The 54,159-nt window shown below is 65.9% G+C and carries 61 protein-coding genes (2 of these 61 only partly in view); 32 read left to right on the top strand and 29 right to left on the bottom strand.

The features are described from left to right. Both VA599_RS03400 and ugpQ read left to right on the top strand, forming a co-directional pair. Nucleotides 1-808, top strand: partial view of a sn-glycerol-3-phosphate import ATP-binding protein UgpC gene (locus VA599_RS03400; RefSeq protein WP_346787675.1) — the 3' portion only. Its footprint begins 305 nt before the window's first position; 808 of the gene's 1,113 nt are visible here — the last part of the coding sequence; its start codon lies beyond the left edge, outside the window; the stop codon is at nt 806-808. After that, entirely contained in the window at nt 771-1,523 is a 753-nt protein-coding gene (ugpQ, locus tag VA599_RS03395) for a glycerophosphodiester phosphodiesterase (RefSeq protein WP_346787674.1), read from the top strand. Before VA599_RS03400 ends, ugpQ begins: the two co-directional genes overlap by 38 nt. A gap of 3 nt (nt 1,524-1,526) precedes the next feature. On the opposite strand, the gene VA599_RS03390 is transcribed toward ugpQ, so the two are convergent. Continuing rightward, a complete protein-coding gene (locus VA599_RS03390; RefSeq protein WP_021476661.1) occupies nt 1,527-2,255 on the bottom strand; it encodes a substrate-binding periplasmic protein in 729 nt (242 codons plus the stop codon). Between the two features lie 425 nt (nt 2,256-2,680). Here VA599_RS03390 and VA599_RS03385 point away from each other — a divergent pair, with 425 nt between their 5' ends. Next, on the top strand, nt 2,681-4,096 hold the full coding sequence (locus VA599_RS03385) for an alanine/glycine:cation symporter family protein (RefSeq protein ID WP_021476660.1): 1,416 nt from the start codon (nt 2,681-2,683) through the stop codon (nt 4,094-4,096). Nucleotides 4,097-4,189: 93 nt separating this feature from the next. Here the strand turns inward: VA599_RS03385 and VA599_RS03380 are convergent, their stop codons facing one another. Next, a complete protein-coding gene (locus tag VA599_RS03380; protein ID WP_346787673.1) occupies nt 4,190-4,741 on the bottom strand; it encodes a hydrolase in 552 nt (183 codons plus the stop codon). A gap of 77 nt (nt 4,742-4,818) precedes the next feature. Continuing rightward, on the bottom strand, nt 4,819-5,148 hold the full coding sequence (locus VA599_RS03375; RefSeq protein ID WP_346787672.1) for a DUF7709 family protein: 330 nt from the start codon (nt 5,146-5,148) through the stop codon (nt 4,819-4,821). A 95-nt stretch (nt 5,149-5,243) separates the two neighbouring features. On the opposite strand from VA599_RS03375, the gene VA599_RS03370 reads away from it, so the two are divergent. From VA599_RS03370 to VA599_RS03355, 4 genes are all read left to right on the top strand, one after another. Beyond that, nucleotides 5,244-5,987: a helix-turn-helix transcriptional regulator gene (locus VA599_RS03370; RefSeq protein WP_346787671.1), complete on the top strand. Its 744-nt coding sequence runs from the start codon at nt 5,244-5,246 to the stop codon at nt 5,985-5,987. 116 nt (nt 5,988-6,103) lie between these two features. Then, nucleotides 6,104-6,619 (top strand): GNAT family N-acetyltransferase, encoded by a 516-nt coding sequence (locus VA599_RS03365; RefSeq protein ID WP_021476656.1) that lies wholly within the window; start codon nt 6,104-6,106, stop codon nt 6,617-6,619. Further along, nucleotides 6,616-7,125 (top strand): GNAT family N-acetyltransferase, encoded by a 510-nt coding sequence (locus VA599_RS03360; RefSeq protein WP_104947933.1) that lies wholly within the window; start codon nt 6,616-6,618, stop codon nt 7,123-7,125. The genes VA599_RS03365 and VA599_RS03360 overlap by 4 nt, the downstream gene beginning before the upstream one ends. Beyond that, a complete protein-coding gene (locus tag VA599_RS03355; protein WP_346787670.1) occupies nt 7,122-7,631 on the top strand; it encodes a GNAT family N-acetyltransferase in 510 nt (169 codons plus the stop codon). The genes VA599_RS03360 and VA599_RS03355 overlap by 4 nt, the downstream gene beginning before the upstream one ends. Nucleotides 7,632-7,709: 78 nt before the next feature. Here VA599_RS03355 and VA599_RS03350 read toward each other — a convergent pair whose 3' ends face one another. Further along, on the bottom strand, nt 7,710-7,877 hold the full coding sequence (locus VA599_RS03350; RefSeq protein WP_166440142.1) for a hypothetical protein: 168 nt from the start codon (nt 7,875-7,877) through the stop codon (nt 7,710-7,712). Nucleotides 7,878-8,054: 177 nt separating this feature from the next. Between VA599_RS03350 and VA599_RS03345 the strand changes: the two genes are divergently transcribed. Continuing rightward, nucleotides 8,055-8,954 (top strand): LysR family transcriptional regulator, encoded by a 900-nt coding sequence (locus tag VA599_RS03345; RefSeq protein ID WP_021476652.1) that lies wholly within the window; start codon nt 8,055-8,057, stop codon nt 8,952-8,954. Between the two features lie 34 nt (nt 8,955-8,988). Here VA599_RS03345 and VA599_RS03340 read toward each other — a convergent pair whose 3' ends face one another. From VA599_RS03340 to VA599_RS03290, 11 genes are all read right to left on the bottom strand, one after another. Beyond that, a complete protein-coding gene (locus VA599_RS03340; protein WP_231151190.1) occupies nt 8,989-9,162 on the bottom strand; it encodes a hypothetical protein in 174 nt (57 codons plus the stop codon). Nucleotides 9,163-9,378: 216 nt separating this feature from the next. Continuing rightward, entirely contained in the window at nt 9,379-10,620 is a 1,242-nt protein-coding gene (locus VA599_RS03335) for a uracil-xanthine permease family protein (RefSeq protein WP_152526890.1), read from the bottom strand. A gap of 40 nt (nt 10,621-10,660) precedes the next feature. Beyond that, entirely contained in the window at nt 10,661-11,311 is a 651-nt protein-coding gene (locus VA599_RS03330; protein WP_346787669.1) for a hypothetical protein, read from the bottom strand. A 73-nt stretch (nt 11,312-11,384) separates the two neighbouring features. After that, complete coding sequence (gene upp, locus VA599_RS03325; RefSeq protein ID WP_021476648.1) at nt 11,385-12,017, bottom strand: uracil phosphoribosyltransferase; 633 nt, start codon at nt 12,015-12,017, stop codon at nt 11,385-11,387. A gap of 168 nt (nt 12,018-12,185) precedes the next feature. Next, nucleotides 12,186-12,497, bottom strand: a complete 312-nt coding sequence (grxD, locus tag VA599_RS03320) for a Grx4 family monothiol glutaredoxin (RefSeq protein ID WP_346787668.1) — start codon at nt 12,495-12,497, stop codon at nt 12,186-12,188. 68 nt (nt 12,498-12,565) lie between these two features. After that, complete coding sequence (locus VA599_RS03315) at nt 12,566-13,933, bottom strand: chloride channel protein (RefSeq protein ID WP_346787667.1); 1,368 nt, start codon at nt 13,931-13,933, stop codon at nt 12,566-12,568. Nucleotides 13,934-14,069: 136 nt separating this feature from the next. Continuing rightward, entirely contained in the window at nt 14,070-15,323 is a 1,254-nt protein-coding gene (locus VA599_RS03310; RefSeq protein ID WP_346787803.1) for an RsmB/NOP family class I SAM-dependent RNA methyltransferase, read from the bottom strand. Further along, nucleotides 15,319-16,455: a DUF3108 domain-containing protein gene (locus tag VA599_RS03305; RefSeq protein WP_346787666.1), complete on the bottom strand. Its 1,137-nt coding sequence runs from the start codon at nt 16,453-16,455 to the stop codon at nt 15,319-15,321. Before VA599_RS03305 ends, VA599_RS03310 begins: the two co-directional genes overlap by 5 nt. Then, entirely contained in the window at nt 16,456-17,097 is a 642-nt protein-coding gene (purN, locus tag VA599_RS03300; RefSeq protein WP_346787665.1) for a phosphoribosylglycinamide formyltransferase, read from the bottom strand. It lies immediately after the preceding gene. Nucleotides 17,098-17,227: 130 nt separating this feature from the next. Then, on the bottom strand, nt 17,228-18,265 hold the full coding sequence (gene purM / locus VA599_RS03295; RefSeq protein WP_346787664.1) for a phosphoribosylformylglycinamidine cyclo-ligase: 1,038 nt from the start codon (nt 18,263-18,265) through the stop codon (nt 17,228-17,230). A 38-nt stretch (nt 18,266-18,303) separates the two neighbouring features. Then, entirely contained in the window at nt 18,304-18,489 is a 186-nt protein-coding gene (locus tag VA599_RS03290) for a hypothetical protein (protein WP_346787663.1), read from the bottom strand. 16 nt (nt 18,490-18,505) lie between these two features. Here VA599_RS03290 and hda point away from each other — a divergent pair, with 16 nt between their 5' ends. The 5 genes from hda (at nt 18,506) to VA599_RS03265 (ending at nt 22,248) form a co-directional block, all read left to right on the top strand. Continuing rightward, nucleotides 18,506-19,180, top strand: coding sequence for a DnaA regulatory inactivator Hda (hda, locus tag VA599_RS03285; protein WP_011137161.1), 675 nt, complete (start codon nt 18,506-18,508; stop codon nt 19,178-19,180). Next, nucleotides 19,177-19,869: a histidinol-phosphatase gene (locus tag VA599_RS03280; protein ID WP_099427500.1), complete on the top strand. Its 693-nt coding sequence runs from the start codon at nt 19,177-19,179 to the stop codon at nt 19,867-19,869. The genes hda and VA599_RS03280 overlap by 4 nt, the downstream gene beginning before the upstream one ends. Nucleotides 19,870-19,967: 98 nt before the next feature. Beyond that, nucleotides 19,968-20,843, top strand: coding sequence for an ATP-binding protein (locus VA599_RS03275; protein ID WP_346787802.1), 876 nt, complete (start codon nt 19,968-19,970; stop codon nt 20,841-20,843). Nucleotides 20,844-20,878: 35 nt separating this feature from the next. Continuing rightward, complete coding sequence (locus tag VA599_RS03270; protein ID WP_346787662.1) at nt 20,879-21,814, top strand: Nudix family hydrolase; 936 nt, start codon at nt 20,879-20,881, stop codon at nt 21,812-21,814. Next, complete coding sequence (locus VA599_RS03265) at nt 21,811-22,248, top strand: hypothetical protein (protein WP_346787661.1); 438 nt, start codon at nt 21,811-21,813, stop codon at nt 22,246-22,248. Before VA599_RS03270 ends, VA599_RS03265 begins: the two co-directional genes overlap by 4 nt. A 62-nt stretch (nt 22,249-22,310) precedes the next feature. On the opposite strand, the gene VA599_RS03260 is transcribed toward VA599_RS03265, so the two are convergent. The 3 genes from VA599_RS03260 to VA599_RS03250 form a co-directional block, all read right to left on the bottom strand. Further along, a complete protein-coding gene (locus tag VA599_RS03260; protein WP_021476637.1) occupies nt 22,311-22,511 on the bottom strand; it encodes a hypothetical protein in 201 nt (66 codons plus the stop codon). 159 nt (nt 22,512-22,670) lie between these two features. Beyond that, the gene (gene ubiA / locus VA599_RS03255) at nt 22,671-23,546 is read right to left on the bottom strand and encodes a 4-hydroxybenzoate octaprenyltransferase (protein ID WP_346787660.1); all 876 of its coding nucleotides are present in this window, start codon (nt 23,544-23,546) and stop codon (nt 22,671-22,673) included. Continuing rightward, nucleotides 23,543-24,076, bottom strand: coding sequence for a chorismate--pyruvate lyase family protein (locus VA599_RS03250; RefSeq protein ID WP_199776188.1), 534 nt, complete (start codon nt 24,074-24,076; stop codon nt 23,543-23,545). Before VA599_RS03250 ends, ubiA begins: the two co-directional genes overlap by 4 nt. Before the next feature lie 193 nt (nt 24,077-24,269). Here VA599_RS03250 and VA599_RS03245 point away from each other — a divergent pair, with 193 nt between their 5' ends. The 3 genes from VA599_RS03245 to VA599_RS03235 all read left to right on the top strand — a co-directional run bounded on the left by VA599_RS03245 (nt 24,270) and on the right by VA599_RS03235 (nt 25,837). Further along, on the top strand, nt 24,270-24,614 hold the full coding sequence (locus tag VA599_RS03245) for a CidA/LrgA family protein (protein WP_021476634.1): 345 nt from the start codon (nt 24,270-24,272) through the stop codon (nt 24,612-24,614). Next, entirely contained in the window at nt 24,611-25,315 is a 705-nt protein-coding gene (locus tag VA599_RS03240) for an LrgB family protein (protein ID WP_021476633.1), read from the top strand. The genes VA599_RS03245 and VA599_RS03240 overlap by 4 nt, the downstream gene beginning before the upstream one ends. Nucleotides 25,316-25,378: 63 nt before the next feature. After that, nucleotides 25,379-25,837 carry a SixA phosphatase family protein gene (locus VA599_RS03235; RefSeq protein WP_021476632.1) on the top strand — a complete coding sequence of 153 codons (459 nt, stop codon included), beginning with the start codon at nt 25,379-25,381 and terminating at the stop codon, nt 25,835-25,837. Between the two features lie 69 nt (nt 25,838-25,906). Here VA599_RS03235 and metE read toward each other — a convergent pair whose 3' ends face one another. After that, on the bottom strand, nt 25,907-28,189 hold the full coding sequence (gene metE / locus VA599_RS03230; RefSeq protein ID WP_346787659.1) for a 5-methyltetrahydropteroyltriglutamate--homocysteine S-methyltransferase: 2,283 nt from the start codon (nt 28,187-28,189) through the stop codon (nt 25,907-25,909). Between the two features lie 100 nt (nt 28,190-28,289). Between metE and VA599_RS03225 the strand changes: the two genes are divergently transcribed. Beyond that, entirely contained in the window at nt 28,290-29,216 is a 927-nt protein-coding gene (locus VA599_RS03225) for a LysR family transcriptional regulator (protein ID WP_031296237.1), read from the top strand. On the opposite strand, the gene VA599_RS03220 is transcribed toward VA599_RS03225, so the two are convergent. Next, on the bottom strand, nt 29,196-29,813 hold the full coding sequence (locus tag VA599_RS03220) for a hypothetical protein (RefSeq protein ID WP_021476629.1): 618 nt from the start codon (nt 29,811-29,813) through the stop codon (nt 29,196-29,198). The two genes, VA599_RS03225 and VA599_RS03220, sit on opposite strands and share 21 nt — an antisense overlap. A gap of 188 nt (nt 29,814-30,001) precedes the next feature. Between VA599_RS03220 and VA599_RS03215 the strand changes: the two genes are divergently transcribed. The 5 genes from VA599_RS03215 to VA599_RS03195 all read left to right on the top strand — a co-directional run bounded on the left by VA599_RS03215 (nt 30,002) and on the right by VA599_RS03195 (nt 34,758). Next, the gene (locus VA599_RS03215) at nt 30,002-31,330 is read left to right on the top strand and encodes an MFS transporter (RefSeq protein ID WP_346787658.1); all 1,329 of its coding nucleotides are present in this window, start codon (nt 30,002-30,004) and stop codon (nt 31,328-31,330) included. Further along, nucleotides 31,327-32,019: a transglutaminase-like domain-containing protein gene (locus VA599_RS03210; RefSeq protein ID WP_346787657.1), complete on the top strand. Its 693-nt coding sequence runs from the start codon at nt 31,327-31,329 to the stop codon at nt 32,017-32,019. The genes VA599_RS03215 and VA599_RS03210 overlap by 4 nt, the downstream gene beginning before the upstream one ends. A 69-nt stretch (nt 32,020-32,088) precedes the next feature. Beyond that, nucleotides 32,089-33,369 (top strand): phenylacetate--CoA ligase family protein, encoded by a 1,281-nt coding sequence (locus VA599_RS03205; protein WP_346787656.1) that lies wholly within the window; start codon nt 32,089-32,091, stop codon nt 33,367-33,369. Between the two features lie 10 nt (nt 33,370-33,379). Beyond that, nucleotides 33,380-34,201, top strand: a complete 822-nt coding sequence (locus VA599_RS03200; RefSeq protein ID WP_346787655.1) for a pyridoxal-phosphate dependent enzyme — start codon at nt 33,380-33,382, stop codon at nt 34,199-34,201. A gap of 23 nt (nt 34,202-34,224) precedes the next feature. After that, complete coding sequence (locus VA599_RS03195) at nt 34,225-34,758, top strand: hypothetical protein (protein ID WP_346787654.1); 534 nt, start codon at nt 34,225-34,227, stop codon at nt 34,756-34,758. 43 nt (nt 34,759-34,801) lie between these two features. On the opposite strand, the gene VA599_RS03190 is transcribed toward VA599_RS03195, so the two are convergent. Further along, a complete protein-coding gene (locus tag VA599_RS03190; protein ID WP_021479028.1) occupies nt 34,802-34,960 on the bottom strand; it encodes a hypothetical protein in 159 nt (52 codons plus the stop codon). A 159-nt stretch (nt 34,961-35,119) separates the two neighbouring features. On the opposite strand from VA599_RS03190, the gene VA599_RS03185 reads away from it, so the two are divergent. Beyond that, entirely contained in the window at nt 35,120-35,620 is a 501-nt protein-coding gene (locus tag VA599_RS03185; RefSeq protein WP_346787653.1) for a VOC family protein, read from the top strand. Here the strand turns inward: VA599_RS03185 and VA599_RS03180 are convergent. From VA599_RS03180 to glnA, 5 genes are all read right to left on the bottom strand, one after another. Continuing rightward, nucleotides 35,617-36,366, bottom strand: a complete 750-nt coding sequence (locus VA599_RS03180; protein WP_104947916.1) for a substrate-binding periplasmic protein — start codon at nt 36,364-36,366, stop codon at nt 35,617-35,619. The two genes, VA599_RS03185 and VA599_RS03180, sit on opposite strands and share 4 nt — an antisense overlap. A gap of 96 nt (nt 36,367-36,462) precedes the next feature. Continuing rightward, nucleotides 36,463-37,866 (bottom strand): nitrogen regulation protein NR(I), encoded by a 1,404-nt coding sequence (ntrC, locus tag VA599_RS03175; RefSeq protein ID WP_104947915.1) that lies wholly within the window; start codon nt 37,864-37,866, stop codon nt 36,463-36,465. A 27-nt stretch (nt 37,867-37,893) separates the two neighbouring features. Next, nucleotides 37,894-38,952 (bottom strand): nitrogen regulation protein NR(II), encoded by a 1,059-nt coding sequence (glnL, locus tag VA599_RS03170; RefSeq protein WP_021479024.1) that lies wholly within the window; start codon nt 38,950-38,952, stop codon nt 37,894-37,896. Between the two features lie 121 nt (nt 38,953-39,073). Next, the gene (locus VA599_RS03165) at nt 39,074-39,541 is read right to left on the bottom strand and encodes a DUF4124 domain-containing protein (RefSeq protein ID WP_021479023.1); all 468 of its coding nucleotides are present in this window, start codon (nt 39,539-39,541) and stop codon (nt 39,074-39,076) included. Between the two features lie 120 nt (nt 39,542-39,661). Continuing rightward, entirely contained in the window at nt 39,662-41,080 is a 1,419-nt protein-coding gene (gene glnA, locus VA599_RS03160) for a type I glutamate--ammonia ligase (protein WP_021479022.1), read from the bottom strand. 271 nt (nt 41,081-41,351) lie between these two features. On the opposite strand from glnA, the gene VA599_RS03155 reads away from it, so the two are divergent. From VA599_RS03155 to VA599_RS03130, 6 genes are all read left to right on the top strand, one after another. Continuing rightward, nucleotides 41,352-41,804 (top strand): rhodanese-like domain-containing protein, encoded by a 453-nt coding sequence (locus VA599_RS03155; RefSeq protein WP_031296983.1) that lies wholly within the window; start codon nt 41,352-41,354, stop codon nt 41,802-41,804. A 206-nt stretch (nt 41,805-42,010) separates the two neighbouring features. Beyond that, entirely contained in the window at nt 42,011-42,832 is an 822-nt protein-coding gene (gene aroE / locus VA599_RS03150) for a shikimate dehydrogenase (RefSeq protein ID WP_021479020.1), read from the top strand. 2 nt (nt 42,833-42,834) lie between these two features. Next, the gene (gene mtgA, locus VA599_RS03145; RefSeq protein ID WP_346787652.1) at nt 42,835-43,521 is read left to right on the top strand and encodes a monofunctional biosynthetic peptidoglycan transglycosylase; all 687 of its coding nucleotides are present in this window, start codon (nt 42,835-42,837) and stop codon (nt 43,519-43,521) included. 221 nt (nt 43,522-43,742) lie between these two features. Further along, the gene (gene mgtE, locus VA599_RS03140) at nt 43,743-45,182 is read left to right on the top strand and encodes a magnesium transporter (RefSeq protein ID WP_021479018.1); all 1,440 of its coding nucleotides are present in this window, start codon (nt 43,743-43,745) and stop codon (nt 45,180-45,182) included. A 7-nt stretch (nt 45,183-45,189) separates the two neighbouring features. Then, entirely contained in the window at nt 45,190-46,011 is an 822-nt protein-coding gene (gene prmC, locus VA599_RS03135) for a peptide chain release factor N(5)-glutamine methyltransferase (protein ID WP_021479017.1), read from the top strand. 3 nt (nt 46,012-46,014) lie between these two features. Continuing rightward, nucleotides 46,015-46,761, top strand: a complete 747-nt coding sequence (locus VA599_RS03130) for a phosphatase PAP2 family protein (protein ID WP_346787651.1) — start codon at nt 46,015-46,017, stop codon at nt 46,759-46,761. Nucleotides 46,762-46,825: 64 nt separating this feature from the next. Here VA599_RS03130 and VA599_RS03125 read toward each other — a convergent pair whose 3' ends face one another. Further along, on the bottom strand, nt 46,826-47,305 hold the full coding sequence (locus VA599_RS03125) for an FKBP-type peptidyl-prolyl cis-trans isomerase (protein ID WP_021479015.1): 480 nt from the start codon (nt 47,303-47,305) through the stop codon (nt 46,826-46,828). A 140-nt stretch (nt 47,306-47,445) separates the two neighbouring features. Here VA599_RS03125 and VA599_RS03120 point away from each other — a divergent pair, with 140 nt between their 5' ends. Further along, nucleotides 47,446-48,579 (top strand): ribosomal protein uL16 3-hydroxylase, encoded by a 1,134-nt coding sequence (locus VA599_RS03120; protein WP_346787650.1) that lies wholly within the window; start codon nt 47,446-47,448, stop codon nt 48,577-48,579. A gap of 724 nt (nt 48,580-49,303) precedes the next feature. On the opposite strand, the gene bamC is transcribed toward VA599_RS03120, so the two are convergent. After that, nucleotides 49,304-50,413 carry an NlpB/DapX family lipoprotein gene (gene bamC / locus VA599_RS03115; protein ID WP_021479013.1) on the bottom strand — a complete coding sequence of 370 codons (1,110 nt, stop codon included), beginning with the start codon at nt 50,411-50,413 and terminating at the stop codon, nt 49,304-49,306. 26 nt (nt 50,414-50,439) lie between these two features. After that, nucleotides 50,440-51,315 carry a 4-hydroxy-tetrahydrodipicolinate synthase gene (dapA, locus tag VA599_RS03110; RefSeq protein WP_346787649.1) on the bottom strand — a complete coding sequence of 292 codons (876 nt, stop codon included), beginning with the start codon at nt 51,313-51,315 and terminating at the stop codon, nt 50,440-50,442. Nucleotides 51,316-51,628: 313 nt separating this feature from the next. On the opposite strand from dapA, the gene VA599_RS03105 reads away from it, so the two are divergent. Both VA599_RS03105 and fabG read left to right on the top strand, forming a co-directional pair. Continuing rightward, nucleotides 51,629-53,260 carry an ABC-F family ATPase gene (locus tag VA599_RS03105; protein ID WP_221664637.1) on the top strand — a complete coding sequence of 544 codons (1,632 nt, stop codon included), beginning with the start codon at nt 51,629-51,631 and terminating at the stop codon, nt 53,258-53,260. A gap of 223 nt (nt 53,261-53,483) precedes the next feature. Then, on the top strand, nt 53,484-54,159 hold the 5' portion of the coding sequence (gene fabG, locus VA599_RS03100; RefSeq protein ID WP_011137123.1) for a 3-oxoacyl-ACP reductase FabG. It continues 65 nt past the right edge of the window; the window shows 676 of its 741 coding nt (coding positions 1-676); it begins with the start codon at nt 53,484-53,486; the stop codon falls past the right edge of the window.

Below are 54,159 nucleotides of genomic sequence, written 5' to 3'. Positions count from 1 at the left end.
CAAGCTCAAGGGCCTGAAGAAGGCCGAGGTGATGGAGCGGGTGCTGAAGGTGGCGGCGGTGCTGGAGCTGGAGCAGCTGCTGCAGCGCAAGCCGCGCGAGCTGTCCGGCGGCCAGCGCCAGCGGGTGGCGATGGGCCGCGCCATCGTGCGCGAGCCGGCGGTGTTCCTGTTCGACGAGCCGCTGTCCAATCTGGACGCCAAGTTGCGCGGCCAGATGCGGCTGGAAATCCAGCGCCTGCACCGCCGGCTGGCCACCACCAGCCTGTATGTGACCCACGACCAGGTGGAGGCGATGACGCTGGCCGACCGCGTCATCGTGCTGAACAAGGGCCATATCGAACAGATCGGCGCGCCGGACGAGATCTACGACCGGCCGGCCACCACCTTCGTCGCCGCCTTCATGGGCTCGCCGGGGATGAATCTGTTCGACGCGCAGGCGGACGAGCGCGGCGAGCGGCTGCTGCTGGGCGACGGCGTGTCGCTGCCTCTGCCGGCGGCCAACCCGGCGTTGGCCGGCCGCAAGCTGAAGGCCGGCCTCCGTCCCGAGCATCTGCGCGCGGCGGGGGAGGGCGGCGAGGCGCTGAGCCTGCGGGTGGACAGCGTGGAGATGCTGGGCGCCGATAATTACGTGTACGGCCTGCTGGCCGGGCAGAACGTGGTGGCGCGGCTGGCCCACGGCCATCGGCCCGAGCCGGGCAGCCGGCTGGAAGTGACGGTGCGCGCCGAATCGCTGCACCTGTTCGACGCGGAAACACAGAGGAGAATCGAGCATGCCGCAGCATCCCAAGCAAGCCTGGCCGTATCCTGAGTTCGTCGCCCACCGCGGCGGCGGCACGCTGGCGCCGGAAAACACCATTGCCGGCTTCCGCGAGGGCATCCGCTACGGCTACCGCGCCGCCGAATGCGACGTGAAGCTGTCGGCTGACAACGTCTGCTTCCTACTGCACGACGACACCGTGGACCGCACCAGCAACGGCCAGGGCGAAGCCAAGTCCAAGACCATGGCCGAGCTGTCGCTGCTGGACGCCGGCGGCTGGAAGGGCGCGGCTTTCGCCGGCGAGGCATTGCCGACGCTGGCCAATGTGGCTGCGCATTGCCTGGCGCAGGGCATGCTGCTGAATATCGAGATCAAGCCCTGCCCAGGGCGTTTCGAGGAAACCGGCCGGCTGGTGGCGCAAGAAGCCGCGCGGCTATGGGCCGGCGCGGCGGTGCCGCCCTTGCTGTCCTCGTTCGAGATCGACGCGCTGCGCGCGGCCCAGGCCGCCGAGCCGGCGTTGCCGCGCGCCTTTCTGTGCGAGGAGGTTCCGGTGAACTGGCGCGCCATCCTGGCGGAGCTGGATTGCGTGGCGCTGCATTGCGACCACAAGACACTGACCGAGGCGCTGGCGCGCGACATCAAGGCCGCCGGCTACCAGCTGTTGTGCTACACGGTCAACGATCCGGCCGACGCGCGCCGCCTGCTGGCCTGGGGCGTGGACAGCCTGTGCACCGACAGGCTGGATCTGCTGCCGGCGCGCGGCTAACGTTCATTGCGCCCAGCGCTGGAATATCGGCTGCAGCGCGCCGCTCTGCTGCAGCCGTTTCAGCGCCGCTTCGAATTGCCGCGCGCGCGGATCGCCCTTGGCGAAGGCCACGTAGCGCGGCATTTCCACCAGCGGCCTGGGCAGCACTCTCACCAGGCCGGCCGCCTTTTGTTCCTGAACGAAGTACATCAGTTGCACCTTGTCGCCCACGATGACGTCCACCCGGCCGGCCAGCAGCATCGCCACCAGCTGGCGCGGCGAGCCGGCGTGGTCGTCTCGGGTGAGCGGGGCTTTGTCGAATTCGGTGTCGTAGCTGTAGCCGCGCACCTGGCCGATCACATAGGGCTTGAGATCGTCCAGGCCGCGCCAATCCTGCAGCGGGTTGCGCTTCATGGCGACGAACACCGTCTGGCCCTTGCGCAGCGGGCCGGCCAGATCGTACTGCGCGCGGCGCTCCAGAGTGCCGGTGAACACGAAGCCGGCGTCAGCTTCTTTCAGCGCCAGTTGCTGTTTCACCCGTTCCCAGGGCAGCAGGCTGATGCGAAAAGGCTGGCCGGTTTCGCGCATCACCGCGCTGACCAGCTCCACGTCCAGCCCTTGGGGCTCCATATCGTCGGACAGATAGCTGTATGGCTCGAAATTGGCGTCCGCCGCCAGCCGCCAGGGCGGCTTGTCGGCGGCCAGGGCGGCCGCGGCGGCCAATAGCAACACGCACCAGAGCAGGGACTTCATCCGAGCCTCGATTCCTGTGTCGGCGGGCCATCCGGATGGCCGGATTCGGGCCGAATGCTTCAGCTTAGCATTTGGATAGGGCGGCTAAGCGTTCCCCCGAATACATTTTTCAGACAGTCTGTTTGCAATTCGTTTACTTATTTTTGATTGTCAGCATGGGAACTTTATTGCTAGATTTTTGCGCATTCCAGCCCGCCCAGGGCGGAATGATGCGGCTGACATCCCTGCCAGTGTGACTTTCCCCCCACTCGAGCCATTCCGCGCGCGGCCCTCCGCCGGCCTGCCTATCCTTCTATTTTGTTAGGCGCAGCATGAAACGGGGGCCCTGCGGCCGCTCGCAATGATTTCACCCGGCGTCAGACCGGGAGATTGTCCCGCGGCTTCGCGCCGGGGACGCCGATACGCTCAGGACAACAAGGAAAACCATGGAGTTGCTTCATTCTTTGATCAATGCCGTCAACGACGTGCTGTGGGGCAAGGTGCTGATCGCCCTGCTGTTGGCGGTGGGCCTGTATTTCTCGCTGCGTTCCGGCCTGCTGCAGCTGAGGTTGTTCTCGCGCGGCTGGCGCGAAATGATGGGCGGCCGCGGCGGCCATGTCAGCAAGAATGACATCTCGCCGTTCCAGGCCTTCGCCACTGGCCTCGCCAGCCGGGTAGGCACCGGCAACATCGCCGGCGTCGCCATCGCCATCGCCGCCGGCGGACCCGGCGCGGTGTTCTGGATGTGGCTGACCGCCTTGCTCGGCATGTCCAGCGCCTTCGTCGAGTCGACGCTGGCCCAGCTGTTCAAGACCAGCCACCATGACGACACCTTCCGCGGCGGCCCCGCCTATTACATCCAGAAAGGCCTGGGCCTGCGCTGGCTGGGCGTGCTGTTCGCGCTGTGCCTGATCCTGGCTTTCGGCCTGGTGTTCAACGCGGTGCAGGCCAACTCCATCGTCGCCGCGACCGAAGGCGCCTGGGGCTGGAACCGCTACGCGGTGGGCGTCGGCCTGGTGCTGTTGACCGCGCCGGTGATCTTCGGCGGCGTGCGTTCGGTGGCGCGGGTGGCGGAATGGCTGGTGCCGGTGATGGCGCTGATCTATCTGCTGATGGCCTTCTACGTGCTGGCCATCCACGCGGCGGAGCTGCCGGGCCTGGTGGTGCTGATCGTCAAGAGCGCGCTGGGCCTGGAGCAGGCCGCCGGCGGCGTGGCCGGCTACGCGGTCAGCCAGGCGATGATGCTGGGCATCAAGCGCGGCCTGTTCTCCAACGAGGCCGGCATGGGCTCGGCGCCGAACGCCGCCGCGACGGCCACTTCCAAGCATCCTGCCAGCCAGGGCGCGATCCAGATGTTCGGCGTGTTCATCGACACCATGGTGGTGTGCACCGCCACCGCGGCCATCATCCTGCTGTCCGGCGTGCATGATCAGGGCCTGAGCGGCGTGGCGCTGACGCAGAAGGCCGTCGAGTCGCAGTTCGGCCCGATAGGCGTGTCCTTCCTGGCGGTGGCGATGTTCCTGTTCGCGTTTTCGTCCATCCTGGGCAACTACGCCTACGCCGAGGGCAATGTCGAGTTCATCCGCAGCAACAAGCGCGCGCTGCTGGGCTTCCGCCTGGTGGTGCTGGCCATGGTGCTGTTCGGCGCGCTGGCCAGCCTGCCGCTGGTGTGGGACATGGCCGACCTGGCGATGGGCCTGATGGCGCTGATCAACCTGGTGGCCATCGTGCTGCTGTCGCGCTACTTCTTCACCGTGCTGGGCGATTACCAGCGCCAGTTGAAGGCCGGCGTCGCCGCGCCCGAGTTCAAGGCGGACAAGTATCCGGAACTGGCCGCCAAGGTGGAAAAGGGCATCTGGTAAGCCCGCTGGCGCAATCCGCGCTTTCCATGAGCAAGCCCGCCGTTTCCGGCGGGCTTTTGCGTTTGGGGCCGTTCGAAAGACCGCGAGCAGACGTTAGGGTTGATCGCCCAGCAGGTAGCGATGGCTCATCGCCTTGAAGTGGTCGCCGCCCGATTTCTCAAGCAGCTCGAACAGCACCATCTCGCGGCTGACGATGACCGCGCCGGCCGCGCGCATCCGCGCCGTCGCCAGTTCGATGTCGGCGGGCTTGCGGCTGGAGATCGCGTCGGCGACGACGAAGACCCGCTTGCCGACGGCCAGCAACTGCAGCACGGTCTGCAGCACGCAGACGTGCGCCTCCATGCCGCAGACGATGATCTGCTTCTTTTCCGTCAATGCCGGCGGCAGGCAGTCGGCCGCCACGCAGGAGAAATGCAGCTTGTCGACCGTCTGCGCGTCGGGCGCGGCCTCCCGCAGCGCGGCCAGCGTGCCGCCCAGGCCGCGAGGGTATTGCTCGGAAAACACAATGGGCAGGCCGTGGTCGCGTGCCACGCCTATCAGCCAGCGGCTGCGCGCCAGCAGCCCCTCCGCATCATGCACCGCCGGCAACAGCTTGTCCTGGATGTCCACTACCAAGAGGCCGGCTTCCTGTCTTTGCATCAGCATGTTCCGCTCCTGTCGATTCGAGGCTACAGCTTAACGCCAAAGCGGAGGCGAGGGGCTGGGGCGGCGCAGAAATATGCCTATGTGTTGTTCGATTGGCCAGCCTGCCAGCGGCTGGCCATTTTGCCGACCAGCTGGCGGCCGGGATTGCCGGCACGGATCCATTCTTCGGGCGGGAACAGATCGAACAGGCCCACCTTGAACAGCGTCGGCACCGCCAGTTCCAGCTGGCGCTCCACTTCGCCGCGCTCGCCCTGGTTGTAGGCGGCGATGTTGACCAGCATGGCCGCGACGGTACCGGTTTGCACTGTGCTGCCGTCGCGCAGCTTCACCGCCGGCAGCGTCTCGCCGTCGGCGATGACTTTGCGGTTGATCGCGGACAGGGCTTCGGTGTGCTGTACATGTTTCATGGCTAACTCCTTGCGTGGAATGAGCGCCCAGTATCGCGCTGGCAGGATTGGCCTGCTTTCCATATAGTGCCAATAGATATCTATAAAGGGCCAATATGGAGCGAGCCATTCTGCCGGGACTGACGGTGGCGGCGCTGCGGCGCGGCGCCGGCGATCAGACCGCGCGCCATGTCCACGCCGAGGGGCAGCTGGCATGGGCCAGCGAAGGCGCTTTGGAGCTGGAGGCAGACAGTCGGCGTATCCTGCTGCCGGGCGGTTGCGTCGGCTGGATTCCGCCTGGCATGCCGCATGGCGCGCATTATCATGGCGAGCTGCGCGGCTGGAGCCTGCAGCTGGATGCCGCCTGGCTGCCGGATCTGCCGCCGGACCTGCGCGTGTGGCGGGCCTCGCCGCTGCTGCAGGGCGTGTTCCAGCGGCTGGGCGCCTGGCCGGCGCAGGCCGACGCGGACCCCGCCCGGCGGCTGATCGGGGTTCTGGCGGACGAGCTGGCCTGGGCCGAGCCCTATCCTGCCAGCCTGGCCTGGCCCAGCCATCCGGCGCTGCGCAAACTGGCGGAAGCGCTGCTGCATGATCCGTCGCTGGATTGGGATCTGGAGCGCTGGGCAGGTCATGTGGGCATGTCGCGGCGCAGCCTGATCCGCCATTTCCGCGCGGAAACCGGCATGGGCGTCGCCGAGTGGCGCGAGAGGCTGCGCATGCTTCGGGCCAGGGCGCTGCTGGCCGAGGGGCGGTCTGTCAGCTACTGCGCGGCGGAGCTGGGCTATGCCGGCAGCAGCGCCTTCATCGTCGCTTTCCGCCGCTGCTTCGGGGAGACGCCGGGGCATTACTTGTCTGCATAAAAATTATATTGCAATGCACAATAGTTATTTGGCATGATGATCTGCCGGGCCTGACGGCGATCCCGCCTGTGCCCATCAACTCAGAGCCTGTCCGCCATGGCTCCCAGGAGACCATCATGTCCCAGTCTTACCTGATCCGTTCCGTCGAACCGTCCGACGCCGCCGCCATCCACCGCATCAAGACCGCGCCGGGCGTTTATCCCGATACTTTGCAGTTGCCGCACCAGCCCCTGTCCGTCACCGAGAAGCAACTGAATGAGCGGCCGGCCAACATCCATCACCTGGTGGCCTGTGCCGATGGTGAAGTGGTTGGCTCGGCCGGACTGATCGTCAACGAAGGCATGCGGGTGCGCCACAGCGCCGACCTGTTCCTGGTGGTGCGCGACGACTGGCAGGGCAAGGGCGTCGGCGGGGCCTTGATGCGCGCCGTCGTCGATCTGGCCGACAACTGGCTGGGCCTGATCCGCATCGAGTTGAAGGTGATCCACGACAATGCCCGCGCCATCGCGCTGTACGAGAAGTTCGGCTTCGAATACGAGGGACGGCTGCGCCAGGAACAGCTGCGCGCCGGCAAGCTGGAGGATGTGCTGGTGATGGGCCGGCTGAACTGGCCGCGGAGGGCTGAGCCATGAGCGACTATCGAATCCGCCATGCGGAGCCGTCCGACGCCGAGGCCTTGAACGCGATGTTCAGCGACCCGGCCGTGTTCGGAGCCATGCTGGGCCTGCCTTGGCCATCCTTGAGCAGGCGGCGCGAGTGGCTGCAGAAAAACGAGCATGGCAGGGTCGTGCTGGTGGCGGTCGACGGCGACGGCCGGGCGCGGGGCTGGGCCGGATTGATACCGCTGGGCCGCGAGCGTCTGCTGCGCGCGGCGGAGCTGGGCATAGGCGTCGACGCCGGCTTGCACGGCCTGGGCATAGGCTCGCTGCTGATGGCCGCGGCGCTGGAGCAGGCCGACGACTGGCTGGGCCTGCGCCGCGTCGAGCTGACGGTGTTCGCCGACAATGCCCGCGCCCAGCGTCTGTACCGCAAGTTCGGCTTCGTCGAGGAAGCCAGGATGCGCGCCTACGCGCTGCGCGACGGCGCCTACCACGACGTGCTGGCGATGGCGCGCTTGCGAGAGGAGGGGGCGCGATGAGCGAATTCCGCATCCGCCACCTGGAGCTGGGCGACGCGGCGGCGCTGAGCGAGCTCTATGCCGACGCCAGCGTTTATGGCAATACGCTGCAACTGCCCTATCCATCGGAGTGGAAGCTGGGGGCGAGAATGGATGGTTTGCTGCGAGCCGGCCGCTATCAACTGGTCTGCGAAGCGGATGGGGGCAAGATGGCCGGCAGCGCCGGCTTGTGGCGCCTCGATGATGAGCGCTTGTCGCATATTGCCGGCCTGGGCATTGTCGTGCACCGCGGCTGGCAGGGGCGCGGCGTCGGCAAGCTGCTGATGGCGGCCTTGCTGGACCTGGCCGACAACTGGATAGGTTTCGAGCGGATCGAGTTGACGGTTTATCCCGACAATCTGGCGGCGCAAGCCTTGTACCGCCGTTTCGGCTTCGTGGAGGAGGCGAGGATGCGCGCGCACTCGTTCCGCGACGGCGCTTACCACGATGCCCTGTTGATGGGACGCTTGCGCGGCGGCCGCGTCTGAAGAAGGTGGTGCGGGTATGAGAAAACGCGCCGCGGACCATCCGGTCCGCGGCGCGTTTGTCTTGCCAGTGGGAGGCGCTTACTTCTGGGCCGGAGCCTGTTGTTGCACTTGCTGTTGGGACTGGCCTTGCAGCTGGGCATCCATGCGGTCGCGCATGGCTTTCATATTGTCGTTGCCTTCGCCGGCGATGGCGGCGCCGGACAGCAGGATCAGGGACAGGGCGGCGATGGCGGTTTGCTTCAGCATGGTGGTTTCCTTTCAGTGTGTGGATTGCCAGCTTTCGCTTATGCATCAAAAATATTGATGTCTTATTTCGAGTATCGCTGGCTTCTTGTTACGGATACCATTCTAGGACGGACATCTCTGCGATAAAATCGGAAAGAACCGAACGATACATTCAAAAAAATTGAATTAGGTGTGGCGATGAAACTGACTCTGGAAGCGATTCAGGTGCTGGATGCGATCGAACAGCACGGCAGCTTCGCCGCGGCGGCCGAGGCGTTGTTCAAAGTGCCTTCGGCGCTGACATATACCGTGCAGAAGCTGGAGCAGGGCCTGGGCGTGGCCATTTACGACCGCAGCGGCCACCGCGCGCGGCTGACGCCGGCCGGCGAGCGCTTGTTGAAGGATGGCCGCCACCTGCTGGACGCGGCGCGCCAGTTGGAGCTTCGGGTCAGCAAGCAGGCCCAGGGCTGGGAGGACAGGCTGCGCATCGTGGTCGGCGACCTGGTCGGCTTCGAACAACTGTTGCCGACCATCGCCGATTTCGATCTGTTGCAATCGGACACGCGGCTGCATTTCATCCGCGAAAGCTTTGGCGGCATATGGGATGCGTTGTACGACGACCGCGCCGACCTGGTGATAGGCGCGCCCAACCAGCCGCCACCAGGGGATTACTTCACCCGCGACATCGGCGACTACGATTTCGTGCTGGTGGCCGCGGCCAGCCATCCGCTGGCGAACGAGCCGGAGCCGGTGCCGCCGCATGCGCTGCGCCGCTACCGCGCGGTGGCGGTGGGCGACACCTCCCGCCGGCTGCCGGCGAGAACCGGCGGCCTGCTGGAAGGGCAGCAGGTGCTGACCGTGCACAGCAGCCAGGCGAAATTGAAAGCCATCGTCGCGGGACTGGGCACCGGCCACCTGCCGCGCTCGCACGTGCTAGCCCATCTGGACCGCGGCGAACTGGTGGAAAAGGCGGAAGAGGAAAGCGGAAGCTTCCCGCCGATGTGCTTCGCCTGGAAGCAGGAACAGCCGGGGCGGGCGATGCAGTGGTTCATCCAGCGGCTGGAGCTGGCGGTGGAGCGGGGCGAGCTGTATGTATGAGAGCGCCGCCGGCGGGCCGGCGGCGTGACTGCGCTCAGCCGTCGGATGGGATGGAGTTGTTTTGCGGAATCATCGGCGCCGGCTGGCCATGCAGCTGGGCGTCCATCCTGCCGCGCATCGCCCACATCACGGACAGGCCATCGCCGGCCATGACGGAGCCGGAAAGCGTCAAAAGCGCGAGAGCGGTGACAACGAGGGTTTTCAACATGGCTTTCTTCCTTGTTCTTGGCTTGGAATCAGGCCGCGTCAAGCCGCTGTGGGCAGGTGTTGCTGGTTTGGGCAGCAGTTTGGCTACGGTCTACCGCGCCGCGGCGTAGGGCCGCGGCGCTGATTTCCAGTGTAGACCTTGTCAGGCGCATTGACGTGTGCCCAGTTGTGAAAGATTTTTAAATCCAATAGTTTATGTAAACGTGTTGAAGCCGCGCTAGATGTCTTGTCCCTCGACGATGCCGTCATGGCTGGCCGCCTGGCGCGGCAGGATCAGGTTCAGGATGATGGCCAGCAAAGAGCACAGGCCGACGCCGGACAGCGCGAAATCGCCCAGCTTCAAAGTCAGGCCGCCGATGCCGGCGGTCAGCACCACCGAGATGATCACCAGATTGCGCGGCTCCATCAGGTCCACCTTGGCCTCGATCAGCGTCTTCAGGCCGATGGAGGCGATGGTGCCGAACAACAGCACCATGATGCCGCCCATCACCGGCATCGGAATGGACTGCAGCAGCGCGTTGAACTTGCCGAAGAAGGCCATGCAGATGGCGAACACCGCCGCCCAGGTCATGGTCACCGGGTTGAAGTTGCGGGTGATCATCACCGCGCCGGTCACTTCGGCGTAGGTGGTGACCGGCGGGCCGCCGATCAGGCCGGCCACGCACACGCCCAGGCCATCGCCGGCCAGCGTGCGGTGCAGGCCGGGGGTCTTGGTGTAGTCCTTGCCGGTGACGCCGCCGATGGCCATCACGCCGCCGATGTGCTCGATGGCCGGGGCGATGGCCACCGGCAGCATGAAGGCCGCCGCCGCCCAGTTGATCTCCGGGCTGTGGAAGGCGGGCGCGGCGAACCACGGCGCGGCGGCCAGCTTGGCGAAGTCCACCGCGCCGAGGAAGGCGGCGGCGATGTAGCCGACGACGACGCCGGCCAGAATCGGCACCAGCTTGAACATGCCGCGGGCGTAGATGGACACCACGATGGTGGTGGCCAGCGAGATGGCGGCCAGCAGCAGCGAAGTTTCATACGGCAACACCTGCTTGCCGCCGGCCTGGCCCATCGCCATGCCGGAGGCTGCGGTGGCGACCGATAGGCCGATGATCATGATCACCGGGCCGATCACCACCGGCGGCAGCAGCTTGTTGACCAGCGCCATGCCGCGCCAGCGCACCACGGCGGCGAACACGAAGTACATGAAGCCGGCGGCGAACAGGCCGAACATGGTCGCGCCCTGGCCCCAGGTATGGATGGAGTAGATGATGGGGCCGATGAAGGCGAAGGAGGAGCCGAGGAAAATCGGCACCTGGCGGCCGGTGCAGACCTGGAACAGCAGGGTGCCGAGGCCGGCGCCGAGCAGCGCCATCGCCGGATTCAGGCCGGTGAGCAGCGGCACCAGAACCAGCGCGCCGAAGGCGACGAACAGGATCTGGGCGCCGGACACCGCCAGCTTGAGTTGTTGCATCATCATTCTTCCTTGTTTTGGTTTTGTAATCTTGTAGTCTTCACACGGCGCAATACATCACCGCCTGCGCCAGCGTATTGTCCACATCGGCGGCCACCATGCTGCGGCTGCGGAAATCCAGCACCATCCGCTGCACCGCCTCGTAGCATTCATAGTTCGGTTTCGGTTGGTAATGGATGTCCACGCCCAGCCGCGCCGCCACTTTCTTCACCGTCGTCGGCTTGATGCAGACGTGGAGCTGCGGATCGAAGCAGGCCAGAAAGCAGCTGACGATCGGCCATTTGGCGGCGTTGGCTTTGGGGTCCATCCGCGCCATCGCCAGCGTGTCGACATAGGCGGCGAAGCTGTCCGGGCCGAAATCATGAAGCACGTCGCGCAAGGCCTGGACGAAGGGCAGGTTCAGGTCGCGGTTGTCCATGTAGTTGCGGAAGGCGATCTTCTCGAAGGTGCTGACCGTGGTGGCCAGCGAGATGATCTGGCGGCAGGCGTGCGTGGCGTCGGCCAGTTTGCCGCTGGCCAGCGCCGTGTCCAGCTTGGCGCGGGTCAGTTCGCTCTGGCACAGCGCCTCGGCCTTGGCGTAGCTTTTGTGTCTGCGCGCCAGCGTCTGCCAGTCAGGGTCTTGAAAGCCGCCCGGGAAGCGGGCGAGAAAGTCGGCGTCTATCGCGGCGTAGCGGTCATCCATGACGTTCATCCTTCATCCTTGCGGGCTTGCAAAAAAGCCGCCGGCTGCGGAAGCAACGGGCGGCTGATTGGGTGCATGGCGCTCAGGCCTGCTTGGTGCCGAAGATTTTGTCGCCGGCGTCGCCGAGGCCGGGGATGATGTAGCCGTGCTCGTTCAGATGGCTGTCGAGCGAGGCGGCATAGAGCTGCACGTCCGGGTGGGCGTCGTTGACGATCTTCACGCCTTCCGGCGCGGCCACCATCACCACGGCTTTGATGGTTTTGCAGCCATTGCGCTTCAGGAGGTCGATGGTGGCGATCAGCGAGCCGCCGGTGGCCAGCATCGGGTCGATGATGATGGCGATGCGCTCGTCCAGGTTGCCGACGAATTTTTCAAAGTAGGACACCGGCTCCAGCGTCTCTTCGTTGCGGGCCAGGCCCACCACGCTGATCTTGGCCGAAGGCACCAGGTCAAGCACGCCGTCCAGCATGCCGATGCCGGCGCGCAGGATGGGGACCACGGTGACTTTCTTGCCCTTGATCTGCTTGACGTCGATCTTGCCGCACCAGCCGTCGATGGTGACGGCTTCCAGTTCGAAATCGCGGGTGGCTTCGTAGGCGAGCAGGCGGGCCAGCTCCTGGGTCAGCTGGCGGAACTTCATGGTGCTGGTGTCGGCTTCGCGCAAAAGACCCAGCTTGTGCTGTACCAGCGGATGATCAACGATGGTGATGTTCAATTTCGGCTCCCTACCTTGGCAAAAAGCTGCTTGCCCGCGATGGCAAACAGCTTTCAATACATATGACAGCGGCAGCCGCAAGGCTGCCGTGGATGGTATGGGGCATCATTCTAACGCGGATGGCCGCCAAAACGCAAAACCCGGCCGGGGCCGGGTTGCTGGAAAAGCTTACAGGTCTTTCAGCAGATCCTGCAGTTCGCCGTTCTGGAACATCTCGTACATGATGTCCGAACCACCGACGAATTCGCCCTTCACGTACAGCTGGGGGATGGTCGGCCAGTTGGAGAAATCCTTGACGCCCTGGCGGATGTCCGGATCGCGCAGCACGTCCACGGTCAGGAAGTTGTCCACGCCACAGGCTTTCAGGATTTGCACCGCGCGCGAGGAGAAGCCGCACTGCGGGAACTGGGCGGAACCCTTCATGAACAGCACCACCGCGTTGTTGGCGACGGTCTGCTGGATATCTTGTTGAATCGACATGTATTGAATCCTTGCTGTTGGCCGGCGCTATTTCCGCCGGAAATACCCGATCATTTCAATAAGTTATTTTACGTGCGGGCGGCAGGCTGGTCAATTTGGCCGGCCTTGGCCTGCCACTGCGGCAGGAACAGCCGCACCTGGCCCTCGTACAGCGCGCGCCGGGCCACCAGCCGCGATACCGAGGCCGCCACCAGCGCGGTGGCCATCAGCGGGATGATCATGCCCGAGGTGTCGGTCATCTCCATCACGATGACGAAACCGGTCATCGGCGCCCGCGTCATGCCGGCGAAGAAGCCCACCATGCCCAGCAGCACCACCATGGTCTGCGGCAGGAAGGGCATCAGCTGCGACATGTTCAGGCCGAAACCGGCGCCGACGGCCAGCGACGGCGCGAACATGCCGCCGGGCACCGCGCTGATGTGGCTGACGAACATGCTGATCAGCTTCAGCACGCCGTAGTCCTGCAGCGCCGCGCCGTGGCCCTCGATGATGTCGCGGGCGCGGAAGTAGCCGGTGCCGAAGGTGCTGCCGTGGCTGATGATGCCGATCACCGCCAGCGCCAGGCCGCAGCCGGCGGCGAAGCGCACCGGGTAGCGGATGCGCCAGCCGTGCAGCGGGCCGGGCAGCCGGGAGGACAGCGCCAGCAGCACTCGGCAGGCCAGCCCGCCTATCAGGCCGCCGACGACGCCGCAGATTGGTATGGCCAGCCAGGCCTGCTTGCTGTCCATCGCCACGTGGACGATGCCGAAGTAGTTGTAGTTGCCGTTGATGGCGAAAGTGGTGAGGCCGGCGACGATCACCGACAGCAGGATGGTGGAGCTGGCGCGCATGTCGAAGGCGCGGCCCATTTCCTCGATGGCGAACACGATGCCGGCCAGCGGCGCATTGAAGGCCGCGGCCACGCCGGCGGCCCCGCCGGCCAGGATGAAGCTGCGGGCCGCGCCGTCGTGGCGCTGCGCGGCCTTGCGGTTCAACGAATACTTGATCGCCGCGCCCACCTGGACGATGGGACCCTCGTAGCCGAAGGTGGCGCCGGAGCTGATGCCGATCAGCGTCAGCAGCACCTTGCCGAAGGCGGCCTTCAGGGTAAAGCAGTATTCGCGCAGCTTGTGCATGCCGGGCTCCAGCGCGGCGATGGATTGTGGAATGCCGCCGCCGGCGGAGCTGGGGAAGAAGCGGTGCATGATCCAGATCGCCAGCGCCAGCCCGGCCGGCGTGATCAGCAGGCTCCAGTACGGCGACGCGTCGTAGGCTTTGAAGAACAGGTCATGCGACCAGTGGCTGCCCCGGGCGAACACATAGGCCACCAAGCCGATCAGGATGGCCGCGATCCACACCGGCACCTGGCGCCGCCATTGCGCGGCGGACAGGTAGAGGTAACGCAGGCGGCGGTTGATGCGCTGGCGTCTGGAACGGCTGGGTAGGTGGTCCTGCATCGGGCGGGCGGCTCCTGGGGGCGTTAAACGCCGGTTTTTAAATCACTCTTGTCTAATATACTATGATCCGGCCTCGAATACGAGCGCGGCCCGCCTGCGCATGGCAAGCGGGCCGCCGCTGATAGCCTTGTCCTGCTTAGGCCTGGCTGCGTTCCAGCACCGCGGTGAAGAAACCGTCTGTGTTATGCAGATGCGGTTTCAGCTCCAGATAGTCGCCGCATTGCAGCGGGATTTTCTGCTCGGCCAGCACTTCGTCCATCTTCACCAGCCTGAAGTCGGCGTGTTCGGCGAGGAAGGCCTCGACGATGGCCTGGTTTTCCTGCGGCAGCAGGCTGCAGGTGGCATACACCAGGCGGCCGCCGCTCTTCACCAGCCGCGAGGCGGAGGCGAGGATGGACGCCTGCTTGGCGTTCAACTCGGCCACGCTGTCCGGGCTCTGGCGGAATTTCAGGTCCGGGTTGCGGCGCAAGGTGCCCAGGCCGGAGCAGGGCGCGTCCACCAGCACGCGGTCGGCCTTGCCGGCCAGGCGCTTCACCTTGGAGTCGTTCTCGTGCGCCAACAGCTGCGGATGCACGTTGGACAAGCCGGAGCGGGCCTGGCGCGGCTTGAAGTTGGCCAGGCGCTTCTCAGAAACATCAAACGCATACAGGCGGCCGCTGGATGACATCTGCGCGCCCAGCAGCAGCGTTTTGCCGCCGGCGCCGGCGCAGAAATCCACCACCATTTCGCCGCGGCGCGCGCCGGTGATCAGGCCCAGCAGCTGGCTGCCCTCGTCCTGCACCTCGAAGGCGCCGGCCTTGAACAGCTCGTGCTTGGACAACGCCGGCTTGTCTTTCAGACGGATGCCCAGCGGGGAGTACGGCGTGGCTTCGCAGGCGATGCCGTCCGCGTTCAGGCGGTCCAGCAGCTCTTCGCGCTTCATCTTCAGCGTATTGACGCGCAGATCCAGCGGCGCCATCGACATCAGGCCCTGGCCCAGCGCTTCCACCGCTTCCGGCGTTTGCTCGCCCAGGCGCTCGATCACCCATTGCGGCAGCTCGGCCCGGATTTCCAGGCTGTCTTCCAGCGTCTTGCCCTTGACCGTGCCCAGCCATTCGCGCTCGCCGGCGCTGGTGGCCTCGGTCAGCTCCTTGACGTTCAGCTTGTTGAACTTCATCAGCGCCACCAGCGCCAGGCGGCGCGGCGTGGCCTTTTCCGGCGCGATCAGCGCGCGCAGCTGGATCAGGCGGCGCAGCGCGCCGAAGGCGGTCTCGGCGATCAGATGGCGGTCGGCGCTGCCCAGCTTGTTGTGCTCGCGGAAGTAGGCGGACAGCACGGCGTCGGCCGGGCGGTCGAAGCGGGTCATCTGGCCGATGACGGTTTCCAGGTGTTTCAGTTGGCTATGGCTAATGTGCATTCTTGTTCCGTATCGTCGGTTGCGGCGGCAGTTCCCACTGCCGCTTGCCGTTCACGTCTACGCGGATCGCTTTCAGTTCGATCCGCTTGTCCTTGTCGGCGCGGATGATGCGCACCGGCAAGTTGGCGAAATCCGGGGCCAGCCAAAATTCGGTGAAGTCTCCGTCGCCCTGGGCGCGGAACACGATCACGCGCATCTTGCCGGCGCCGGTGTCGTAGTCGAAGGCGCCGTTCGGCGCCATCGGGTATTCGTAAACCTTCTTGGCGGTGGTGATCTGTATCGGTGCATGGCCCAGATCGCCGCCCTTCAGCGCCAGCTGGAAAGCCAGGCTGAACGCGTCCTGCGCGCCGGGCTTCAGCGGCAGCTGCTTGTCTTCGCCGCTGCCGTAACGCAGCAGGCCGGCGTCGTAATCGAAGCGGGCCGCTTCCTTCAGATCCCCGCCGCGGAATGACTGCATGCTGTCCGGCCGCAGCCCGGACTTGCCTATCGTCCCTAGTGCAAGATAGCGCAGCTTGGGGCCGATGAAAGGACTGACCGTGATGTCCAACTGGTAACGGCCCTGGCTGCGCTGCCAGTCCAGATCGCCGAAGCCGAGCATCGCGCTGTTCCAGTACCCTTGGTAGCGGATCTTGGCGGCGGCGGGGAACTGCCGCAGCGGCGCGTCCGGGTGGATAAGGCCGGCCTTGTCCGCGCTGTTCTCGCGCGGCGCGTTTTCCGCGACCGGCGCGCTGGAGGCTTGCTCCGCCGTTGCTTGCCGTGGGGCTTCCGCAGCGGGTTCGGAGCTGACTTGGGGCGCCGAAGCGGTTTTGGCCGCCGGGGCCGAGGCTTCCGTTTTGGCCTGCTCCGCCGGCTTGGAGGCTTCGCGCTTGCGGGCCGGCTTGGGCTTGGGCTTCGGTTTTGGCTTCGTCGTCTCAGCCGGCCGCAGGCTGACGCCGGCGGCGGCCGGATCGCGCGGCGGCGGCGTCTCGTCCAGCCGCATCGCCTGCATCTTGACGTCTATCTTCTCAAGCTTGGGCTCGTCAGCCGGCGGCGCGCTGATCGCGGGCAGCAAGTCGGAGCCGAGCAACGCGAGGTGCAGCAGCAACGACAGGACAAGGGCGATCAGCAGCAGACGGCGACGGGTCATTTAGGCCTTGCTTGAGGGTACGGGCGACAGCAGGCTGGCGGCGGCTCCGGCGCCGCTGGCCACCTTGCCGTCCACGACGGCGATCTCGCCGGCGGCGAAGCGGCGCACCGCTTCCGGGTACAGCTGGTGTTCCAGTTTCAGCACGCGCGCGGCCAAGCTGTCCGGCGTGTCGCCGTCCAGCACGCTCACCGCGCCCTGGGCGACGATGGGGCCGTGATCCAGCTCGGCGGTGACGAAGTGTACCGTGCATCCGGCCAGTTTGCAGCCCATTTCCAATGCCCGCTCATGGGTGTGCAGGCCGGGGAAGGCCGGCAGCAGTGACGGGTGGATGTTGAGCATCCGGCCCTCGTAGCGGCGGGTGAAGCCTTCGGTCAGGATGCGCATGAAGCCGGCCAGCACCACCAGATCGGGCGCATGGGCGTCGATGGCCTCGGCCAGCGCGGCGTCGAAGGCCTCGCGGCTGGCGTAGGCCTTGTGGTCCAGCGCCGCCGTGGCGATGCCGCGTTCGGCCGCCCAGGCCAGGCCGGCCGCGTCCGGGCGATTGGCGATCACCGCCGCGACGCGGGCGTCTGGAATGCCGGCGTCGACGATGGCCTGCATATTGGAGCCGCGGCCGGAAATCAGGATGACGATGTTTTTCATGGCTCTTGTCCGGAATGGCTTGCCATTCCTGTTCGTTGCGATTGCGCCGGCTTGGTTCCATCCGCCCGGCGATAAACGACAAGCGCCGCCGGCGGGGCCAGCGGCGCAGGGCGCTACTTGCGGAAAAGCCTTAGGCTATCTGGGTCTGGTGCTCGTCGCCCGCGCGCTCGCGCACCTGGCCGAGGCGGTAGACGGTTTCGCCGGCTTCGCGCAGCAGCGCCATCGCCTGTTCGGCGTGTTCCGGCGCCACCACCACCACCATGCCGATGCCGCAGTTGAAGGTGCGGTACATCTCCTGGATGTCCACATTGCCTTCGCGCTGCAGCCACTGGAACAGCTTGGGCAGCTGCCAGCTGGCGGCGTCGATCTGGGCGACGGTGCCCGCCGGCAGCACGCGCGGGGTGTTCTCGGTGATGCCGCCGCCGGTGATGTGGGCCATGCCCTTGACCGGCAGCGCTTCCATCAGCTTCAGCAGCGGCTTGACGTAGATGCGGGTCGGGGCGATCACCGCGTCGCGCAGGGTCTTGCCGCCGTCGAACGGCGCGTCCAGCTCAGGCTGCGCGCGGTCGATGATCTTGCGCACCAGCGAGTAGCCGTTGGAGTGCACGCCGTTGGAGGCCAAGCCCAGCACCACGTCGCCGGCGACGATGTCGCGGCCGCTGATCACCTTGCTCTTTTCCACCACGCCGACCGCGAAGCCAGCCAGGTCGTACTCGCCGGCGGGGTACATGCCCGGCATCTCGGCGGTTTCGCCGCCGGTCAGCGCGCAGCCCGCTTGTTCGCAGCCGGCGGCGATGCCCTTGATCACCTCGGTGGCCTGGGCCACGTCCAGCTTGCCGCAGGCGAAATAGTCGAGGAAGAACAGCGGCTCGGCGCCCTGCACCAGGATGTCGTTGACGCTCATCGCCACCAGGTCGATGCCGACGGTGTCGTGGCGGTTCCAGTCGAAAGCCAGCTTGAGCTTGGTGCCTACGCCGTCGGTGCCGGAAACCAGCACCGGCTCCTTGTACTTCTTGGAGATCTCCACCAGTGCGCCGAAACCGCCGATGCCGCCGAGCACTTCCGGGCGCATGGTGCGCTTGGCAAAAGGCTTGATGTTTTCGACCAGCGCGTCGCCGGCGTCGATGTCTACGCCGGCATCACGGTAACTGAGGGACGTGGTGTTCAAGATAATCTCGCTTTCTGCAAACTTGAAATATTTTTACATCAAGCTTTCGCCGGTGCGAAAGCACTGTATTTTAACTGAAAATCGGCAAAAAGGCTGATGCGGCGGACAGGCTTTTTCCTTTGCGGCCTTGATTTGCCGATGTCATCAATCTTGTCCGGGAAAATGGCGGTTCCAACGGCGGGCCGTATCGTCGTAAAATCGAGCTTATTGATGTCAGCACGCAACGCAGCACCGCAAACTTTGGACCAGCTCGTACTCGATCTCACGCCCACGCCGCTGCCGGCCTTCGACAACTTCCTGGCCGAGCGCAACCGTGAAGTGATCACCGCACTGACCGCCACCGAAGGCGAACGCTTCATCTATTTATGGGGCGAGCCCGGTTGCGGCAAAACCCATTTGCTGCAGGCCTGGATCGCCCACGCCGAGCGGCTGGGGCGCGCCGCCATCTATCTGGACGGCAAGGGCGACCACTTGCCGGACTTCGCGCGCGAGGCCAGCTTCATCGCGGTGGACCATGTCGACGACCTGGCGCCGGACGACCAGATCATGCTGTTCTCCTTCTACAACTCGCTGAAAGAGGGCGGAGAGGGGCGGCTGCTGATGGCCGGGCGCAAGCCGCCGGTGGCGCTGTCGGTGCGCGACGACTTGCGCACCCGCCTGGGCTGGGGCCTGGTGCTGGAGGTGAAGGCGCTGTCGGATGACGACAAGCTGGCCGCGCTGCGCAGCCACGCCGCCAACCGCCAGCTGTCGATACCCGACGACGTTTACCGCTACCTGCTCACCCACTGGCGGCGCGACCTGACCAGCCTGATCTCGATGATAGACATGCTGGACCGCTACTCGCTGGCGCTGAGGCGCCCGATCACCGTGCCGCTGGTGAAAAACGTTTTGCAAACCGCCACCCCGGAATCATGACGACAGCCACTCCCGCCAAACGCAGGCTCGCCCTGTTCGACCTCGACCACACTCTGATCGCCGGCGACTCCGATTTCGAATGGCCGCGCTTCCTGATCAAGCGCGGCATTCTGGACGCCGCCCAGTACGACGAGCGCAACAGCTATTTCTACCGCCAGTACCAGAACGGCACGCTGGACATGAACGAGTACCTGGCGTTCATCCTGGCGCCGCTGACGCGCTTCTCGCGCCATCAGCTGGACGAGCTGCACGCCGATTATCTGGAAAACCACATCAAGCCGCTGATTCCGAACAAGGCGCGCGAGCGGCTGGCCGCCCACCGGGCCGAGGGCGACCAGATCGTCATCATCACCGCGACCAACCGCTTCATCACCGGGCCGATCGCCCGCGAGCTGGGCGTCGAGCACCTGATCGCGATCGAGCTGGAGCAAGACGCCGACGGCAATTACACCGGCCGCCCGACCGGCGTGTTGAGCTTCAAGGAAGGCAAGATCACCCGCATCGAACAGTGGCTGGCGGAGCGCGGCGAGAGCTGGGACAGCTATGCCGAGAGCTTCTTCTACAGCGACTCGCACAACGACCTGCCGCTGATGAAACTGGTGGACAATCCGGTGGCGGTGGACGCCGACGACAAGCTGCGGGCTTATGCCGAGGAGCATGGCTGGCCGGTGATCTCGTTGCGCGATTGATTGGGGCGCGGCCGGCAAAACGCCTGGCTGATGTACTGTTTTAACGGCCTGCCGCCTTCGTGGCAGGCTGTTTTCTTATCGGCAGAAAGGAACGCATGATGGACGCCCTGCAGGATTTTCTATGCCGCGCCGAGGCGGTGCTGTCCCGGCTGGAGCCGATGCTGCCGCCGCCGCGGCGCGAGCCGGATTGGAGCGCGCAGGCCTTCCGCTGGCACCGCCAGGGCCTGGCCGGCTGGCTGGAGGCGGTGCATGAGCCGCATTCGGTGGAGATGGGCCGGCTGGCCAGCGTGGATGTCCAGCGCGAGCAGCTGCTGGCCAACACCCGCCAGTTCGTCGAAGGCCTGCCGGCCAACAACGTGTTGCTGACCGGCGCGCGCGGCACCGGCAAGTCGTCGCTGGTCAAGGCGCTGCTGCCCGCGTTCGGCCGCGAGGGGCTGCGCTTGATCGAGATCGACCGCGAACATCTGGCCGATCTGCCGCAACTGGTGGAATTGCTGGTCGGACGGCGGGAGCGTTTCATCCTGTTTTGCGACGACCTGTCGTTCGAGCACGGCGACGCCGGCTACAAGGCGCTGAAGAGCGCGCTGGACGGCGGCCTCTCGCGCCGCTGCGACAATCTGCTGGTGTACGCGACATCCAACCGCCGGCACCTGCTGCCGGAACAGATGAGCGAGAACCGCGAGGGCTGGCTGCATGACGGCGAGATCCACCCCGGCGAGGCGGTGGAGGAGAAGGTGTCGCTGTCGGACCGTTTCGGCCTGTGGCTGTCGTTTTATCCGTTCGATCAGGACGCCTACCTGGCGGCGGTCAAGGAATGGCTGGGCCATTTCGGCCTGAAGTGCGGCGACAAGGCCGAGCGCGCGGCGCTGCAGTGGAGCCTGTCGCGCGGCAGCCGCTCCGGCCGGGTGGCCTGGCAGTTCGCCTGCCACTGGGCGGGCAGCCAGAAACTGGCCAAGAAGGCCGGCAGGAAATGACCCGGGCGGCATGCGCCCATACACAGATTGAAGACATGACGAGCGACAAGATCATAGACGTGGTAGCCGGCGCGCTGATGCGGCCGGACGGCAGTTTCATGCTGGGCAGCCGCCCGGAGGGCAAGCCCTACGCCGGTTACTGGGAGTTTCCCGGCGGCAAGGTGGAGCCGGGCGAGACGCCGCTGGAGGCGTTGAAGCGCGAGTTCCACGAGGAAATGGGCATCATCGTCACCGCCGCCACGCCGTGGCTGACCAAGATCCACCATTACGAGCACGCTTCGGTCCACCTGCGATTCTTCCGCATCTGGGACTGGCAGGGCGAACCGCAGCCGCGCGAGGCGCAGTCCTTCGCCTGGCAGCGGCCGGGCCGCTACACGGTGGAGCCGATGCTGCCGGCCAACGGGCCGATACTGAAATCGCTGGAGCTGCCGGCCTGCTATGCGATCACCTGCGCCGCCGAGATCGGCGTCGAGACGCAGCTGGCGCGGCTGGCCGAGCGCGACTGGGGCATGGTGCAGGTGCGCGAGCATGAGATGGGGCATGAGGAGTTGGCCGATTTCGTCGCCCGCGCCGCCGCCATCGTCCGTCCGCGAGGCGGCAAGCTGGTGGTCAACGCCGATCCGGCCTGGCTCACCGGCTGGCCGGTGGACGGCGTGCATCTGACAGGCGCGCGCCTGGCCGCGCTGGCGGAGCGGCCGGCGTTCGACTGGGTGGGCGCGTCGATACACGGCGCGGTCGAGTTGGCGCGCGCAGGCGAATTGGGCCTGGACTACGCGCTGTTGAGCCCGGTGGCGCCCACCGTCACGCATCCCGGCGCGGCGCTTTTGGGCTGGGATGGTTTCGCCGCCTGTCTGGCCGATGGGGTGCCGCTGCCGGTGTACGCCTTGGGCGGCATGAGCGTCGAGGATCTGGATCTGGCCCGCCTGCATGGCGCCCATGGCGTGGCGCTGATGCGGGGGGCATGGCGATGACGGCCAAGCAGCGCAAGCTGCTGATCCTGGGCGCGGCGCTGCTGGCCTTCGGGGCCGTCAAGTTCGGCCTGATCTACTACTGGTATCTGCATAACAGACAGCCGGCCGCGCCGGCGGCGCAGGCGCTGTCATGCGACATCGAACGCGGCGCCTGCGCGCTGCCGGGCGGCGGCGCGCTGCGTTTTTCCGCCCGGCCGTCCCATGGCCAGCCTTTCGAGATTCGGCTGGACGGCGTGGCGGCGGATGCCGCCCCGACCGCCGACTTCACGATGCCGGACATGGACATGGGCTTCAACCGCTACACTTTCGTTCGCGACGGCGAAGGATGGAAGGCCAGGGTGATCCTGCCGATGTGCGTCAGCGGCAGCCGTGACTGGAGGGTGGAAGTGAAGGCGGGCAAGACGGCGTATCTGCTGCCGTTCCGCGTGCGCTGAAGGCGCTGGCCGGCCCAATGAAAAAAGCTCCCTTTCGGGAGCTTTTTCGCGCCAGGGGCGGTTTACTTGGCTGCGGAGGCTGCCTTGTGTTTTTGATGCGCGGCGCCGGAGGCGTGTTTCTTGTGCGCTTTTTTCTTGTGGTGCTTCTTGTGCTCGGCCTTGTGTTCCATTTTCTTCTCGGCGGCCGGGGCGGAAGCGGCCGGCGCGGCGAAGGCGGAAGTGGCGAAAGCGGCAGCGATCAGAGCGGTCAGCAGTTTTTTCATGGTATTTACCTTCCAGGAAGACGCTTATTGGTATTGGAAAGCCAAGCTATGGCGCCGGGCTGGCGCCCGGCCTTGCTATGAGCCGCGCCGGCTGGCGAAGTTCATCCCATGATGCTGACGGATGCGTAATTTATTGTAAATGGCATATGGGCCAGTCTGTCAGCCCAGCCAGTAGCTCAATACCACGCCGGCGAATACCGCCGCGCCGACGCGGTTGTTGTCGAGGAAGGCTTTGAAGCATTTGGCGCGGTCGCGGTCCTTGATCTCGAAGTATTGCTGCGCGATCAGGCCGACGGCGGCGGCCAGGCCCAGGTAGTAGGGCCAGGCCAGCTCCAGGTGGAAGCCGATGCCGCACATCAGCACGAGGAAGGCGGCATGGCACAGCATGGTGCCGGCGACGTCATAATCGCCCATGGTGATGGCCGAAGTCTTGATGCCGATCTTCAAATCGTCCGGCTTGTCGGCGATGGCGTAGGCGGTGTCGTAGGCCACCACCCAGAACAGGTTGGCCAGCAGCAGCAGCCAGGCGAGCGGCGGCACCTCGCCGGTTTCGGCGGCGAAGCCCATCGGGATGCCGAAGGAGAACGCCACGCCCAGATAGGCCTGCGGCATCGGGAAGAAGCGCTTGGTGAACGGATAGCTGGCCGCGATCAGCACCGCCGGCACGCTCAGGAGCTTGGTCAGATTATTCAGCGGCAGCACCAGCAGGAAAGACAGGATGGCCAGAAGGGCGGCCAGCAGCAGCGCCTCCTTCTTGCTGACCGCGCCGCGGGCGAACGGGCGCTGGCTGGTGCGCGCGACGTGGGCGTCGTAGTCGCGGTCGGCGTAGTCGTTGATCACGCAGCCGGCCGAACGCATCAGGAAGGTGCCCAGACAGAAGATGGCGATGATGGACAGGTGGGGCGCGCCATGGGTGGCGATCCACAGCGCCCACAACGTCGGCCACAGCAGCAGCAGGGTGCCGATCGGCTTGTCCCAGCGCATCAGCTGCCGATAGTTTTCGTAGCGGTCGCGAACGGCGGCGATCGAGATCACAGGAAATCCTCCAAGGCGGGCAGGAACAGCTCGGTCAGCAGCAGCGGGGAGCCGCCCAGCAGGAATCGGCAGCGGCGGGCCGGGTAGCCGGCCGCCGGCTGGACGCGGCCGGCGGCGGCGGCCAGCGGATGGCCGCCGGCCAGCAGCGCGTAGCGCAGCGGATCGCGGACGAGCTCGGGCAGTTCGCCGAACAGCGTCAGGCCCAGCGAGCGGCTGCCGCGCCGCAGCACCGGCAGCCAGGCCGGGCAGTCGGGACGGGCGGCGCTGCGGGCGAACACCACCGGCGCGTCGTCCAGGGTCAGCAGCACGTGGCGGGCGTATACCGGCTCGCCTTCGGCCAGATCCAGCGCTTCGGCTTCGTCGGCCTGGACGCGGTCCTCGCCCTGGCTGAGCACGGTCACCGCGAAGCGGCGGCCGCCGGCCTGCAGCCGCAGGCTCAGCGAGGCGGGTTCGGTCAGGCAATCCTGGAGGGAATCGGGCAGGGCGGGGGGCGCGGCGCGCCACAGGGCATCGTTTACCATGGCGCGCATTATGCCAAAAGCCGCGGGGGCTTGTCGCCTGCGGCGATACCCGGCGCGGGGACTTGCCGTTATCATGCTCAGAGCCTGCCCACGGTCTTTTTCGCGCGGCGCAACCTGGCCGGCACGGCAAGCGCCGGCGAAAAGCGGCCGCTGCCGGAAAAAGACCGCGGGCAGGTTTTTCGTGCATTGGAGGGGAGGGCGTATGCTGGACCTGCTGTTGTGGCTGCTGGGTTACCAACTGGCCGGAGAGGCGCTGGTGCGCTGGATGGGCTGGCCGATGCCGGGCCCGGTGATGGGGCTGTTGCTGCTGTTCGCCACATTGTGGCTGCGCCGTTCGGTGCCGGAGATCCTGCAGCGCGAGGCGCCTCGCTTTCTCAGCCACATGTCGCTGTTGTTCATCCCGGCCGGCGGCGCGCTGCTGGCCTACGCGCCGATGCTGCGCGCGCATGGCTGGGAGCTGGCGCTGATCATGCTGGCCTCCTCGCTGGCCACGCTGTTGGCCACCGGGCTGGTCCTGAAACTGCTGCTGCGCGGGAGGGGGCATTGACGGCGGCCTGGCTGGACTCGCCGCTGACCGGCGTTTTCGTCACCTTGCTGGCCTACCGGCTGGCGCTGGCTGGACATCGCCGGGGCCATGGCCATCCGCTGGCCAATCCCGTGCTGCTGGGCGTGCTGTTTGTGCTGGCCTGGCTGCTGCTGAGCGGCAGCACCTATCAGCAATACATGAACGGCGCCCGTTTCATCCAGTTGCTGCTGGGGCCGGCGACGGTGGCGCTGGCGGTGCCCTTGTACGGCAATCTGGCGCGCTTGAAGAAAGCGGCGTTTCCCTTGCTGGCCAGCATCGCCGCTGGCGGCCTGGTCGGCATGATCAGCGCGGCGGGCCTGGGCTGGTGGCTGGGCTTCGATCAGCCGGTGCTGGCGGCGCTGGCCACCCGCGCGGTGACCACGCCGATCGCGATGAGCCTGGCCGGCGGCCTGGGCGGCTCGCCCGAGTTGGCGGCGATGTTCGTCATCGTGTCCGGCATCGTCGGCGCGGTGATGGCCCCGCCGCTGTTCAAGCTGCTGGGCTGGGACGACGACATGCTGCTGGGGGTGGCCACCGGCGTTTCCGCGCACGGCATCGGCACCGCCCGGCTGTTCCAGCTGTCCGAGACCGCCGGCGCCTTCGCCGGGTTGGCGATGGGGCTGAACGGCGTGTTCACCGCGCTGGCGCTGCCATGGCTGGTGCGGGCGCTCGGGCTCGGTTAGCATGCGGGGGCGCGCAGGGCCCGGCATCGGGACAGACCGGCGCGCAGTCATAAGGAGAACGACATGGATCTGATTTTGTGGCGCCACGCCGAGGCCGAGGACGGCATCGACGATCTGGCGCGCGCGCTGACCCGGCGCGGACAGCAGCAGGCCAGCCGGATGGCGTCCTGGCTGCGCGACAGGCTGCCGGACGATTACCTGCTGCTGGCGTCGGAAGCGAAGCGCTCGCAGCAGACGGCCGCCTATCTGGCCAAGAGCTACGAGGTGATGCCGGAGCTGAACCCCGGCGCGGACGTGGACGAGGTATTGCAGGCAGTGGGCTGGCCCGAGGCGGGGCGCACGGTGGTGGTGGCCGGCCATCAGCCCTATATCGGCTGGCTGGCGGCGCGGCTACTGTCGGAGCAGCAGCAGATGTGGAGCGTGAAGAAGGGCTCGGTATGGTGGCTGAATCGCCGCGAGCGCGGCGGTTATGAGCAGGTCAGGCTGAAGCTGATGCTGACGCCGGGGATGCTCGAGCCGTGAACCCCGAACCTTCCCCCTGTCCCTGTCCGACGCCCCGCATTGCCGGGGCGTCGTCTTTCGCGCCGCGGCCTACGCGGTTTGCGCCAGCTGTTCCCTCAACTCCAGGCTGACCTGCACCATCGCCGCCAGCGCGGCATCCACCTCCGGCCAGCCGCGGGTTTTCAGGCCGCAGTCCGGATTCACCCACAGCCTCTCGGCCGGAATCACCTTCAGCGCCTTGTCCAGCAAAGTCCGGATTTCGCTGGCGGACGGCACGCGCGGACTGTGGATGTCGTAGACGCCGGGGCCGATGGCATTGGGATAGCGGAAGCGGCCGAAGTCCGTCAGCAGCTCCATGTCGGAGCGCGAGGTTTCGATGGTGATCACGTCGGCGTCCAAGGCGGCGATGGCCGGCAGGATGTCGCCGAATTCCGAGTAGCACATATGGGTGTGGATCTGCGTCGCGTCGTCTACGCCGCGGCTGGACAGGCGGAATGCCTCGCCGGCCCAGGCCAGGTAGCCTTCGCGGTCGGCGCGCTTCAGCGGCAGGCCTTCGCGTATCGCCGGTTCGTCGATCTGGATCACGCGGATGCCGGCGGCCTCGAGATCCCGCACCTCGTCGTTCAGCGCCAGCGCGATCTGGCGGCAGACTGCGCTTCTGGGCAGATCGTCGCGGACGAAGCTCCACTGCAGGATGGTGACCGGGCCGGTCAGCATGCCCTTCACCGGCTTGGCGGTCAGGCTTTGCGCGTAGCGCGCCCAGTCTACGGTCATCGGAGCTGGGCGGCCGACGTCGCCGAAGATGATGGGCGGCTTCACGCAGCGGCTGCCGTAGCTTTGCACCCAGCCGCCGGCGGTGAAGGCGAAGCCGGTCAGCTGTTCGCCGAAGTATTCCACCATGTCGTTGCGCTCGGCTTCGCCGTGCACCAGCACGTCCAGCCCCAGCACCTCCTGGCGGCGGATCGCCAGCTCGATTTCCTGCTCCATCGCTTGCCGGTAGTCGGCGGCGGACAGCTCTCCCTTCTTGAACGCGGCGCGGCTGGCGCGGATGGCCGGCGTCTGCGGGAAGGAGCCGATGGTGGTGGTGGGCAAAGGCGGCAGTTTGAGCCAGGCTTGTTGCCGTTTGGCGCGGACCGGGTAGGCGCTGGCGCGGCGGTCGGCGTTCGCCGGCAGCGCCGCCAGCCGCTCGGCCACCGCCGGGTTGTGGATGCGCGGGCTGGTTTGGCGCTGCGAGCGGGCGAAATCGCTGCCGGCCAGCTCGTCCGAGACGGCGGCGCGTCCTTCCTCCAGCCCGCGTTTCAGCGTTTTCAGCTCGTTCAGCTTCTGCACGGCGAAAGCCAGCCAGGTTTTCAATTCGGGATCGAGCGCGGTTTCCGCGGCGGCGTCGAAAGGACTGTGCAGCAGCGAGCAGCTGGGGGCCAGCCACAGCCGGTTTCCCAATGTTTCCGCCAGCGGCCGCAGGCGGGCGAGCAGGGCGGACAGGTCGGCGCGCCAGATGTTGCGGCCGTCTATGATGCCCGCGGACAGCACCTTGTCGGCCGGATAGTCGGGCAGGAAGGCGGAAATCTGCTCCGGTGCCCGGATCAGGTCAAGGTGCAGGCCGGCCACCGGCAGCGACTTCAGCAGCGCTGCGTGCGCGGACACGTCGCCGAAGTAAGTGGCCAGCAGCAGCTTGGGCGCGGACGGGCTCAATTGCGCGTAGGCCGGCGCGAAGGCGTCCTGCCATTCCGGCTCTAGATCCAGAGCCAGGATGGGTTCGTCGATCTGCGCCCATTCCGCGCCGGCGGCGCGCAGCGCTGCCAGCAGTTCGCGGTAGGCGGCCACCAGGCCGGGCAGCAGCGACAGCTTGTCGAAAGGCTCGCCTTTGGCCTTGCCCAGCCACAGCAGGCTGAGCGGCCCCAGCAGCGCCGGCTTGGCGGCCACGCCCAGCGCGCGCGCTTCGCGGATCTGGGACAGCAGACGCTCGGGCTGCGCGGCGAAGGCGGTGTCGGCTCGCCATTCCGGCACCAGGTAGTGGTAGTTGGTGTCGAACCACTTGGTCATTTCCAGCGCCGGCTGGGCGGCGTTGCCGCGCGCCAGTTCGAAATATTGCGCGGTGGTGAGCGTAGCCGCGTCGAAGCCGAAGCGCGGCGGCGCGGCGCCGACCAGAAGCTGGGCGTCCAGCACGTGGTCGTACAGCGAGAAATCGCCGACCGGGCTCAGCTCGACACCGGCGCCTTTCTGCAGCAGCCAGTGCTTCTGGCGCAGCTCCTTCGCGCCCTGCAGCAGCGAGGCTTCGTCCAGCTCGCCCTGCCAATGGTTTTCCAGCAGGGTTTTCAGTTCGCGCTTGGCGCCGACGCGGGGGAAGCCAAGCAGGTGGGTGGGGTGGCTCATGCGTGCGTTCCTGTTTTGTTTTGTCGTGATGGAACAAGCATCTGTCATTGCGGTGTATGATTCAAACTCATTATTTTGCTGTTCAACATGAATGAAATCGATGATGAGCGTGCTGGAACTGAGGCATTTGAAGAGTCTGCTGGCATTGGCCGAAACCGGCAGCGTGTCGCAGGCGGCGCAGCGGGTATTCCTGACGCAATCGGCGCTGTCGCATCAGCTCAAGCAGCTGGAGGCCGCCTATGGCCTGACGCTGTTCGAGCGCAAGACCCAGCCCTTGCGTTTCACGCCGGCCGGCGAGCGGCTGCTCAGGCTGGCGCGCGAGCTGCTGGCCCAGGTGGCGGCGGCGGAGCGCGACCTGGCGCGCATCCGCCAGGGCGAGGCGGGCGAGGTGAGGGTGGCGGTGGAGTGCCATACCTGCTTCGACTGGCTGATGCCGGCGATGGACCGGTTCCGGCGCAACTGGCCGGCGGTGGAGCTGGACATCGTGTCCGGTTTTCACGCCGATCCTGTCGGCCTGCTGCTCAGCGACCGCGCCGATCTCGCCATCGTGTCCGAGGCGGAGCCGCAGGCCGGGGTGGTCCATCTGCCGCTGTTTTCCTATGAGATGGTAGGCATCGCCGCGCGCGAGCATCCATTGGCGGCGAAAACGGCGTGGAAGGCGGAGGATTTCGCCGCCGAGACGCTGATCCACTATCCGGTGGCCGACGAGATGCTGGACCTGCTGCGCAAGCTGCTGCTGCCCGCCGGCGTCAATCCCGCGCGGCGCACCGCCGAGCTGACCATCGCCATCATCCAGCTGGTGGCCAGCCGGCGCGGTGTGGCGGTGCTGCCGTACTGGGCGGTGCAGCCTTATCTGGAGCGCGGCTATGTGGTGGCCCGCCAGGTGGGGGAGGAGAAGCTGCGCAGCGAGTTGTACGCGGCGCTGCGCGAGGACGACGCCGATCGCGCCTATATGCAGGACTTTGTGCAGACGGTGCGGGATAGCAGCTTCGCGACCCTGCCCGGCCTATCGCGGCTGGAGGCCTGAGCGGCCGGCTTCGGTCCGCAGCATGGGCAGCAAGGCGTCCAGCCGTTGCCGGCATTGCGGGCGCAGCCGGCGGCTGTTGGACGCCATCGCGGCGGCGCCGCCGATGTCCCGCACCGCTTGCTGGAACGGCGCCCAGCCGGCCAGCAGCCACGCCGGCTGGGGAGAAGAGGCCGGGCAGGCCGCCGCCGCGGGCGCGCCGGCGCCGCACAGTTCGCGCAGCCTATCGTTGGCTCGCGCCAGGATGTCTTTTTCCGCTTCCGCCATTTCCACTTTCTCCAGCCGCAGCAGATAGATGCGGGCGGCCAGCCAGTCTGCCTCGTCGCTCAGGCGGGCCGGCGTCGGCCTGACGCGCGGGCGTCGGGCGGCCAGCAGCATCGCCAGCGTGCGGATCTCGGGCAGCATCGACTCCAGCAGCCAGCCGCTGTGGCGCTGCCGCGACAGCCAATCGGCCAGCGGATGGCGGGCAAGATCCAGGCTCAGGCCCAGGCATTCGCCGTCGCGGACCAGGGCGATGGGTTTCAGCTCGGCTCGCCGCGGCTCAGGGAAAGCCAGGATGCCGATATGGTTTTCAAATGGTCTGTTTCCTGTTGGCGACATGGCGGAGCTGCGCGGGAGGCCGCGTCCTGGTTGAGTTATGGTTTGATCGACATCAATGACATAAGGAAATAAACAATTAACTTATTCCCAAAATGAATATTTCGTTTGACTTCGGCGGGCATTGTTGCGCACCATATATTTGAAATCAATATATTTTTATGAATTAAAATTATATGGGAGAGGAATCGATGTCGGCCAGGCAACTGGATGTCGGCGAATTGATCAATCGCGAGCGCTTTTCCGCGCGGCAATGGCGCATCCTGATCCTCTGCTTCCTGATCGTGCTGTGCGACGGCTTCGATACCGCCGCCATCGGCTATATCGCGCCGGCGGTGATCCGCGACTGGGGCGTGGCGCGCACCCAGCTGGGGCCGGTGATGAGCGCCGCGCTGTGGGGGCTGGCCGCCGGCGCGCTGCTGGCGGGGCCGCTGGCCGACCGGATCGGCCGCAAGCGCGTGCTGCTGGGGGCAGTGTCGCTGTTCGGCGCGATGAGCGTCGCGGCGGCCGGCGCCGCCGACCTGTCGGCGCTGGCCTGGCTGCGCTTCGCCACCGGCCTAGGGCTGGGGGCGGCGATGGCCAACGCGGTGACGCTGATGTCCGAGTATTCTCCGGAGCCGCGGCGGGCCTTCATCGTCAGCGCCATGTTCTGCGGCTTTCCGCTGGGCGCGGCCTGCGGCGGGCTGCTGGCTTCGTGGCTGGTGCCGCACTCAGGCTGGCGCAGCGTGCTGCTGCTGGGCGGCGTCGCGCCCTTGTTGCTGCTGCCGGCGATGTGGCTGTTGCTGCCGGAGTCGCTGCGCTTCCTGCTGCTGCGCGGCGGCGACGGCGAAGCCCGCCGCATCCTGAAGCGGCTGCTGCCGAACGCGCCGCTGGGCGATGGCGACAAGCTGGTCGTGCGGGAGGAGAACAAGACGCCGGGATTGCGGCTGGTCTGGTCCGCCGATTACCGGACCGGCACGCTGCTGTTGGCGGCGGCCTATTTCATGGGTCTGCTGATCTTCTATCTGCTGACCAGCTGGCTGCCCATCCTGATCAGCGACAGCGGCATGGATTTGCGGCAGGCGGCGCTGCTGACCGCGCTGTTCCCGTTCGGCGGCCTGCTGGGCAGCACGCTGACCGGCTGGCTGATGGACCGCTACGACGCGCACCGGGTGCTGGCGCTGGCCTATCTGCTGACCGGCGCGCTGGTGTTCTGCATCGGCCAGGCGCTGGACAACCACGGCCTGCTGGCGCTGACCATCTGTCTGGCCGGCATCGCGATGAACGGCGCGCAGGCGTCGATGCCGTCGCTGGCGGCGGCTTACTATCCGACCGCGGGCCGGGCCAGCGGCGTGGCGTGGATGATGGGGATAGGCCGCTTCGGCGGCATCGCCGGCGCCTTGCTGGGCGCGACGCTGCTGAAGCTCCACTTGAGCCTGCCGCTGTTCTTCGTCCTGCTGTCTTTGCCCGCGTTGCTGGCCGCCGCGGCCTTGCTGCTCAAGCGGCGCGCCGTCGCCATCGGAAGGAGGGCTTGGGCATGAACGGGAAGACGATAGCTAGCGTGCTGGAGACGGTGCGGCGCCAGGCTCTGCCGGCCGACGACCGCGAGTACTGCGTCGCCCTGCACGACTATGTGCGCGATCAGGTGCGTTTCGGCTTCACCACCGGTTTCGAAAGCGTGACGCCGGAGCAGACGCTTATCCTGGGGCGGGGGCATTGCAACGCCCAGGCCGACCTGCTGTGCGCGCTGCTGCGCGGCGCCGGTTTCGAGGCCGGCCTGCGCTTCGTCGCCTTGGACAAGCGCATCCTGCGCCACGCGGTGCCGGCCCCGGTGCTGTTCTGCCTGCCGCCCAAGCTGTTCCACGCAGTCACCCAGGTCGGGCTGGGCGGCCAGAGGCTCAATATCGACAGCTATATCTTCGACCGCTCGGGCTTTCGCCAGCAGCGGGCGCGCTTGCGCGCGGCCGGTCTGGAGCGCGGATTCGGCCTGGGGCAGGGCGCGGTCTGCGATTGGAATGGCCGCGGCGATGCGTTCTCCCAGGCCGAGCCGGGAAACCTCGCGTCGGACAACCCCCGGTTTTCCACGCTGGCCGAGGCAGTGGCCAGCCGGGCCGGCAACAATACCCTGCTGGGCGTCCATTTCAACCAGTGGCTGGCCTGCGTGCCGACGCCGCTGCGCCGCGTCAGCGAGCGCTATCTGAACAGCCGCCTGGGGCCCGCCATGACTTAGCGGCCGCTGCGGCGTCGTGGCCGGCCTGTGGGCCGGCGTCTGATTGCAAGTTCAACGAGGAAACAAACCATGTTGCCTGTAGCAAGGATTGCTCGCGTCGTCGAGCAGGCGTCGCTGCGTCCGTTCTATCCGCGCCATTGGGGCGCGGAGCGCGGCCAGATCATGCAATGGCTGCGCGACGGCGAGTATCACCGGGTGCCGGTGATCCGCAAGCAGGATCTGTCCAATCACTGGGACGAATTGATGGAGTACGGCGACTTCACCGACGTCGTCAGCTCTTCCGGGACCACCGGCCGGCCGGTGGAACTGCCGGTGCATCGGCTGCAAGAGATGGTGTGGGTGGATTGCGTGGCGCGGGTGCTGACCGAGCTGGGCGCGAAGCCCGGCGACCGCATGCTGCACCTGCTCAGCAACAACGACATGTTCACGCTGGGGCCGCTGGTGCTGCAGGCGGCCAAGAAAGTGGGGCTGGGGCCGTTCCGCTGCTCGCCGCAGCGCACGCGGCGCATTCTGGACGTGGTGCATTACCACCAGCCGGCTTTCGTGGTCGGCAATCCGGTGGTGATGCTGGAGCTGGCGCAGACCATGGGCGCGGACTTTCCGGCGCCGGAGTGCTTGCCGGACTACGCCTATTTCGGCGCCTGCGGCGCTTTCGACGCCGACAACCGGCCGACGCCGGTGGCGCAGAAGGTGATGGAGCTGTGGGGGCTGAAGGACGCGCTCAACGAATACGGCTGCAGCGAGCTGGGCTCGGTCGGCCACGAGTGCCTTCAGCATCGCGGCTTCCACATCAACGACGACGCGGTCCACGTCGAGCTGATCGATCCCGAAACCGGGCTGCCGGCCGCGCCGGGCCAGCCCGGCGAAGTGGTGGTCACCTCGCTGACCCTGCCGCGGGGCTTCATCGCGGTGCGCTACGGCACCGGCGACATCGCCAGCTGGCTGGACGACAGCCCCTGCGACTGCGGCCGCCGCAGTCCGCGGCTGGGCGCCATCATCGGCCGGGTCGACCACCAGCTGAAGATCCAGGGCCAGACCGTTTACCCGGACCTGATCTTCGACGTGCTGGGCCGGGTGGACGGGATAAGCAATGAACTGGTGGTGCGCTGTCCGGATGATCAGGGCGGCCAGCGGGTGGAGGTGTGGCTGTCCGCCGAGTCGGGAGGTGGCGCGGACATCGTCCGCCGGGTGGGCGAGATGCTGCTGCAGCGGCTGGCGGTGGCGCCCAGCCTGCGCCTGGTGCCGTCCGATCTGATCCAGAAGCTGAAGCAGGACAAGATGGCCAGCGGCAACGGCGTCAAGGTGCCGCGCTTCATCGATCTGCCGCTGCCCGTCCATGCTTATCTGTGAGGGATTTCCCATGACGCCATTGCTGCCGGCGCCGGGCCTGCTGTCCGGCTTGAGCCTGAAACTCGAATACCTGAACCCTTCGCTGTCGATCAAGCACCGCTCGTTGCCGACGACGCTGCTCGAACGCGCGCGCGCCGGCCGGATAAGCCGCGACGCGACGCTGGTGATCATGACCGCCGGCAGCGCTGGGGTCAGCGTCGCCTGGGCGGCGAGCCAGATAGGCTGCAAGGCGCTGCTGCTGATGCCGGACAGCGCGCCGGACAGCGTGGTCAATTACGCGCGCTGGCTGGGGGCCGAGGTGGAGCGCCGTCCGCATCCGCAGCTGCAGGAGCTGCTGGACGCCCATCGCGGCATGCCGGGCAGTCATGTGGTCGAGCAATTGAGCGACACGGAATTGATCGGCCATTACCGGGAGGTAGGGGAGGAGCTGCTGCGTCAGGCGCCAGGGCTGACGGCAGTGACGGTGTCGGCCGGCACCTGCGCGTCGCTGATGGGCATCGCCGAAGCGCTGGCGCCGGCCGGGGTGCCGGTCTACGCGGTGGAGCCGGCGGAGGCGGCGGTGCTGTCTGGCGAGCCGTGGCGGCCGCACAATATCCCGGGCCTGGCGCCGCCGGCGCCGACGCGGCTGTTCCGGCGCGAGGCGGTGGCCGGCATCGTGCCGGTGGCGTCGGAGCTGGCCTGGAGCGCGGCGCGCGAGGCGCTGGCCGCCTGCGGCGAGCCGGTGGGGCCGTCGTCCGGCGCGGCCATCGCCGCCGCGCGCATGCTGCGCGGCCGCGGCGTGGACGGCGATATCGTCGCGGTCTGCTCCTCGCACATGGTCACCAGCCTGTGAGGCTGCATCAGGCCGGTGCCGGGGTGGTCCGTCTCCCGCCGCCCTTGCTGGGCGCCGGGCCGGCGCGGCCGGCCATCGAGATTCCCTGGCGGGAGGCGTGGCCGGTGGCGCCGGAGGAGATCTGCGCCTGCAGCCGCGAGGCGCTGGTCCACCATGGATACATGACCGGCGCGCTGCAAGCCAGCCGTGGTTGCTCGCTGCGCATCCGCCGGTTGTGGCAGCGCCACGACGCGCGCCGGCTGGAGCGCAGCATCCTGCTGCTGGACGAGCGGCAGCACTGCCATGTGGCGGCCTGGATCAAGATAGAACTGCTGGCTTTCGAGCCGCGGCTGAAGCGGCAACTGGTGGAGTCGGACCTGCCGTTCGGCAGCATACTGGCGCGGGCGGGCATCCGCCCATCGTTCTCCGGCCGACAGTATTTCGCCTTGCCCGGGCTGTTCGCCGCCAGCGGCGCCATCGCCTACCGCCGCTGCTGCGACGGGCATTACGGGCGCAGCCATTGCATGCTGGGCGAGGATGGCAGGGTGCTGGCCGAGGTGTACGAAGCGCTGCCCTGAGCGCCGCGCGGAAGCGCGGAGGCCTGCGCCTCGGCAGGCTGGTTCAGCGCAGCGTGTGGGTCAGCAGGTAGTAGGCGATGTACAGCCAGCTCAGGAAGCCGTGAATGATCGCCCACAGAATGGAATGATTGGCCGACCATGACAGGGCGACCGCGATCAGCGTGCCCAGAGAGAAGCCGTATCCAGCGCGGCGCGTGTTCATGATTGGGAGACTCCTGCAAAAGTGGATGGGGCCAGTGTACGGCCATCGGCCATATCGTGGCATGATTGACTTCAACGCGGCCGGCGGGATTTCGTATGCATGCCGCGCGGCATGGCTTGGACCGCGCCGGGCTTTTTCAATCCAGAATTCAGGTGACAGATGGGCATCAAACGACTCAACCATGCCGTGCTTTATGTCAGCGATGTGGCGGACAGCGCGGCTTTTTACCGCGATGTGCTGGGCTTTCGCCCCAAGGGCGACGCCGCTTCCCGCCGCGCGGTGTTCGCGCAGGCCGCGCACTCCGACAACGACCATGACCTGGCGCTGTTCCAGCTCAATCTGGGCCAGCAGCGTTCGGGCCCTTTCAGTCCGAGCGGCGTGACGCCGGCGCCCCATCAGCCCAGGGCCGGCCTGTACCACCTGGCCTGGGAGGTGGACACCATCCAGGAGCTGAAGCGGATACGCGACCATCTGGCCGAGATCGGCAAGCTGGGAATGGAAGAAGACCACGGTGTGCACAAGAGCGTGTACGGCCATGACCCGGACGGCTTGTTGTTCGAAGTGTGCTGGTTTGTGCCGGAGGCGGCGCTGGACGCTCGCGACCGCGAGCCCGGCGACGGCCGGCTGGATTGGGCGCGCGAGCTGGCCCGCGGCGCTTAGCCGTTATCCGGCAGGTAGGCCGCGCGCAGCCGCGGCAATTGCCGCCACAGGCATTCGGTCTGTCGCGGGTGGCGGTGGGCGTAGCCGCGGCTGAACACCCAGTAATAGGTTTTGCTGAGCAGGGGAGGCGACAGCCGGCGGATCTTGAGTTCCGGATGATGGCGCAGGTAGAGGTCGCCGGCTTGCCGATGAACCGCGTAGGCTTGGATGCGGCCCGCTTGCAGCTTGGCGAAGTTGTCGCTGACGGCGTTGCCGTTTTCCACCCGCAGGCCTAGCTCCCGCAGATCCCTTTCTATGGACCAGCCGCGATTGATGCCGACCGGTCCTTCCAGGCCGCGCAGCCGGGCGCCGTTCCAGCTCAGGTCGCTGTCGTCGCGGATGTAGAAGGCATAGTCGAAGGTGGCCATGCGGCGGCTCGGGTCTGCCTGGCCGTTGCGCATCGGATAGGCCATCAGGCCGCGGCGCGGAGGCTGGTAGGACAGCAGCAGCGCGCCATCCAGCCTATCCAGCTCCAGGTTTTGCACCAGGCGCTTGCCGGGCTGCCGCAGAAAGCGCGCGTCCAGTCCGCAGCGGCTCAGCGCGCTCCGAGCCAGGTCGATGGCCCGGCCGCGGGGCGGGCTGTCGGCCGCCGGGTCTTCGATCATATAGGGGCTGGTCAGCGCGTCGCTGATGCCGACGCGCAGTGGTTCCGCGGCGGACAGTGACAGGGGGCACAGACAAGCCAGCACGATGGGCAGACGGGACATCGGATATTCGGACTGGGGAAAGGTCTGTCCATTTTATCAAAATTAATTGAAAATATGCTGATTGTTTCATCGTTGTTTGATTAACAATCGACTGTGCTAGCCGCCGCGCTCCAATCCCAGCTCCTGAATCTTGCGGGTCAGCGTGTTGCGCCCCCAGCCCAACAGGTGGGCGGCTTCCACCCGGCGGCCGCCGGTATGGCCGAGGCTAGCGCGGATGCAGGTGGTTTCGAAGCGGCGGGTCAGCTCGTCGACGATGCCGACATCGCCGGCGCGCAGCCGGCGGCGGATTTCTTCCTCCAGCATCCGGTTCCAGTCGCCATCGGGGCAGGCCGCGGCCTCGGCTTGCGGCTCGCGCAGTTCCGGCGGCAGGTCGGCCACTTCTACGGTTTGGCCCGGCGCCATCACGCAGATCCACTGGCACAGGTTTTCCAGCTCGCGCACGTTGCCGGTGAAGGCGCTGCGCTGGATCAGCGCCATCGCCGCCTCGGACAGGCGCTTGGACTCCACGCCCAGCTGGGAGGCGCTCTTAGCCAGGAAGTGGCGGGTCAGCAGCGGGATGTCCTCGCGCCGTTCGCGCAGCGGCGGCAGCCGCAGCCGGATCACGTTGAGGCGGTGGTACAGGTCTTCGCGAAACTGGCCGTCGCGCACCCGCTGTTCCAGATTCTGGTGGGTGGCGGCGATCACCCGCACATTGGCCTTGATCGGCGTGTGGCCGCCGACGCGGTAGAAGTGGCCGTCGGACAGCACTCTGAGCAGCCGCGTCTGCAGCTCGGTCGGCATGTCGCCGATCTCGTCCAGGAACAGCGTGCCGCCCTCGGCTTCCTCGAAGCGGCCGCGCCGCGTGGCCAGCGCGCCGGTGAAGGCGCCTTTCTCGTGGCCGAACAGCTCCGACTCCAGCAGGTCCTTCGGTATCGCCGCGGTGTTGAGCGCGATGAAGGGCTTGCCGGCGCGCACCGAGTGGCGGTGCAGCGCCTCGGCCACCCGCTCTTTGCCGGTGCCGGATTCGCCGGTGATCAGCACTGTGACGTTGGACTGGGCCAGCCGGCCGATGGCGCGGAACACGTCCTGCATCGCCGGCGCCTGGCCCAGCAGCACCGGCATCGCTTCCGGACTATCTGCGCCGGCGTCCTGCGCCTCGCTCTCGGCCAGCGCGCGCTCGATCAGCAGCACCGCCTGGTCGATGTCGAACGGTTTGGGCAGGTATTCGAAGGCTCCGCCCTGAAAGGCCGACACCGCGGAGTCCAGGTCGGAGTGGGCGGTCATGATGATCACCGGCAGCTGCGGATGCTCGGTCTTGACCTTGGCCAGGAATTTCAGGCCGTCGGTGCCCGGCATGCGAATGTCGGAAATGATGGCCTGCGGCTTGTCGTCGTACAGCGCGTTGAGCGCGTCGTCGGCGCTGGCGAAGCTGTCGAAGGCGATGCCGGCGCGGGTCAGCGCCTTTTCCAGCACCCAGCGTATCGCCTTGTCGTCGTCTATGATCCAGACCGGCTTGGCCATGGCGTTTCTCCTCGTGTTCTTTTGTCGTTATCCGGCTGCGTCGCCGAAGGGCAGCAGCACGGTGAAGCAGGTCTGGCCCGGCCGCGAGTCGAACTCTATGCTGCCGCCGTGCTGATGGACGAAGGCCTGGGCCAGCGTCAGTCCCAGGCCGGTGCCTTCGGCGCGGCCGGTGACCAGCGGGTAGAAGATGTGGTCGCGGATGTCGTCGGGTATGCCGGGGCCGTCGTCGATGATCTGCAATTTCAGTGCCAGCTGGTGGCGTTTGCGCGCCAGCGTGATCTGCCGGGCCACCCGGGTGCGCAGCGTGATGCGGCCCTGGCCGCGCAGCGCCTGCACCGCGTTGTTGACGATGTTGAGCACCACCTGGATCAGCTGCTCCTTGTCGGCGGACAGCAGCGGCAGGCTGGTGTCGTAGTCGCGGACCACGGCGAGGCCCTGCGGATGCTGGGCCAGCGCGATGCTGCGCACCCGCTCCAGCACCTCGTGGATGTTGATCGGCCCGCGGTTGTGGCTGCGGTGCGGCGCCAGCAGGCGGTCCACCAGCGTCTGCAGCCGCAGCGCCTCCTCGGTGATCACCTCGGTGTATTCCTTCAGCTCCGGCCGGTCGGCCAGCTCGTGCTCCAGCAACTGCGCCGCGCCGCGGATGCCGCCCAGCGGGTTCTTGATTTCGTGCGCCAGATTGCGGATCAGCTCGCGGTTGGCCTGGTGCTGCATCAGCGAGCGCTCTTCGTTGGCGATCTTCAGTTGCTGGTCCAGCGGCCTGAGCTCGATCAGCGCCTGGCAGCCTTCGACATCGATCGGCGTGATCGACAGCATCACGTGCAGCGCCGCGTCGTTGTGCAGCGGCTTCAGCTCCAGGTCATGCTCGATGTAGCTGGCGCCCTGGCCGAGCGCGGTGGCGAGCGCCTGGAGCAGTTCGGGGCAGGGCTGGAACAGGTCGGGCAGCGCGTGGCGCAGCAATTCGCGGCTGCCCAGCGCCAGCAGGTTCTCGCAGGCGGGGTTGACGAAGCGCAGCGCGGCGTCCGCGTCGCAGATCAGCACCGGGGTGTCCAGGAGCTCCAGTCCGGCAAAGCTGGGTATCGTCATGGGATGGCTTGGATGGTGGTGTCGCGCTGAACGCAGCAATAAGCGCGCCAGCCCGTAGGACCGCGGCGCGGGGCGCGGACGCGCGTCCTTGCGCAAGTGTGCACCATAATGGTGCGAATGGCTATGGCAGGCCCAGTTCCTTCTTCAGCGCCTGGACGTTCTTTTCGCGGTCGGTGACTTCGTTCTGCAGTTTCTGCACCCGGTCCAGATACTTCTGGTAGTTGCGGGCCTCGTCTCCCAGCCGCACTGCCTTGCCGTCGGCCAGCGCCTTCTTGGCGGCGTCCAGCGCCTTGGCTTCGTTGGACAGCTCCTGCTCCAGTATCTTCTTGCGGCCGCCGTCGCGCTGTTTCTGGGTATCGGCATCCACATTGGGATAGCCGCCGGACGCGGCCGGCTTGCCGGCGGAGGCGCCGTTGTTCTTGGCGCGCTGGCTGGGATAGGAGGACAGCGGGTTCAGCTTGATCGGCTGCGCGCCGCGGATCGGCACATTGGTGTAGGTGACGTTGCCTTGCGGGTCGACGTACTTGTAGATGGTGGCCGCCTGGGCCGCCCCGCAGGCCAGCAGCAGGCAGAGTGCGAATGTCTTCATCGTCCGGATACAGGGTGTGGATCGCCCTTGCATGATAAGCAAATCGGGCCGCCGCGTCATTTATGCGAAAGCAAGAAAAACGGCAGCCTGGGCTGCCGTTCCGATTGACGCGTTTTCTGCTTACAGCGAGTAGTACATCGCGAATTCCACCGGGTGGGTGGTCATGCGGGCCAGGTTGACTTCCTGCATCTTCAGTTCGATGTAGGCGTCGATCCACTCGTTGGAGAACACGCCGCCGCGGGTCAGGAACTCGCGGTCCTTGTCCAGCGCGGCCAGCGCTTCGTCCAGGCTGGCGCACACGGTCGGGATCAGCTTGTCTTCTTCCGGCGGCAGGTCGTACAGGTTCTTGTCCGCGGCGTCGCCCGGGTGGATCTTGTTCTGGATGCCGTCCAGGCCGGCCATCAGCAGCGCGGAGAAGCACAGGTACGGGTTGGCCAGCGGATCCGGGAAGCGCGCTTCGATGCGGCGGCCCTTGGGGCTGGCCACGTGCGGGATGCGGATCGAGGCGGAGCGGTTCTTGGCGGAGTAAGCCAGCTTCACCGGCGCTTCGTAGTGCGGCACCAGGCGCTTGTAGGAGTTGGTGCCCGGGTTGGTGATCGCGTTCAGCGCCTTGGCGTGCTTGATGATGCCGCCGATGTAGTACAGCGCGGTGTCGGACAGGCCTGCGTAGCCTTCGCCCGCGAACAGGTTCTTGCCGTCTTTCCAGATGGACTGGTGGACGTGCATGCCGGAGCCGTTGTCGCCGACGATGGGCTTGGGCATGAAGGTGGCGGTTTTGCCGTAGCTATGGGCGACGTTGTGCACCACGTACTTCAGGATCTGGGTCCAGTCGGCGCGCTGGGTCAGCGTGCTGAACTTGGTGCCGATCTCGTTCTGGCCGGCGGTGGCCACTTCGTGGTGGTGCACTTCAACCGGCACGCCCAGCTCTTCCAGCAGTAGCACCATCGCGGAGCGGATGTCCTGCGACGAATCCACCGGCGGCACCGGGAAGTAGCCGCCCTTGATGCCCGGACGGTGGCCCATGTTGCCGCCTTCGAATTCCTCGGCGGACGCCCATGCGGCTTCCTCTGCCTTGATCTTGACGAAGCAGCCGGACATGTCGGCGCCCCAGGTGATGCTGTCGAAGATGAAGAATTCCGGCTCCGGGCCGAAGTAGGCGGTATCGCCGTGGCCGGATGCCTTCAGGTAGGCTTCGGCGCGCTTGGCGATGGAGCGCGGGTCGCGGTCGTAGCCCTTGCCGTCGGCCGGATCGATCACGTCGCAGTGCATGAACACGGTCGGCTCGTCGAAGAACGGGTCGAGGCGGGCGGTGGCCGGGTCGGCCATCAGCAGCATGTCGGAAGCCTGGATGCCTTTCCAGCCGGCGATGGAGGAGCCGTCGAAGGCGTGGCCGCGCTCGAACCACTCGTCGGCGTCTTCCAGCAGCACATGCGCCGGGATGGAGACGTGCTGTTCTTTGCCGCGGGTGTCGGTAAAGCGCAGATCGACAAATTTGACGTCGTTTTCTTGGATCAGTTTGACTACGTCGGCTACTGCCATGTTTTATCTCCTGGAAGGCAACGTGCACCCAAGGGCAAGTGCGTGAAAATTTTGGTACGTCCCGGTAAGCAGGAAGCGTGCCAGCCTCTGAAACGCTGCTGCTGCATTGTGTCATAGCCGCTTTGGCTTATCCAGCCGGCTGGAATGACTAGACTTGAACCAATCTGGTGCCTCGTCCCAGACAGTGCACCGATATGGTGCAATTTGCCAGCCATGCCGGGTGGGTCGATAATCGCCAACATAAGCCCGAAGTGTTGCAGGAGGAAAACAGATGAGCAGAATGAAACTGATTCTGGAGGCCGCGCACCAGCGCGCCGAACAGTTGGACCTGTCCTACAGCGGAGCGGTGCTGCCCGACGAGGCCTATGAATTGATGCAAGGCCTGCCCAAGGCGGTGCTGCTGGATGTGCGCAGCCATGCGGAGTGGCAATTCGTCGGCACCGTGCCCGGCGCGGTGAACATCGAATGGCGCAGCTATCCCGGCATGGAGCCGAATCCCAATTTTCTGGCCCAGTTGACCCATCAGGTGGACCCGGAGGCGGTGCTGCTGGTGATCTGCCGCTCCGGCGCCCGTTCCGACCAGGTGGCGCGGCTGGCGGCGGACAACGGCTACAGCGAGGTGTACAACGTGCTGGAAGGCTTCGAGGGCGACCGCGACGGCGATGGCCACCGCAACTCGGTCGGGGGCTGGCGCTGGCGCGGCCTGCCTTGGGTGCAGGGCTGAGCGCAGTCCTTGTCCGAGGCGGTTGAAGTTTGCGGCGTTAAGCGGCAAAGTGTGGGGTGAACCCGCAGCTTCGATCTGTCGACAAAGCCACGATGCGCCGTACGGCGCATTCCCGATGGGCGCACGCCCGGTTTCAGGGCGCGCCGGGGGACTTTGTCGGCGGCGTCTTGGCCGCACAAAACATATCGCATTTTGGAAAGCCGGACATGACCGACCGTTACGCCGTAATCGGCAACCCGATCTCCCATAGCCAGTCGCCGTTCATCCACGAGGAGTTCGCCCGGGCCACCGGAGAGGACATCAGCTATGAGCGCCTGTTCGCCGACATCGGCCGCTTCAACGAGGTGGTGGGCGAATTCGTGGCCAAGGGCGGCAAGGGGCTGAACATCACGCTGCCGTTCAAGGGCGACGCCTTCCGCTACGCGTCCGAGCTGACCGAGCGAGCGCGCGCGGCCGAGGCGGTGAACACGCTGGCCTTCCGCGACGGCAAGGTGTACGGCGACAACACCGACGGCGTCGGCCTGGTGCGCGACATTGTGGAGAATCTGGATTACCCGATCGCCGGCCGCCGCGTGCTGATCCTGGGCGCCGGCGGCGCGGTGCGCGGCGTGCTGGAGCCGATTCTGGAGCAGAAGCCCGCCAGCCTGACCATCGTCAACCGCACCGTGATCAAGGCCGAGGCGCTGGCCCATCACTTCGCCCGCTACGGCAAGGTGGAGGCGGTCGGCTACGCGGCGCTGGAAGGCCGCAGCTTCGACATCATCATCAACGCCACGTCCACCAGCCTGAACAACGAGATGCCGCCGCTGCCGCACGGCGTGTTCACCTCGCGCACGTTGGCCTACGACATGGTGTACAGCGCCGGCCTGACGCCGTTCCTGCAGCGCGCCCAAGGCGAAAACGCCGGCATGCTGGCCGACGGCCTGGGCATGCTGGTGGAGCAGGCGGCCGAGTCGTTCTCCATCTGGCGCGGCGTGCAGCCGGAGACGCGCAAGGTGACCAATATGCTGAGGGAAGTGCTGGCCTGAGCATGACGCGCATCCTGTTCAAGATCCTGGCGGCCCTGGTGGCCGCCTTTCTGCTGTATAACCTGTGGGTGCTCGGCCATATCGTCTACTGGCGCGACCACAATCCCGGCGCCAGTTCCTTCATGAACGAGCAGCTGGCCAGGCTGCAGCAGGACGACCCCGAGGCCGAGCTGCGCCACAAGTGGGTGCCGTACGACAAGATATCGCCGAATCTGAAACGGGCGCTGATCGCCTCCGAGGACGCCAAGTTCGTCGATCATGAAGGCTTCGACTGGGACGGCATCGAGGCGGCGTTCGAGAAAAACCTGAAGAAGGGCAAGATCGTCGCCGGCGGCTCCACCATCAGCCAGCAGCTGGCCAAGAACCTGTTCCTGTCCAGCGGCAAGACGCCGTGGCGCAAGCTGGAGGAGGCGTTGATCACGGTGATGCTGGAGTCGGTGCTGGACAAGCGCCGCATCTACGAGATCTACCTGAACGTGATCGAGTGGGGCAACGGCGTGTTCGGCGCCGAGGCAGCCTCGCGCTATTACTTCCGCACCGGCGCCTCGCGCCTGTCGTCGTCCCAGGCCGCCAAGCTGGCCGCGATGGTGCCGAATCCGCGCTATTACGACGAGCATCGCGGCGCGCCGGGCCTGGCGCGCAAGACCCGCATCATCCAGCGCCGGATGGGCTACGTCGAACTGCCCTGATCCCGCTTTCCCCACCCGTCGCCGCGTCCGCGGCGGCGGGTGGAAGCCGCTTGTGACGATATGTTACAATCGCGACTTTCTTTTCGCGCGCCGCGGGCACGCCGCGGCCAACGCAATGGACTTACCCAGTTATCCCTTAATCGAATCCCGTATCACTCTATAAAATCCCGCCTCACACCGTCGGCCCCCTTCGCGCGCCCAGTGGGCGGAAGGAGACGTGCATGACGGTTGCCTACAAGCAACAATCCGCCGATCGTCTGCAGGAAAGCCTGGGCCTGGTGCAGCGCCTGATCGAGCGCCAGCGCCAGCTTGAACATCTTGCTACGCGTCAGGACGCGGCCGAAGCCGCCGCCGATCCGCAGGCGCCGCGACACAATCTGCTGGAACTGGGACAGAAACTGTCCCAACTGCACCCGGCCGACATCGCCCACGTGCTCGAGGCGCTGCCGCTGGAAGACCGGCTGCTGGCCTGGGACCTGACCGATCCCTCGCGCGACGGCGCGGTGCTGCTGGAAGTGTCCGACGCGGTGCGCGAGTCGCTGATCGAGGTGATGGAGCCCGACGAGCTGGTGGCGGCGCTGGACGAACTGGACGCCGATGAACTGGCCGAGCTGGCGCCGGACCTGCCGCGCCAGGTGGTGTACGAGGCGATGGGCCGGCTGGACGAGGAAGAGCGCGGCCAATTGCAGGCGGTGCTGTCCTACGACGACGACCGCGTCGGCGCGCTGATGGATTTCGAGCTGGTGAAAATCCGCGCCGACGTCAGCTGCGAAGTAGTGCTGCGCTACCTGCGCCGTTTCGACGATCTGCCCGGCCAGACCGACAAGATCTTCGTCACCGACGACGCCGGCCTGCTCAAGGGCGTGCTGTCAGTGCGCAAGCTGCTGGTGTCTGATCCGGACACGCTGGTGGCGGAGGCGATGGCCACCGAGGTGGTCAGCTTTCATCCGGACGAGCCGGCGGTGGACGCCGCTCAGGCCTTCGAGCGCTATGATCTGGTCAGCGCGCCGGTGGTCGACGAGCGCGGCGCGCTGTTGGGCCGGCTGACCGTGGACGCGATGGTGGACGTGATCCGCGAGGAGTCCGACAGCGAAATGCTGAACCTGGCGGGCCTGAAGGAAGAGGAAGACCTGTTCGCGCCGGTGATGGATTCGGTGAGGAACCGCTGGTCCTGGCTGGCGATCAACCTCTGCACCGCCTTCTTCGCCTCCCGCGTGATCGGCGCCTTCGAACATTCCATCGCCCAGTTGGTGGCGCTGGCGGCCTTGATGCCCATTGTCGCCGGCATAGGCGGCAATTCCGGCAACCAGACCATCACCATGATCGTGCGCGCGCTGGCCATGGGCCAGATGCAGGTCGGCCAGGCCGGCCGGCTGTGGCGGAAGGAGCTGGGCGTCAGCGTGATCAACGGCATGGCCTGGGGCAGCGTCATCGGCGCGGTGGCTTGGCTGCTGTACGGCAGCGTGTCGCTGGGTCTGGTGATGCTGGCGGCGATGACGCTGAACCTGATGCTGGCCGCCACCATGGGGGTGATGATCCCGACGCTGATGCAGAAGCTGGGCAAGGACCCGGCGCTGGGCTCCAGCGTATTGATCACCGCCTGCACCGATTCCGGCGGCTTTCTGATTTTCCTGGGGCTGGCCACCCTGTTCCTGCTGTAATAGAACCATGCCGACCATAGAACAGGCGCTGCGGCGCCACCCCCTGCCCAGGCTGGAGTCCCGGATGCTGCTGACGCACGCCTGGCCCGGCTTGACCCACGCCGCCATCATCGGCCATCCCGAGCGCGAACTGCCGGACGGGGCCGCATCCGCCTTCGACGCGCTGGCCGCGCGCCGCCTGGCCGGCGAGCCGATGGCCTATCTGCTCGGCGCGCGCGAATTCTACGGCCGCGATTTCCAGGTCCGTCCGGGAGTGCTGATTCCGCGGCCTGAGACTGAGCATCTGATCGAGCAGGCGCTGTCCCGCGTCGATCCGGCCGCTCCGGCGCGGGCGGTGGACCTGGGCACCGGCAGCGGCATCATCGCCGTCACGCTGGCGCTGGAAGCGCCGGACTGGGTTGTGGGCGCGGTGGATGTCTCCGCCGACGCGCTGACCGTCGCGCGCGGCAATGCCGACGCGCTGGCCGCCCGGGTCGATTTTCGGCTGGGCAGCTGGTTCGATCCGCTGGACGCCGGCGCTCGCTTCGATTTGATCGTGTCCAATCCGCCGTATATTGAGCGCGACGACCATCATCTGGCCGAAGGCGACCTGCGCTTCGAGCCGCGCGGCGCGTTGACCGACGAAGCCGATGGCCTGGCCTGCCTGCGCGAGATCGCCGCCGGCGCGCCGGCCAGGCTGGCCGGCGGCGGCTGGCTGATGGTCGAGCACGGCTACGACCAGGGCGAGGCGGTGAGGGGGCTGTTTTCCGCCGCCGGCTTGAGCCAGGTGGAAACCATGCGCGATCTGGCCGGCCAGGACCGCATCACCGTCGGGCGCAAGGCGGACTGAGCGATGGCCGGGCTTCGTCGATTCTGGCCGGCCGTCCTGCTGGCGGTATTGAGCGCGGCGCTGGCGGCCTGGCCGCAGGCCAACCGCCAGTTGTTTTTGTTCCTGCATCCGCTGCTGCATCATCTGCCGGCGCCGCTGTGGCGCTTTTTCAGCGTGTTCGGCGATTGGCCGACCGCATTGGCGCTGATGCTGGCCATGTGCTGGCGCGAGCCGCGGCGCTTGCCGGCGCTGATCGCCGGCGGCGCGGCTGCCATCGCGCTGGCGGTGCTGTTGAAAGCGGGCTTCGCCGTGCCCAGGCCGCCGCAGGTGTTGCCGCAGGGCATGGTGGATTTGCTGGACCGCTTGCCTGGCAACGGCTCTTTCCCGTCCGGGCACGCGATGGCTTCGGCAGCGCTGGCCACTTTCGCCTGGCGCGGCATAGGCTGGGGCAGGGCGGCGGCCTGGCTGCCGCTGGCCGGGCTGGTGATGTTGTCCAGGATCGCTATCGGCGTGCACTGGCCGCTGGATCTGACGGTGGGCGCGCTGCTGGGCTGGGGAGCGATGAGGCTGGCGCTGCGTTTCGCCTGGTCGGATGGCTGGCCGCGCGACATTGCCCGCACGGCCGAGTTGATTCTGCTGGTGTTGCTGGCCGGCGCCCTGGCCTGGCTGCTGGGACACCGCGGCGTGTTCGCCGAATATTGGCTGCGCGCGGCGATCGCGGGCGGAGTGCTTGTGGTCGGATTCTGGCGCTTTGCCCGGAGCGGGCACTGAGGGCAAATAAAAAGCGGCCCGGAGGCCGCTTTTTCAGACAGGGCGATGAATCGCCGCTTGCCGATCAGTGGTGGTGGCCGTGTTCGCCGTGGGCGTGGCCATGGCTGACTTCGTCAGCGCTGGCGGCGCGCACTTCCACTACCTTGGCGGAGAAGCGGATGCTCTGGCCGGCCAGCGGGTGGTTGGCGTCGACGACGGCTTTGCCGTCGGCGATGTCGGTGACGCGGAACAGCAGCAGTTCGCCGGTTTCCGGATCGTCAGCTTCGAATACCATGCCGACTTCGACGTCGGCCGGGAACACTTCCAGATCTTCCACGCGGATCAGCTCTTCTTCCGGGTCGCCGAACGCGTCGTCGGAGGTCAGCTTCACATCGACGGATTCGCCGACGTTTTTGCCTTCCAGCGCCTCTTCCACCAGCGGGAAGATGCCATCGTAGCCGCCGTGCAGGTAGCTGATCGGCTCTTCGGTCTTGTCGAGCAGGTTATTGTCGACGTCGAACATCTCGTAGTGGATCGTGACGATGGTGTTTTTGGCGATTTGCATGAGTTGAATATCCGTGATGGATGGTAAAAAAACTTGACAGGGACGGTCCCGAGGGTGTTCCTTCCACCGCAAGATAGGACGTTCGCGCGTCCGCTGGCGTATTGTAAACCATAGACGGGCAGCTGAGCCCGTAAAAGCTGATGAATACCACAAACTTGCTGGGCGGCATGTCGCCCGAACAATTCCTCGCCGAATACTGGCACAAGAAACCTCTGTTGATCCGCGGCGCCTTGACCGATGTCGGCCCGCACGTCGATTTTTCGGTGCTGTCCGAGCTGGCGCAGCGCGACGACGCCGAGTCGCGGCTGATCGAGTACAAGAAGGACAAGTGGCACCTTGAGCGCGGCCCGTTCCGCGCCTCGCGCTTCCGCCGGCTGGCCGATACCGACTGGACGCTGCTGGTCCAGGGCGTCAACCATCACCTGCCGCACATCGACGATATCCTGTGGCGTTTCAACTTCATCCCTTATGCCAGGCTGGATGATCTGATGATCAGTTATGCTCCGCCTGGCGGCACGGTCGGTCCGCATTTCGACGCCTACGACGTGTTCCTGCTGCAGGTGGGTGGCAAGAAGCGCTGGCAGATTTCCTCCCAGCATGACGACGACTTCATCGAGGACGCGCCGATCCGGGTGCTGAAGGACTTCCGCACGGAGCAGGAGTTCGTGCTGGAGCACGGGGACATGCTGTATCTGCCGCCGCACTGCGCGCACTACGGCGTGGCGCTGGAGCCGGGCATGACCTACTCGATCGGTTTCCGCGCGCCGCCGGCGCAGGAGCTGGCGACGCAGTTCCTGGTTTATCTGCAGGACCGCGTCTGCCTGGACGGCGTCTATGCCGATCCGGACCTGAAGCGGCAGGCCGATCCGGCGAGGATAGGCGACGAGATGATAGGGCAGGTGGCCGGCCTGTTGTCGCAGATCCGTTGGGACAAGGATACGGTTTGCGATTTTCTCGGCCACTATCTGACCGAGCCCAAGGCGCATGTGTTCTATGACGCGCCGGAAGACGAGTTGGACGAAGACGCGTTCGCCGAGGCATTGGCCGAGCGGGGGCTGGAGCTGGACCGCAAGAGCCAGATCCTGTTCTGCGATGCCTGCGTCTACTGCAACGGCGAGAAAGTGGACGTTTCCGATGGTGATTTTGCCGATTGGCAACACTTCGGCAATCGCAGGAGGCTGCAAGCGGGCCGCTATTCCGCCGATATGATGGACGCGCTGTACGATGGTTACCTGTCAGGTTATTGGCATCTTTCGGCGAATGTCGCAGAATAACAACAGTTTTCTTGCTTGTATCGTTCGAGCAACGCGATGGAAGGCTGAATCCAGGGGGCAAACGCCCGTTTTAATGCTTGGACCGACACATGTCAGTCTGTGCTTGGCATTGTTGTTTTTTTAGATTTTTGCCCTCTATACAGCCATTTTTTTCGTGATACAATTTGCTCACTGATGGATTTTCAGTCGCCCGGCTTATTGTCGAGACCGTGCGATAACTGACGTCTTGTTCAACTTATCCTCAAAGGTAAAGAAAAAATGAAACAGTCGCTCCTCGTTGCTGCCCTGCTGGCCGTAGCCCTGTCCGCTTGCGGTAAAAAAGAAGCTCCGGCTGAAGCCTCCGCTCCGGCAGTTGAAGCGTCCGCTCCGGCCGCTTCCGCTCCGGCTGCTGAAGCTTCCGCTCCGGCCGCTTCCGCTCCGGCTGCTGACGCTTCCGCTCCGGCTGCTTCCGCTGCCAAGTAATTAGCGGCGAGCAACACAAAAAAACCGGCTTCGGCCGGTTTTTTTGCGCCTGCTGTTTGGCGCGGGATCGATGATTTGTAAATGTTTGGTGGAAAAACCACAGTTATTGCTGTCGAATACAAAGCGTTACATATTGCTATCGATAATCAGCAGCGCTATTTCATCTGGCGGTTTCTGGCGATCGGACGGCAATTAAATGAATCCCGCATAAGAAACAGCCCGCTTTCGCGGGCTGTTGTTTTTTGGTCCAAGGCTTGTTGCGTTATTGCAGCTCGGTCTGCAGTTTGCCGAGCGCCGCTTTGACGAAGTCGTCGGACAGCGGCTTGCCCTGCTTGTCCTGGATCTGCAGGGTAGTGGTGGCGCCCTGTTCGACCAGCTTGATCCGATACTCGGGGGCGGTCGGTTTGACCGCCTGGCCGTCCTTGTTCTTCCAGAAGGCCAGATTGGACCAGAAACCGCCGGATTCTTCCTTGTCGGTGTCGCCCTTGGCCGGCTTCACGTAGTACAGGCCCTGCGAGCGGTCGCGATCGGTGACGATCAGGCCGACGCGGTCCAGCGCCAGGCCGACGCGGCGCCAGGCGCGGTCGAAGCCGTCGGACAGCTGCAGTTGGCCGTCGACGATCGGATCCTGCGGCTTGGCCGGTTTGGCCAGCGTCTGCTTGACCTGGTCGCGGGCCTTCTCTTCGTTCATGCCCAGCCGCATCATGAAGCGGCCCAGCAGCTCGGCCTCCAGATTGGGATCGGTGGCGCGCGGCTGCCACACGGTGTTGGTCTTGCTGTTGTCGGCGTAGACCTCTTCCATGCCGCGATGCGAGAAGTAGACCTCGGTGCCTTGCGGGGTGTTTTCCAGGCGGATGCGGAACTTGTCGCGCTCGCCGGTGGAGTACACGCTGCCGAGACCGACGGTTTCCAGCAGCTTGCGCAGGCCGTCGTTAGGCAGTTTGGCGCGGTTTTCCGCCCAGTCGGTTTCCATGATGCCAAGGCCCGGGTCTTCGGTCTTGATCACGAAACCGTTTTCCTGCCAGAACGCCTTCAGCACCGGCCACAGCTCGCCGGCCTTCTTGTTGCCGACCAGCAGCCAGCGCTGGGTGCCGGCCCGCTCCATCTTGATGTTGTCCAGCTGATTGACTGCGACGGGGGAGCCGACTGCCGGCGCGGCGGCGTCGGCGCTGCTTGCGATGGCGCCGCCAGGCAGGTTGTACTTGTTCTGGACTTGCGGCGCGGTCAGGTCGGGCGGCACTTCCAGGCTGTTGGCGGTGGACTTCGGAGCGTCGGACTTGAAGTCCAGAGGCTTGCTCAGCGGTTGCTGGGTGCTGCAGGCGGCCAGAACGCCGCTTGCCAGCAGAATCGCGACGGACGCGCTTCGTTTCATGCTTACTCCCATCTTTCGGGGGTGAATCAAATGACTTCGGCTTGTTTCAGCGCCGCGTCCACCAGAGGTTGGGCGGCGGCGCTCAGCGGGGTCAGCGGCAGGCGGATGCCGGCGGGGATGCGTCGCATCCGCTCCAGCGCCCACTTGGCCGGGATCGGGTTGGGCTCCACGAACAGCTGCTTGTGCAGGCCTTGCAGCTTGTCGTTGATGGCGCGGGCCTTGCGGGCGTCGCCGGAGGTGGCGGCTTGGCAAAGCTCGCTCATTTGCTTGGGCGCGATATTGGCGGTGACCGAGATCACGCCGTGGCCGCCGCACAGCATGAAGGCCATGCCGGTGGCGTCGTCGCCGGAATACAGCGCGAAGCCTTCCGGCGCGCGCAGCGCCAGATCGCAAGCGCGGCCGATGTCGCCGGTGGCGTCCTTCAGGCCGACGATGTTCGGATGGACGGCCAGACGCAGCGCGGTGTCGTTGCTCATGTCGGCGACGGTGCGGCCGGGAACATTATAAAGGATGACGGGCAGCGGGCTTTGATCGGCGATGGCCTTGAAGTGCTGGTAGATGCCTTCCTGGGTGGGCTTGTTGTAGTAGGGCACCACCGACAGCACCATGTCGGCGCCGACATCGGCCGACAGCTTGCCCAGCTCGATCGCCTCGCTGGTGGCGTTGCCGCCGGCGCCTGCGATCACTTTGACCCGGCCCTTGGCGTACTCGACCACCGCTTTCACCACTGCGATGTGCTCTTCCACCGACAGGGTGGCCGATTCGCCGGTGGTGCCGACGGCGACGATGCCGGCGGTGCCGTTTTCGATATGGAACTCAACCAATCGTTGCAACGCCGCAAAATCCACCGCCCCATCGTTCGACATCGGTGTTACGAGCGCTACCAAGCTGCCGGTAAGCATAGTTTTGCCTATCTGGAATAAGGATTTACAAGGTTTACGATTGTATCGGAATTCGTCTGGCTGGCAAAAGTTCGTGAGACGCGGCCGCGCGAGGCTTCGGGGAATGGTCGCCGTTGTGATAGAATCCTACGTTTTTCCGATACTTAGAACTTGTTTGAGATCTTGCCCGGCGGCGGCCGTTTGATGGCTGCGCCGCGGCGTCAGTCCCCGCCGGGGGCGTTTGGCGAAGCCATGCGCCGGCGAAAAGAGGCCGGGAGACGCTCGCGAAAAGATCGCAAACAGGTTCACGGCCCTGGCTGAAGGATCCTCAAGCGTGATTACCACAAGCAACATTACCATGCAGTTTGGCGTGAAACCTCTATTCGAGAAGGTTACCGTCAAATTCGGCGAAGGCAACCGTTACGGCCTGATCGGCGCCAACGGTTCCGGCAAGTCCACTTTCATGAAAATCCTGGGTGGCGACCTGGAGCAGACCGCGGGCGAAGTCGCCATCGAGAACGGCCTGCGCCTGGGCAAGTTGCGCCAGGACCAGTTCGGCTACGAAGACCAGCGCGTGATCGATGTGGTGATGATGGGCCACACCGAGATGTGGGCGGCGATGAGCGAACGCGACGCCATCTACGCCAACCTCGAAGCCACTGAAGAAGACTACATGCACGCGGCCGAGCTGGAGGCCAAGTTCGCCGAGTACGACGGCTACACCGCCGAGGCGCGCGCCGGCGAGCTGCTGATGGGCGTGGGCATTCCGGTCGACCAGCACTTCGGTCCGATGAGCGAAGTGGCCCCGGGCTGGAAGCTGCGCGTGCTGCTGGCTCAGGCGCTGTTCTCCAATCCGGACATCCTGCTGCTGGACGAGCCGACCAACAACCTGGACATCAACACCATCCGCTGGCTGGAGCATGTGCTGAACGAGCGCAACTCCACCATGATCATCATCTCGCACGACCGCCACTTCCTGAACTCGGTCTGCACCCACATGGCGGATCTGGACTACAACACCATCCGCATCTACCCGGGCAACTACGACGACTACATGATCGCGTCGGCCCAGGCCCGCGAGCGCCAGCTGTCGTCCAACAGCAAGGCCAAGGAGCGCATCCAGGAACTGCAGGAGTTCGTGGCCCGCTTCTCGGCCAACAAGTCCAAGGCCCGCCAGGCCACCTCGCGCCTGAAGCAGGTGGACAAGCTGAAGTCCGAGATGGTGGAAGTGAAGCCGTCCAGCCGTCAGAACCCGTTCATCCGCTTCGAGATGGACGACAAGTTCAAGCTCCACCGCCAGGCGGTGGAGGTGGAAAACCTCAACAAGGCCTACGACAGCAAGGTGCTGTTCAAGGATCTGAACCTGATTCTGGAAGCCGGCGCGCGCCTAGCCATCATCGGCCCCAACGGCGCGGGGAAAACCTCGCTGGTCAAGCTGCTGGCCGGCGCGTTCGAGCAAGCCTACGCCGAAGGCCTGGCTGCCGATTACGGCAACATCAAGTGGGCGGAAAAGGCACAGATCGGCTATTTCGCGCAGGATCACGAGGCTGACTTCGACAGCGACTGGACCCTGAGCGAGTGGATGCGCCAGTGGGGCCAGGAGGGCGACGACGAGCAGGCGATCCGCGCCACGCTGGGCCGTTTGCTGTTTGGCGGCGACGAGGTGGGCAAGGCGGTGCGCGTGCTCTCCGGCGGCGAGAAGGGCCGCATGCTGTACGGCAAGCTGATCCTGCAGAAGCCGAACGTGATGATCATGGACGAGCCGACCAACCACATGGACATGGAATCGATCGAATCCCTGAACATGGCGCTGGAAAAGTACAAGGGCACCCTGATCTTCGTATCGCACGACCGCCAGTTCGTCAGCTCTCTGGCCACCCACGTGCTGGAATTGGACGGCAAGGGCGGCTACGACTACTACACCGGCAACTACGAAGATTACCTGGCCAGCAAGGGCCTGGAGTAATCAGAAGTCATACGGATACGGTCTGTCACAGGCCGTAACTTTACCGACGGGAGGGCGTGCGCTATATTGCGGTGCACAAACTCCCGTTTTTCATATCCGCGATCCGCGGCGACAAAACAATAATCGGGGACCCGGCCGGGAAGGCCGATGATGGAGACATCCGGGCTCATCCGTCCTGGCGACCCGATGAGATCTGCAAGCCAGAGAGATAGAAGGAAATCACATGCGTTTGAAAGGGAAAGTATCCATCATCACCGGCTCGGCCAGCGGCATCGGCAAGGCGACGGCGGAGAAGTTCGTCAAGGAAGGCGCCATTGTTGCGGTGTGCGACCTGAATCCGGACGCGGTCAAGACCGTGGTCGATGAACTGAAGGCGCTGGGCGGCGAGGCCTACGGCTACAAGGTGGACGTCACCGACAAGGGCCAGATCGCCGAGATGGTCGCCGACCTGAAAAATCGTTGCGGCCGCATCGACGTGCTGGTCAACAATGCAGGCATTGTCCAGGACGCGCAACTGATCAAGATGAGCGAAGACCAGTTCGACAAGGTGATCGACATCAACCTGAAGGGCGTCTACAACTGCGCCCGCGCCGTGGTGGACACCATGGTGGAGCAGGGCGGCGGCGTGATCCTGAACGCGTCGTCGGTGGTCGGCGTTTACGGCAACTTCGGCCAGACCAACTACGCGGCGGCCAAGTTCGGCGTGATCGGTTTCGTCAAGACCTGGGCCAAGGAGCTGGGCAAGAAGGGCATCCGCGCCAACGCGGTGTGTCCGGGATTCGTCGCCACGCCCATCCTGAAGGCGATGCCGGAAAAAGTGCTGCAGGCGATGGAAGACAAGGTGCCGATGCGCCGCATGGCTGATCCGGCCGAGATCGCCAACGTCTACGCCTTCCTGG

Origin of the sequence: Chromobacterium indicum, assembly GCF_039708975.1 — a bacterium.
In the GTDB taxonomy this organism is placed as follows: domain Bacteria; phylum Pseudomonadota; class Gammaproteobacteria; order Burkholderiales; family Chromobacteriaceae; genus Chromobacterium; species Chromobacterium piscinae.
Note: the sequence above shows the minus strand (reverse complement) of the source record. Positions and strands in the feature narration are given on the sequence as shown.

Bases quoted from the DNA above. Each gene is read 5' to 3' on its own strand.
- VA599_RS03265 (WP_346787661.1), top strand. From the start codon at position 21,811: ATGACGGCCAAGCAGCGCAAGCTGCTGATCCTGGGCGCGGCGCTGCTG.
- VA599_RS03370 (WP_346787671.1), top strand. From the start codon at position 5,244: ATGGAGCGAGCCATTCTGCCGGGACTGACGGTGGCGGCGCTGCGGCGC.
- VA599_RS03275 (WP_346787802.1), top strand. From the start codon at position 19,968: ATGGACGCCCTGCAGGATTTTCTATGCCGCGCCGAGGCGGTGCTGTCC.
- VA599_RS03315 (WP_346787667.1), bottom strand. From the start codon at position 13,933: ATGCAGGACCACCTACCCAGCCGTTCCAGACGCCAGCGCATCAACCGC.
- VA599_RS03360 (WP_104947933.1), top strand. From the start codon at position 6,616: ATGAGCGACTATCGAATCCGCCATGCGGAGCCGTCCGACGCCGAGGCC.
- VA599_RS03270 (WP_346787662.1), top strand. From the start codon at position 20,879: ATGACGAGCGACAAGATCATAGACGTGGTAGCCGGCGCGCTGATGCGG.
- VA599_RS03130 (WP_346787651.1), top strand. From the start codon at position 46,015: ATGGCCGGGCTTCGTCGATTCTGGCCGGCCGTCCTGCTGGCGGTATTG.
- VA599_RS03190 (WP_021479028.1), bottom strand. From the start codon at position 34,960: ATGAACACGCGCCGCGCTGGATACGGCTTCTCTCTGGGCACGCTGATC.
- VA599_RS03200 (WP_346787655.1), top strand. From the start codon at position 33,380: ATGACGCCATTGCTGCCGGCGCCGGGCCTGCTGTCCGGCTTGAGCCTG.
- VA599_RS03355 (WP_346787670.1), top strand. From the start codon at position 7,122: ATGAGCGAATTCCGCATCCGCCACCTGGAGCTGGGCGACGCGGCGGCG.
- ugpQ (WP_346787674.1), top strand. From the start codon at position 771: ATGCCGCAGCATCCCAAGCAAGCCTGGCCGTATCCTGAGTTCGTCGCC.
- VA599_RS03220 (WP_021476629.1), bottom strand. From the start codon at position 29,813: ATGTCGCCAACAGGAAACAGACCATTTGAAAACCATATCGGCATCCTG.
- VA599_RS03390 (WP_021476661.1), bottom strand. From the start codon at position 2,255: ATGAAGTCCCTGCTCTGGTGCGTGTTGCTATTGGCCGCCGCGGCCGCC.
- VA599_RS03345 (WP_021476652.1), top strand. From the start codon at position 8,055: ATGAAACTGACTCTGGAAGCGATTCAGGTGCTGGATGCGATCGAACAG.
- VA599_RS03365 (WP_021476656.1), top strand. From the start codon at position 6,104: ATGTCCCAGTCTTACCTGATCCGTTCCGTCGAACCGTCCGACGCCGCC.
- mgtE (WP_021479018.1), top strand. From the start codon at position 43,743: ATGACGGTTGCCTACAAGCAACAATCCGCCGATCGTCTGCAGGAAAGC.
- VA599_RS03245 (WP_021476634.1), top strand. From the start codon at position 24,270: ATGCTGGACCTGCTGTTGTGGCTGCTGGGTTACCAACTGGCCGGAGAG.
- metE (WP_346787659.1), bottom strand. From the start codon at position 28,189: ATGAGCCACCCCACCCACCTGCTTGGCTTCCCCCGCGTCGGCGCCAAG.
- grxD (WP_346787668.1), bottom strand. From the start codon at position 12,497: ATGTCGATTCAACAAGATATCCAGCAGACCGTCGCCAACAACGCGGTG.
- VA599_RS03380 (WP_346787673.1), bottom strand. From the start codon at position 4,741: ATGCTGATGCAAAGACAGGAAGCCGGCCTCTTGGTAGTGGACATCCAG.
- VA599_RS03340 (WP_231151190.1), bottom strand. From the start codon at position 9,162: ATGTTGAAAACCCTCGTTGTCACCGCTCTCGCGCTTTTGACGCTTTCC.
- VA599_RS03165 (WP_021479023.1), bottom strand. From the start codon at position 39,541: ATGAAGACATTCGCACTCTGCCTGCTGCTGGCCTGCGGGGCGGCCCAG.
- VA599_RS03205 (WP_346787656.1), top strand. From the start codon at position 32,089: ATGTTGCCTGTAGCAAGGATTGCTCGCGTCGTCGAGCAGGCGTCGCTG.
- VA599_RS03235 (WP_021476632.1), top strand. From the start codon at position 25,379: ATGGATCTGATTTTGTGGCGCCACGCCGAGGCCGAGGACGGCATCGAC.
- VA599_RS03120 (WP_346787650.1), top strand. From the start codon at position 47,446: ATGAATACCACAAACTTGCTGGGCGGCATGTCGCCCGAACAATTCCTC.
- aroE (WP_021479020.1), top strand. From the start codon at position 42,011: ATGACCGACCGTTACGCCGTAATCGGCAACCCGATCTCCCATAGCCAG.
- glnA (WP_021479022.1), bottom strand. From the start codon at position 41,080: ATGGCAGTAGCCGACGTAGTCAAACTGATCCAAGAAAACGACGTCAAA.
- VA599_RS03280 (WP_099427500.1), top strand. From the start codon at position 19,177: ATGACGACAGCCACTCCCGCCAAACGCAGGCTCGCCCTGTTCGACCTC.
- mtgA (WP_346787652.1), top strand. From the start codon at position 42,835: ATGACGCGCATCCTGTTCAAGATCCTGGCGGCCCTGGTGGCCGCCTTT.
- VA599_RS03215 (WP_346787658.1), top strand. From the start codon at position 30,002: ATGTCGGCCAGGCAACTGGATGTCGGCGAATTGATCAATCGCGAGCGC.
- VA599_RS03330 (WP_346787669.1), bottom strand. From the start codon at position 11,311: ATGAACGTCATGGATGACCGCTACGCCGCGATAGACGCCGACTTTCTC.
- VA599_RS03250 (WP_199776188.1), bottom strand. From the start codon at position 24,076: ATGCGCGCCATGGTAAACGATGCCCTGTGGCGCGCCGCGCCCCCCGCC.
- VA599_RS03335 (WP_152526890.1), bottom strand. From the start codon at position 10,620: ATGCAACAACTCAAGCTGGCGGTGTCCGGCGCCCAGATCCTGTTCGTC.
- VA599_RS03375 (WP_346787672.1), bottom strand. From the start codon at position 5,148: ATGAAACATGTACAGCACACCGAAGCCCTGTCCGCGATCAACCGCAAA.
- ntrC (WP_104947915.1), bottom strand. From the start codon at position 37,866: ATGGCCAAGCCGGTCTGGATCATAGACGACGACAAGGCGATACGCTGG.
- VA599_RS03180 (WP_104947916.1), bottom strand. From the start codon at position 36,366: ATGTCCCGTCTGCCCATCGTGCTGGCTTGTCTGTGCCCCCTGTCACTG.
- glnL (WP_021479024.1), bottom strand. From the start codon at position 38,952: ATGACGATACCCAGCTTTGCCGGACTGGAGCTCCTGGACACCCCGGTG.
- VA599_RS03260 (WP_021476637.1), bottom strand. From the start codon at position 22,511: ATGAAAAAACTGCTGACCGCTCTGATCGCTGCCGCTTTCGCCACTTCC.
- VA599_RS03385 (WP_021476660.1), top strand. From the start codon at position 2,681: ATGGAGTTGCTTCATTCTTTGATCAATGCCGTCAACGACGTGCTGTGG.
- dapA (WP_346787649.1), bottom strand. From the start codon at position 51,315: ATGCTTACCGGCAGCTTGGTAGCGCTCGTAACACCGATGTCGAACGAT.
- VA599_RS03305 (WP_346787666.1), bottom strand. From the start codon at position 16,455: ATGACCCGTCGCCGTCTGCTGCTGATCGCCCTTGTCCTGTCGTTGCTG.
- purN (WP_346787665.1), bottom strand. From the start codon at position 17,097: ATGAAAAACATCGTCATCCTGATTTCCGGCCGCGGCTCCAATATGCAG.
- VA599_RS03155 (WP_031296983.1), top strand. From the start codon at position 41,352: ATGAGCAGAATGAAACTGATTCTGGAGGCCGCGCACCAGCGCGCCGAA.
- VA599_RS03210 (WP_346787657.1), top strand. From the start codon at position 31,327: ATGAACGGGAAGACGATAGCTAGCGTGCTGGAGACGGTGCGGCGCCAG.
- prmC (WP_021479017.1), top strand. From the start codon at position 45,190: ATGCCGACCATAGAACAGGCGCTGCGGCGCCACCCCCTGCCCAGGCTG.
- bamC (WP_021479013.1), bottom strand. From the start codon at position 50,413: ATGAAACGAAGCGCGTCCGTCGCGATTCTGCTGGCAAGCGGCGTTCTG.
- VA599_RS03185 (WP_346787653.1), top strand. From the start codon at position 35,120: ATGGGCATCAAACGACTCAACCATGCCGTGCTTTATGTCAGCGATGTG.
- VA599_RS03350 (WP_166440142.1), bottom strand. From the start codon at position 7,877: ATGCTGAAGCAAACCGCCATCGCCGCCCTGTCCCTGATCCTGCTGTCC.
- VA599_RS03125 (WP_021479015.1), bottom strand. From the start codon at position 47,305: ATGCAAATCGCCAAAAACACCATCGTCACGATCCACTACGAGATGTTC.
- VA599_RS03225 (WP_031296237.1), top strand. From the start codon at position 28,290: ATGATGAGCGTGCTGGAACTGAGGCATTTGAAGAGTCTGCTGGCATTG.